A 57,019-nucleotide genomic window follows, 5' to 3' on the forward strand; every position below is an offset into this window, starting at 1 on the left:
GTGCCTCCAGCGCGTGACCCATCATCGCTTTGACACCCGCCATATTGGCAAGTTCGGACACGCCGGTGACGGCATGGAAGCCGAGCCAGAGGCTCAAGGCAAAGCTGGTCGGCAGCCGCTGCATGGTCGATCTCCGCGATGTCTTAACGTCTCGTTAACGTCAACCTCGCCGCTTCGGTTGTATCCCGCAAACGAAAGACTTCGGTAAGGTTAACGAGCCTGTGGACGGATCGCGCTCCAACGTCCGTTGCCTCGCTCTTTCGTGGCCATCCTCACGCGACGAGTGCTTGTGAGGATGGCCGCTTTCTCCTATAGGCCGACCTCGACATGTCAGCGCCCTCGCCCCACCCGACCGCCGCCCGTCGACACCTCCTCGGCATCGCCGGGCTGTCGCTCCCCGACATCCATCATCTGATGGACCTTGCCGAGAGCGAGGTCGCCGTGAGCCTCGGGCGCGACAAGAAGAAGGCGGCGCTCAAGGGGCGCACGCAGATCAACCTGTTCTTTGAGGCGTCGACGCGCACGCAGGCCTCCTTCGAGCTGGCCGGCAAGCGTCTGGGCGCCGACGTCATGAACATGTCGGTCGCCAATTCCTCGGTGAAGAAGGGCGAAACGCTCATCGACACCGCGATGACCCTCAACGCCATGCGACCCGACATCCTCGTGGTGCGCCATCATGCCGCCGGCGCCGTAGCGCTCCTGGCGCAGAAGGTCGGCTGCGCAGTGGTCAATGCCGGCGACGGCGCGCACGAGCACCCGACGCAGGCGCTTCTCGACGCGCTGACGATCCGTCGCCACAAGGGCCGCGTCGCGCGCCTCGTCGTGGCGATCTGCGGTGACGTGCTGCACAGCCGCGTCGCCCGCTCCAATATCCTCCTCCTGAACGCGCTCGGCGCCGACGTTCGCGTCGTCGCGCCCTCGACGCTTCTCCCGGCCGGGATCGAGGAGATGGGCGTGCGGGTCTTCCGCAACATGGAAGAGGGTCTCGCCGGCGCCGATGTCGTGATGATGCTGCGGCTGCAGCGCGAGCGGATGGAGGGCTCCTTCGTGCCCTCGGTGCGCGAATATTTTCGCTTCTTCGGGCTCGACGCGCAGAAGCTTGCCCGCGCCCAGCCGGACGCGCTGGTGATGCATCCCGGCCCGATGAATCGCGGCGTCGAGATCGCCTCGGAAATCGCCGATGGCCCGCAGAGCGTCATCGAGGAACAGGTGGAAATGGGCGTCGCCGTGCGCATGGCCGTGATGGAATGGCTGATCGGCGACCACGCGGAGGCCGGTCGATGATCGCAACGCGCCCGCTCGTCGTCGAAAACGCCCGGATCCTCGACCCCTCCCGCAACCTCGACGCCCGCGGCACGCTCATTGTGGTGGACGGCGTCATCGTCGCGTCCGGGTCCGATGCCCTGAACCAGGGACGCCCGGACGGCGCGGACGTGCTCGACGCGCGCGGCCTCCTCGTCATCCCCGGTCTGGTCGACGCCCGCGTCTTCATCGGCGAGCCCGGCGGCGAACATCGCGAGACGATCCGCTCGGTCGGGCGCGCGGCCGCCGCCGGTGGCGTCACGTCGATCCTGACCATGCCCGACACCGACCCGGTGATCGATGACGTGGCGCTGGCGCAGTTCGTCATGCGCACCGCCCGCGAGACCGCCGCGATCAACGTGTTTCCGTCGGCCGCGCTGACGAAGGGCCTCGCCGGGCGGGAGATGACGGAGATCGGCATCCTGGCGCAGGCCGGCGTCCCCGCCTTCACGGAAGGACGCAAGACGCTCTCGAACAGCGGCATGATCCGGCGGATCATGACCTACATCCGCGACTTCGACGCGCTGTTCATGCATGAGACGCAGGACGCCGACCTCACCGGCGCCGGTGTCATGAACGAGGGGCTGCTCGCCTCCTGGCTCGGCCTGCCCGGCATTCCCCGCGAGGCCGAGGCGATCCCGCTGGAGCGCGACCTGCGTCTCGCCGCCCTCACCCGCTGCCGCTACCACGCGGCCAAGCTCTCGACCGCGCTGTCGCTTTCGGCGATGCGCCGCGCCAAGGACGAGGGCACGCAGGCCACCGCCGGCGTCTCGATCAACCACCTGTCGCTGAACGAGAACGACATCGGCGAGTACCGCACCTTCTTCCGCCTCTCGCCGCCGCTGCGCTCCGAGGACGACCGTCAGGCGATGATCGAGGGTCTGGCGGACGGAACGCTCGACATCATCGTTTCCTCGCACGACCCGCAGGATGCCGACGGCAAGCGGCGCCCCTTCGCGGAAGCCGAAGTCGGCGCGATCGGCCTCGAGACCCTCCTGCCCGCGACGCTGCGCCTGCATCACACCGAACGTGTACCGCTGATGCGCCTCATCGAGGCGGTGACGGCGGCACCGGCGAAGCTCCTGAAGCTCGATCGCGGCACGCTGCAGGTCGGCCGTCCCGCCGACTTCGCGCTCGTCGATCTGGACGCGCCCTATGTCTTCGACAAGTCGCGCATTCATTCGCGCTCGAAGAACACCGCCTTCGAGAACGCCCGCTTCCAGGGTGAAGTGCTGCGGACGGTCGTGGCGGGCCGCACCGTCTTCGAAGCGCCGGATGGAAGCGCGGGACGATGACCGTATTCGACGGGTTCTTTGCCGATCCCACCCATCTCCTGATCGCACTCGTCGGCGGCTACCTGTGCGGCACGATCGCCTTCGGCCTGATCCTGACGAAGGCGTTCGGCCTCGGTGACCTGCGCTCCATCGGCTCGGGCAATATCGGCGCTACCAACGTGCTGCGGACCGGCAACAAGAAGGTCGCCGCGCTGACGCTGCTCGGCGATCTCCTCAAGGCGACCATCCCCATCCTGATCGCCTGGCGCTGGGGCGCGCCGGCGGCTGCGGTCGCGGGCTTCGGCGCCTTCCTCGGCCACCTCTTCCCGGTCTGGCTCGGGTTCCGGGGCGGCAAGGGCGTCGCCACCTATATCGGCGTGCTCTTGGGCTTCGCACCGATCGGCGTGCTCGTCTTCGCGGCGGTGTGGCTCGGTATTGCCAAGCTCTCGCGCTACTCCTCGCTTGCGGCCCTGACGGCGACCCTCGTCGTGCCGATCGCCTATATCCTCCTCGGCAATCCGCTCGCGGCGGCGCTGACGGCACTGCTGACCATCTTCGTCTACATCAAGCATGCCCCCAACATCCGGCGTCTTCGGGCGGGAACGGAAGGGAAGATCGGGGCCAAGGGTTGATCGCCGCGCCCCCTGCGGAACCGCCTCGGTTCTCCGAGAGCGAGCGTCTTGCGCGGCTTCGCCTCATCCGTAGCGAAAATGTCGGGCCGGTCACGTTCGCCTCGCTGATCCGCCGCTTCGGCAGCGCGGAAGCTGCGATCGACGCCCTGCCCGATCTCGCCGCGCGCGGCGGCTCGCGGCGACCGTTGAAGATCGCGACACTCAAAGTCGCCGAGGTCGAAATGGCGACGGCGACGCGGCTCGGTGCCCGCTTCGTCACCATCGGCGAGGCCGACTATCCCCAGACGCTGCGCCTGTCGCAGACGCCGCCGCCGGTGCTGGCGATCATGGGGGACGCCTCGGTGCTGAAGCGACCCGCCGTCGCGATCGTCGGGGCGCGCAACGCGTCGGCGGCGGGAACGCGGCTGACGCAGATGTTTGCTAGGGAACTCGGCGAAGCCGGTCATGCGGTGGTCTCGGGCCTCGCCCGCGGCATCGACACCGCAGCCCACGAGGCCAGCCTCCCGACCGGCACGATCGGCGTCTTTGCCGGCGGATTGGACAAGCCCTATCCAGCCGAAAACCGGCCGCTGATGCGCCGGATCGTCGATGGTGGCGGCTGTCTGGTCACCGAGATGCCCTTCGGCTGGGAGCCACGCGCGGCCGACTTTCCTCGCCGCAACCGCGTCGTCGTTGCTTTGGCGGCCGGTGTTCTCGTGGTCGAGGCGGCCATGCGGTCGGGCTCGCTGATCAGTGCGAGGCTCGCGGGCGAACTCGGCCGGCTGGTCTTCGCCGTCCCGGGATCGCCCCTCGACATCCGCGCTGCCGGAACGAATGCGCTTCTGAAGGACGGCGCGACGCTCGTCACCGAAACTGCCGATATCCTCCAGGCGCTCTCTCCGCTCGACCCGCGCATGCCCGCCCGGTTGACGGACGACATGCTGCGCGAAGCCGACGACGAGGCGTTCGAGGAACCGAGCCATGCAGGCCGCGACCGGATCCTGCGGGCACTTGGTGCAGCGCCCACCGCGGTCGACGACATTCTCGCCCATAGCGGTGCCGAGCTGGGTGAATTGCAACTCGTCCTGCTCGAACTCGACCTTGCCGGGCGCCTCGAACGGCATGCGGGCGGGCGTGTTTCCCTTCTGTCCTGACGGGCATCGGCGCCAGAGCGCCGGGATCAAGCGGGGTTGACCGGCGCGCTCAGGCTGTCCATGTGAGCGAAGAAGACTTTCGGCACGGCACGACCCGCGCCCTCCCCAGGACTCACGCCTCATGGATCTGGTCATCGTCGAATCGCCCGCAAAAGCGAAGACGATCAACAAGTATCTCGGCAGCAACTACAAGGTGCTGGCGTCGTTCGGTCACGTGCGCGATCTGCCGGCGAAGGACGGTTCGGTTCGCCCGGACGACGACTTCTCGATGGATTGGGAAGTCGACAAGCCGTCCCAGAAGCGACTCAGCGACATCGCGACCGCCCTCAAGACGTCCGACCGCCTGTTCCTGGCGACCGATCCGGATCGCGAGGGCGAGGCGATTTCCTGGCACGTGCTGGAAGTGCTGAAGCAGAAGAAGGTGTTGAAAGACAAGCCGGTGAGCCGGGTCGTCTTCAACGCCATCACCAAGAAGGCCGTGCTCGACGCGATGGCCAATCCGCGCGAGATCGACGCGCCGCTGGTGGATGCCTATCTTGCTCGCCGGGCCCTCGACTACCTCGTGGGCTTCACGCTGTCGCCCGTCCTTTGGCGCAAGCTGCCGGGCGCTCGTTCGGCAGGGCGCGTGCAGTCCGTGTCGTTGCGGCTCGTGTGCGACCGCGAAGCCGAGATCGAACGCTTCAAGACCGACGAATACTGGCAGATCGCAGCCAAGCTGACGACGCCGCGCGACGAGGAGTTCGTCGCACGCCTGACCTCGTTCGAGGGCGAGAAGCTGAACCGGCTGTCGATCGGCAACGAGACACGTGCCTTCGAAATCCGCGACATGCTGAACGGCGCCTCGTTCCAGGCGGCGAGCGTCGAGGCCAAGCCCACGCGCCGCAATCCCGGTGCGCCCTTTACGACGTCCACTCTGCAGCAGGCGGCCTCCGCCAAGCTCGGCTTCAACGCCTCGCGCACGATGCAGGTGGCGCAACGGTTGTACGAGGGCATGGACATCGGCGGCGAGACCGTCGGTCTCATCACCTACATGCGAACCGATGGCGTGCAGATGGCGCCCGAAGCGATCGACGAGGCGCGGATCGCGATCGCCAAGACTTTCGGCGATCGGCACGTGCCGGAGAAGGCGCGCGTCTACACGGCGAAGGCCAAGAATGCGCAGGAGGCTCACGAGGCCATCCGCCCGACCAGTTTCGATCGTCATCCGAAGGATATGGAGAAGTTCCTCGATCGCGATCAGGCGCGGCTCTACGACCTCGTCTGGAAGCGCGCAATCGCCAGCCAGATGGCGGCGGCCGAGATCGAGCGGACCACGGCAGAGATCCTGGCCGAGAACGGCGGGCGCCAAGCGACGTTGCGCGCCACCGGTTCGGTGATCCGCTTCGAGGGGTTCCTCAGCGCCTATCAGGAGCACCGCGACGACTCCAAATCTCCGACCGAGCAGCCGGAGGAAGAAGACGAGGCGGCCCGTCTTCCCGAAATCGGCGGACGGGACACGCTGAAGAAGCGCTCGATCGACCCGACGCAGCATTTCACCGAGCCACCGCCTCGCTTCTCGGAAGCCTCGCTCATCAAGCGGATGGAAGAACTCGGCATCGGCCGCCCCTCCACCTATGCGGCGACGCTGCAGACGCTCGAAGACCGGCAGTACATCGTCCAGGACAAGCGCAAGCTCTTCCCGGATTCGAAGGGCCGGCTCGTCACCGCCTTCCTGCACAACTTCTTCGAGAAGTATGTCGAGTACGACTTCACGGCTGATCTCGAAGGCAAGCTCGACCGCATCTCGGCCGGTGAGCTCGCGTGGAAGGATGTGCTGCGCGACTTCTGGACGGACTTCTCGGCGCAGGTCGACGGCACGAAGGAACTGCGGGTCACCGACGTTCTCGATGCGCTGAACGAGGAACTGGCGCCGCTCGTCTTCCCCGATCGCGGCGACGGCTCGAACCCGCGCGCCTGCCCGCGCTGCGGCGAGGGCAAGCTCAGCCTCAAGCTCGGCAAGTTCGGCGCTTTCGTCGGTTGCTCGAACTATCCCGATTGCGGTTTTACCCGGCAGCTCGGCTCCAACATGCAGGCGGAGGGCGTCGACGGCGAAGGCCTGAACGAGCCGAAGGTGCTTGGCGTCGATCCCGATTCGAGCGAGCCGGTGACGCTGCGCTCGGGCCGGTTCGGACCCTACGTCCAGCGCGGCGACGGCAAGGAGGCCAAGCGCTCGTCGCTGCCGAAGGGCTGGCTCGTCGCCGACATTGACTTCGAGAAGGCCGTTCAGCTCCTGTCGCTGCCGCGCGAGGTTGGCCTGCATCCCGAGACGGGCAAGCCGATCCTCGCCGGCCTCGGCCGCTACGGGCCCTTCCTTCAGCATGATGGCGCGTACGCCAATCTCGACTCGATCGAGGACGTTCTGACGGTCGGGCTCAACCGCGCCGTCACCGTCATTGCCGAGAAGAAGGAAAAGGGCGGACGGGGTGGACGCGGCACGCCCGCGGCGCTTGCGACGCTGGGCGAGCATCCCGATATCGGTGGCCCGATCACGGTTCGCGAGGGCCGTTTCGGACCTTATGTCAACGCCGGCAAGATCAACGCGACGTTGCCGAAAAGCAAGGATCCGACCTCCGTCACGCTCGAGGAAGCGATTCAGCTCCTGAACGAGCGCGCCGAGAAGACGGGCAAGGTGCCGAAGAAGGCCGCGGCGAAGAAGCCGGCGGCGAAGAAGGCGCCCGCCAAGGCCAAGACGGCGAAGGCCGACGACGCCGAGGCTCCGACGGAAAAGAAGAAGCCCGCCGCAAGGCGTGCACCCGCCAAGGCGGCGGCGCCCACCGCGCCCGCCCCGAAGGCGGCCCCCAAGACGGAGCTGATCAAGGCTTCGAAGGTCAAGGCAGACTAGGATCGACGATGGCGAGACGAGCGAAACCGACTGAGGATACTCGCTCGTTGAGCCGGGAGGCGGTCCTCCGCTTCATTTCGGACAACCCCGATCTCGCGACGAAGCGCGATCTCGCCAAGGCCTTCGGCGTGAAGGGCGAGGCGCGTGTCTTCCTCAAGGACCTCATCGCCGACCTCCAGGCCGAGGGCGTGATCGAGGGCAGCCGCAAGCGCTTTTCGCAGGCCGGCATTGCGCCCACCGTCTCGGTGCTCGAGATCCGGGATCGCGACGACGAGGGCGGCCTTCTCGGCGATCCCGTCGGCTGGAACGAAGACGAGCACGGGCCCCGCCCCCGCTTCGCGCTTCGTCAGACCCGCGACGGTCCGGCCGCCGGCATCGGCGATCGCGTGTTGGCTCAGCTCGACATGCAAGCGCTCGAAGGTCCGGTCGCCAAGGTGATCCGGCTCCTCGATCGCAAGACCTCGCGTGCGCTCGGCGTGTTCCGCTCCGCACCGGGTGGCGGCGGGCGCATCGAACCGGTGGAACGCCGGCAGCTCGAATACATGATCGGCCCCGGCGACACGCGCGGCGCCAAGGACGGCGATCTCGTGGAGGTCGAGCCGTCGTTGCGCTCGCGTGCCGGGCTTCCGATCGGCTCGGTCGCCGAGGTCGTGGGCTCACTCCAGTCCGAGCGCGCAATCTCGACCATCGCGCTTCACGCCCATTCGATCCCGCATGTCTTTCCCAAGGCCGTGCTCGACGAGGCGGACCGGGCGGGCGCCGCGACGATGGACGACCGCGAGGACTGGCGCGATCTACCGCTCGTTACGATCGATCCGCGCGATGCCAAGGACCATGATGACGCCGTGCACGCGCGGCCGGATGAGGACCCCACCAATCCCGGCGGCCATATCGTCACCGTGGCGATCGCCGACGTGTCCTGGTACGTGCGCCCCGCCACGAAGCTCGACGCCGAGGCGAAGCTTCGCGGCAACTCGGTCTACTTCCCCGACCGCGTGGTTCCCATGCTGCCGGAGCGGATCTCCAACGATCTCTGCTCGCTGCGCGAAGGTGTCGACCGCCCGGCGCTAGCCGTGCGCATGGTCTTCGACGCGCAGGGTGAGAAGCGCCGGCACGAGTTTCACCGCATCATGATGCGCAGTCACGCCAAGCTCGCCTATCAGGACGCGCAGGCCGCCATCGACGGCACGCCGAACGAGGTCGATCTGGCGATCGTCGACGGCGTGCTGCGCCCACTTTGGGCCGCCTACGCGACGCTGAAGATGGGCCGCGACACGCGCCAGCCTCTCGATCTCGACCTGCCCGAGCGCAAGATCGTGCTCGATGCCAGCGGCCGCGTCGATCGGGTGATCGTTCCCCAGCGGCTGGACGCGCACAAGCTCATCGAAGAGTGCATGATCCAGGCCAATGTCGCGGCGGCCGAAACGCTTGAGAGCAAACGGCAGGCGCTCATCTACCGCGCCCACGATGCGCCCTCGATGGCGCGGATGGAATCGCTGCGCGACTTCCTGCGCACGCTCGAACTGCCGCTGGCCAAAAGCGGTGCGCTGCGGCCCTCGCATTTCAACGGCATCCTGCATGCCGTGAAGGACACCGAGCACGAAAGCTTGGTCAATGAGGTCGTGCTGCGCTCGCAGAGTCAGGCCGCCTACTCGCCCGAGAACATCGGTCATTTCGGCCTTAACTTGGTGCGCTACGCGCATTTCACCTCGCCGATCCGGCGCTATGCCGATCTCGTCGTCCACCGCGCGCTTGTCACCGCCCTCGGCTTCGGTCAGGGCGGTCTCAGCCGCGAGGACGAGGACCAGCTTGAGCAGACGGCGGACGAGATCAGCCGCGCCGAACGCCGCGCCATGGCGGCCGAACGCGACACGGTCGATCGGCTGATCGCGCATCATCTGGCCGAACGCATCGGCGACGAGTTCGACGGACGCATTGCCGGCGTCACCAAGTCGGGACTTTTCGTCCAGTTGCCGGCTTTCGGTGCAGATGGTTTCATCCCCATCTCGACGCTCGGTTCGGATTATTATCATTATGACGAAATCGCGCACTCGCTCGTCGGCGATCGCAGCAAGCGCGGCTACCGTCTCGGCGACACGGTGTCGGTGAAGCTCGTCGAGGCCATCCCGCTTGCTGGCTCGATGCGCTTCGAGATGCTGACAGAGCCGCGCGAACTGCCGGCGACCAACGCGTCCTTCCACAAGGCAGGCCGCCGGCCAGCGCGACCCGGCCGGGCACCACGCTTGAAGGCGGCTGGCGCGAAGAACAGGAAAAGACGATGACGCAGTCCCGCGCGGCCCCGATCGAGTATGGCGCCGGCCAGGCCGACGAGCCGGCGGCGCCGCGCCGTGATCTCTGGCGCTCGATCGGCCGCGGGCTGCTGATGCGTTGCCCCCATTGCGGCGAGGGAAAGCTCTTTGCCGGCTTCCTGACCAGCGTCGAAGCCTGCGAGGTCTGCCACGAGCTGATCCATCACCACCGGGCCGACGACCTGCCGCCCTACCTCACCGTCTTCATCGTCGGCCATCTCGTCGTCGCCCTGTTCATGGGTGTCGAGGAGGTGACGACGCTGCCGCTCTGGGCGCATCTGACGATCTGGATCCCGGTCACGCTGGCCCTGTCGCTCGTGCTGCTTCGTCCGCTGAAGGGTGGGACGATCGGTCTTCAGTGGGCGCTGCGGATGCATGGGTTCGGCGGATCGCCGGATGGCGCCGATCACTGAGGGAGCCGCGATGACGCGCTTTCCAACCTTCGCGTCGATCGTTGCGACGGATGGACGCCCCGCAGATACCGTAGGGATCCCGCACGTCTGGAGGCAAGATGCGGCATCGCTCGTCGTTTTCGACCGCTCGGGTCCTGAGGTCAGGTTCCTGATGGGCCTGCGGGGTCACCGTCATGCCTTCATGCCCGATCATCTCGTGTTTCCCGGTGGCCGGGCCGAACGGTCCGACCGCAACTTATCCCCTCGCTTCCCGCTCGGGGCGGACGTCATGACACGTCTCATGGCTGAGACGCCGGCGATCTTTACACCCGTCCGGGCGGTCGGCCTCGCGCTGGCGGCGATCCGGGAAACCTATGAGGAGACGGGCGTCTTTCTCGCCAAGCCCGGTTTCTTCTCCGACCTCTCCGAGTCTTGGTGCGAATTCGCCGCGAATTCGATGCGACCGATACCGGAGGTTCTCGTCCCGATCGCGCGAGCGGTGACGCCCCCTTGGTTTCCCCGACGATTCGACACGCGGTTCTTTCTCGTCGAGCGCTCGCACATGTCCGGGGATGTGGACTTTGCAGCGAGACCGAGCGACGAATTCGACGAGGTCTGCTGGATTTCGCCGATCGAGGCGGCCGAGCGGTTTCGACTGGCACCGATCACCAGCGCCGTCCTCGCGCATGCTGAGGCCCGGATCCGCGACGGGACGGAAGCCGATGCATCGCAGCCGATGCCGTTTCTGCGTTGCGTCAGGGGGACGTTTCACCTGTCCGCCCTCTAGGCCAGAGAAGCGGCCTTGCTCGCAGGAGTGCCAAGGCCGCTTTCGCTGGCCCCGTGGAGCACGGTCGGCCAAGGCTTTCGCGGCGCCGGAACGGCCTGGACCCATGCCGCCCCCTTGACTTGGGCGTAGCCATGCGTAGTGTCCGCGCCAAGAGACGGGTCATCTTTGGTGCGCCCGTCTGGTGTCGTGCCGGTTGCGGTTCGGGACCGGATCGACCCTAACGATGTCCTGTATGCCCCGCGCGTCGTCCGTCAGGCCACCCGCGTTGCGCAGGATATGATTTCGCCAGACGGATGGACGTAAGACATGGCTAAGGCAACAACGATCAAGATCAAGCTGCTCAGCACCGCTGAGACCGGCTTCTTCTATGTCACCACGAAGAACAGCCGCACGATGACCGACAAGATGGTCAAGACGAAGTACGACCCCGTCGCGCGCAAGCACGTCGAGTTCCGCGAAGCCAAGATCAAGTAAGGTCAAGGGCCCTCGCCCGAGTTTCAGCGCCGCCTCCGGGCGGCGTTTTCATGTCCGGCGCTGATTTGCGACCCGACGGGTCCAGGAGATCAATCGTGCGTTCAACGCGGGCGCACAGACCGCGGGAAGTCCGGGCAAGCCTGTGCGCCTGCCAAGCCGATCCCGGATTGGCAGAGCGAGCGACTGGATTTGTGAGGATGCGGCACGGTCGTTAAGTGGTCGGCCGGCAATCCGGTCGCGGCGCGAGGACACCGCATATGACCGTCTGCCGACCGACCGCCCCACGGGACCCAGGAGATGCGGCGGACCTGAGCATTCCATGGGGAAACCGAAACGAGACTGTTGCCTGTGTCTCGAAGTCTCCGTGATACCAGATTTGCCGAGAATCACCGTCGGCGCAACGCCGAAGGTGAAAATCGTCTGGGATCTTTTCAGAAATGGTTAAGCGTGGCGCGGCTCACGCCGCCAGAGCCACCACCCGGTTTCGCCCGCCCCGCTTGGCCTCGTAGAGGGCGAGGTCTGCCCGCTTCAGAAGCGTCGCGTCGGTGTCGCCCGGCGTCAACGTCGCGAACCCGACGCTGACCGTGACGCTGATCCGCTCATCGCCAATCTGGAACGTCTCTTCGGCCACCGTCACCCGCAGCCGTTCGGCGATCGCCTCGGCGGCCGCGCAGTCCACGTCCGGCATCAGGACCACGAATTCCTCGCCGCCGATGCGGCATGCGAGATCGCCGGCGCGGATGCTGTGCTGCGCGCGGGCCGCAAACTGGCGCAGGACGTCGTCGCCGGCATCGTGGCCCCAGCCGTCGTTGATCTGCTTGAAGTGGTCGATGTCGGCGATCATCAGCGAAAGCGTCTTGCCCTCAGTCCGCAAACGCTCGATCGCGTGGGCCAGATGGCTGTCGAGGAAGCGCCGGTTGTAGAGCCCAGTCAGCGGATCGACCGTGGCCAGCTCGATCGTCTCCTGGAGGCTGCGCCGGAGACTGTCGTCGTAGCGGCGGCGCTTGACCTGCGTCCGCGTGCGTGCCAGCAGCTCGTTCCGGTCCACCGGGCGCAGGATGTAGTCGTTGGCGCCGATTTCAAGCGCCCGCGCGATCCGCTTTTCCTCCTGCTCGGAGGCAACGAGAAGCACCGGCAGCTGCCGCGTCGTCTCGTTCGACCGGATCTGTGAGCAGAGGCGCAGGGCGTCGAACGACTTGGCATCGAGATCGACCACCACGAGGTCGAGCGCGGGATCGGACACGAGGTCCATTCCGCCGCCCAGCGAGATGCGGACCTGATGTTCGCTGCGCAGATGCCGCGCGATGCGCTCGCCGTCCGCCAGTTGATCGACCACCACGAGAACAGAGCCCGGCGTGACGCCGTTGCGCCCGGCCACCAAGAGATCGTCGCCCGACATGATGCGCAGCGTCGTCTCGGCGCGCACGCGTAGTTCGTCGGTCAGGATCTTCAGCCGCGTCAGGCTGCGGATGCGCGAGAACAGCGGCAGGTCGCGGACAGGCTTGGTCAAAAAGTCGTCGGCGCCCGCCTCCAGCCCGGTCACCCGGTCGCGCGGATCGTCCAGCGCCGTGATCAGCACGACGGGGATGTGCCGTGTCGCACCGTCCGCCTTCAGGCGCCGGCACGTCTCGTAGCCGTCCATGTCCGGCATCATCACGTCGAGCAGGACGAGATCGATCGGCTCGCGGTGGCAGAGCTGCAGCGCTTCTGCGCCGCTGGTGGCGAGGAGGACCTCGAAATATTCCTCGTTCAGGCGCGCCTGCATGAGGCGCAGATTGATCGGCTGATCGTCGACGACGAGAATCTTGGCAGTCATGGTTGGGTCACGCGTCCCCGAGAAACGACTTGATCGTCTCGATGAAACGAACCACCGAGATCGGCTTCGATATATAGGCCTCGCAGCCGCCCTGCCGAATCCGTTCTTCGTCGCCCTTCATGGCAAACGCGGTGACGGCGATGACGGGAATCGCCTTCAACTCGCGATCCGCCTTCAGCATCTGGGTGACTTCCAGGCCGGAAATCTCGGGAAGCTGGATATCCATGAGAATCAGATCCGGCCGCGTTTCCCGCGCCAGGTCCATCGCGGTCAAGCCGCTGCGCGTCTGAACCGTGCGGTATCCGTGAGCCTCGATCAGGTCGCGGAAAAGCTTCATGTTCAGTTCGTTGTCTTCAACGATCATGACGGTCTTGGTCATACGCGATATCCCATTGCCAGACGCCACGTCGGCCGGTTTCCCGGCGTCCATGACCGAGACTTACCGCAATTTGATTTAAGAAATGAGGAATCCATCCAGTTATGGTTAGGAGGCGGGGATGATATCGAACGACGGGCCGAACGACCGGTCCACACCCGATGACAACGCTGCGGCGTTGGCCATCGAAGCGCTGAGCTTCATCGCGGGCGACTCGCTGCTCTTCAACCGTTTCCTGCGCCTGACGGGCCTCGAGCTCGAGAACCTGCGGCAGGCGGCGGACGACCCCTCGTTCCTTGCTGGCGTGCTCGATTTCATCCTTGGCGACGAACGCACCCTCGAAGAGTTCGCAGCCCATGCCGGCCTGCCGCCGCAACGCGTCGCGGCAGCGCGCCATGTCCTTGGAACCACCTATTCGGAATCGTTCTCCTGATGACGTCGCGCACCACGGTCGGCCCCGCCATCGCAGACCTCGACCGGCGCCACGACGCGCTTCTCGTGTTCGACATCGATGAGGTGGTGCTGCACTTCATCGCACCCTTCTGCGAATTGTTGGCCGAGCATGGCGCCCGGCTGCACTTCGACAGTTTCCGGCTGACCGGCAACGTGCGGTCCCTCTCGACCGGCGCGGCCCTGACCGGCCACGCGCTCGATGGCATCACGGCGCAGCTCTATGCCGAGCAGGAGCAGCGGCAGACGGCCGTCGACGGCGTCATCGAAGCGCTCGAGCGTCTCGGCGAGATCGCCGACATCCTGTTCCTGACGGCGATGACCCCGACCTTCTATCCGGAACGACGCCGGCTGCTGGATGGAGCCGGGCTGCGCTGGCCGATGATCGCCACCGAACGGGCCAAGGGCGCGTTCCTCTTCGACGCGAAAGCACGCTGGACGGGACCGGTCGCGTTCGTCGACGACCTGCCGCCGAACCTCGAAGGGGTTCGTCGCAGCGCGCCGGACGTGTCTCTCGTCCACCTGATGGCGGATCCGCAGTTTCGCGCGCACCTGCCCCTGCTGCCCTCCTCCACGTTCGAGGCCGCGAACTGGTCCCAAGCCGAGACGATCCTGCGGGGCATCGTGGAAGGTGATGTCTCTCGCGGCTAAGATCCAAGCAGCCACTCGACGCCAAGCGGTTCGGTGATCAAGCGCTCGTGGGGCTACGCCGATGCCGGTTCATGAGAGCCACCAGGCCGGCGAGCAGCATGGTGCCAACGATGAGCAGGAAGGCCGCTGCCGCGATGGCCGGCGAGATGTTCTCGCGGATCGAGGAGAACATCTGTCGTGCGAGCGTCCGCTGATTTGGCCCGGCGACGAAGAGCGTCAGCACGACTTCGTCAAGCGAAGTGGCGAAGGCGAAGACCGCCCCGGTGAGAACACCGGGAAACGCCAGCGGCAAGGTGACGCGGCGAAACACCGTGGCGGGCGATGCGCCGAGGCTCGCCGCCGCCCGCTCCACGCGGCGGTCGATCCCCTGCAGCGCCGTCGACACGCTGACGACGACGAAAGGCACGCAGAGCACGCTATGGGCGAGAATGACGCCGCTGTAGCTGCTGGCGAGGCCGAGCCGCACGAGCGCGATCTGCAGGCCGACGCCGAGCACGACGGCCGGCACCACCATCGGCAGGAGGAACACGGTTCGCACCACGTTGCCGAAGGGCACAAGACCGCTGCGCAGCCCGAGCGCCGCCGTGGTGCCGAGAACGACGGACAGGATGGTGGCGGACAGGCCGATGATCAGACTGTTGACGATCGAAAGACGCCAGACATCGGCGTTGACGAGTTCCGCAAACCAGCGGGTCGAGACCGAGGGGATGGGATAGTTGAGGAAGATGCCGGACGTGAAGGCCAGCGGCAGGATCGCGACGAGCGGCAACAGCAAGAATACCACCGCAAGACCGCTGAACAGCACTTGGAAACTGCGCAGCATGGCTCAGGCTCCCAAGGGCGCGGCGGAGCGCGATAGACGGCCGTAGACGAGATAGAGCACCGTCGTCACCACGAGCAGGATGAGACCGAGGGCCCCGGCCATGCCCCAGTTCGCCGTCTGCAGCGAGTAGAAGGCGATGATCGACGAGATCATCTGGTCGTTCGGTCCGCCGACGAGCGCGGGCGTGATGTAGTAGCCGATGGCCACCATGAAGACGAGGAGCGAGCCCGACAGGATGCCCGGCATCGCCAGCGGGAGGAGGATGCGCAGGAAGGCGCGCATCGGACTGGCGCCCATCGAGGCGGCGGCGGGCATCAGGGTCTTCGGGATCGAGTTGATGACGCTGTAGATCGGCAGCACCATGAACGGCAGCAGCACGTGCGTCATCGCGATCACGACGCCCGTCCGGTTGAAGATCAACGGCACCGGCCGGGTGGTGAGGCCGAGGTCGATCAGCGTCCGGTTGATGAGGCCCTGGTCCTGCAGGAGGATGAACCAGGCGGCGGTGCGCACGAGAAGCGAAGTCCAGAGCGGCAGCAGCACCGACATCAGGAGCACGTTGCGCTTCCAGCCTGAGGTCGCCGCGAGCAGCATCGCATAGGGCAGGCCGATGGCGAGACAGCAGACGGTGATGATGCCGGAAATCAGGAAGGTTCGCCCGATGATCAGCCGGTTGGCGGAACTTTCGGGCGGCAGCCGCGTCACCGCGCCGCCCGCATCGCGCGCTAGATCGACGGCGGCCAGAAGATTGCGGTCGGTGTAGGCCGATGCGCCGCTGGCGATGGCCGTCCAGTAGCGCGTGTCGGCCCAGCGCGGGTCGAGGGTCGCAAGATCCGGCGGTGTGCCGCCGGCGGCCTCGCGGGCGGCGGTCGCGGTCTTCGGTATCAGCGTGCGGAACCCCGACACCTCGCTGTTGAGGCGCCGCACCGCAGGGCCGAGCGCCGTCGATTCGGCATCGGCAAGGTCTGCGACGAGCGCGCCCTGGATCTCGGCGTCGGGCACACCCGTCCCGTCCCAGTCTCCGATCACCGCGACCGTGCGCGGCAGTGCGGAGACGATCGCCCCGTCGCGCACCGACACGGAGATGACCGTCCAGAGCGGCCAGAAGAAGAACACGGCGAGAAACAGGAAGAGCGGCGCGATGAGCGCCGCACTGCGCAGCGAGGCCCCGGAGCGGCTCATGCGGCGAAGACCGTGCAGTCGGCGGGATCGAACCGCAAATGCGTGCGGCTGCCGACTGCCGGGGGCGCGTTGCGCCGCTCGCAGCGCACGACGAAGCGCAAGGCGCCGCGCGAGAGGTGCAGGCGAAGATGGTCGCCCTGATAGACGACATCGTCGACGCCGGCTTCGAAGCTGTTGTCGCCGGCCTCGCTCGCCAGCATCAGGCGCTCCGGGCGGATCGAGACAACGACGTTACCGGCCACATCGCCCGACGCCGGGCGCGGCGTGCGGATGCGCGCGCCCTCGCCGAAATCGACCACGAGTTCGCGGTGGTCCTGAGACGCGACCTCGGCCTTGAGCAGATTGGTCTCGCCGATGAACTGCGCGACGAAAGCGTTGGCAGGCTTGTCGTAGACATCGGAGGCCGAGCCGATCTGCGAGATACGACCCTTGTCGAAGATGGCGACGCGATCCGACATGGTCAGCGCCTCGCCCTGGTCGTGCGTCACGAACACGACGGTGAGACCGAGACGCCGGTGCAACTCGCGGATCTCGAGCTGCATCTCCTCGCGCAGCTGCTTGTCGAGCGCGCCGAGCGGCTCGTCCATCAGCACGACCTTTGGCTCGAAGACGAGTGCGCGCGTCAGCGCCACGCGCTGCTGCTGGCCGCCCGAAAGCTGGTCGGGCCGTCGTTCGCCGAGATGGCCGAGACGCACGCGATCGAGCGCCTTTGCAACCCGCTCGCGGATCTCGGACTTCGCCATGCCGCGCATCTGCAGGGGAAACGCGACGTTCTCGGCGATCGTCATGTGCGGGAACAGGGCGTAATTCTGGAACACGACGCCGATGCCGCGCTTGTGCGGCGGCAGGTCCTGGATCCGCTCGCCATCCATCCAGATAGCGCCGGACGAGGCGTCCTCGAAGCCCGCCAGCATCATCAGGATCGTGGTCTTGCCGGACCCCGAAGGACCGAGCAGCGACACGAACTCCCCCTTCTTCACCTCCAGTTCGAGATTTTCGACGACGAGCGTCTGCCCGAAGGATTTCGAGACGTCGTGAAAGTGGATGAACGCGTTCATCGGCCCCCGGAAGGTTGGCGTCGGCAAAGGAAGATCGGATCGGCCGGACAGTCACGCCGGCCGATCTCGGAAGCTCTGCGTTACTGCGCGACCCAGGCGTTGAAGCGGGTCGTCAGGGCCTCGATGTTGTCGACCCAGAAGTCGGTGTCGAGCGGGATCGCCACATCGAGATTGGCAGGCGCGGTCGGCAGCTGTGCCGCGACTTCCGGCTTCAGCATGGCGCCGGCTTCCTTGTCCGGCAGGCCGTAGGCGATGTAGTCGGGCAGCTTGGACTGGTTGGCCGGTAGGCTGGCGAACTGCACGAAGTCGAAGGCCGCGTCCTTATTGGGCGAGCCCTTCAGCACCACCCAGCTATCGACAGCGTAGATGCTCCCGGGCCAGACGATCTGAAAGTTCTTGCCCTCGGACTTGTTGATGCCCGCAAGGCGGCCGTTATAGGCCGACGTCATCACCACCTCGCCCGAGGCGAGAAGCTGGATCGGCTGGGCGCCGGCTTCCCACCAGACGAGATCGGACTTGATCGTGTCGAGTTTCTTGAAGGCGCGGTCGACGCCCTCGGGCGTGGCAAGCACTTCATAGACCGTCTTCGGATCGACACCGTCGGCGATGAGGGCGAATTCGAGCGCGTATTTCGGCCCCTTGCGCAAGGCGCGCTTGCCTGGAAACTTCGTGGTGTCGAAGAAGTCGGCCCAGCTGGTCGGCGCCGCCTTCAGCTTGTCGGCGTCATAGCCGATGCCCGTGGTCCAGACGATCGCGCCGACGCCGCAATCGCTGACGGCGGACGGAATGAACTTGTCCTCGCCGCCGAGCTTCGACCAGTCGACCTTCTCGTAGATGCCATCGGCGCAACCGAGCGCGAGTTCCTCGGCCTCGACCTGCACGACATCCCAATTGGCCGCGCCCGCCTGCATCTTGGCGGCCAGCACGCCATAGCCGCCGTCCCACGATTCTTCGAGAAGCGGCTTGCCCGCTTTCTCGGCAAAGGGCTTGAAGTAGATTTCCCGCTGCGCGTCCTGGTAGTTGCCGCCCCAGGAGACGACCGTCAGGTCGCGGGCCGAGGCCGGAGCCGAGGCCATCAGGGCCGCCAGAAGGGCGCCGCCCATCGTCATTCGCAGTGCATTTGCAGCCATGATCTCGTCTCCGGATTTGAACGCCTCCAAAGACAAGCATGAAAGTGAGATGCCTCCAAATGCCGCGTGTGCCTTGCTGAGGAAACTTTCCAACGGCAACGCCTGGCAACGGGCAGCCTGCTCGCTGGAGGGCAGCTTCAGTAGGTCGGCGGCGTGATCGCGCTGATCAGTTCGGCCTGTTCGGTGCCGGCATTGCGAAATCGATGGGGCGTCTCGCTATCGAAATAGTAGGCGTCCCCGGCGCTCAGGAGACGCGTCTGCGCCCCGACCGTAACCTCGACCGCTCCCTTCGTCACCACGCCCGCCTCCTGCGCCTTGTGGGAGAACGCCTCGCCGGTGTCGGCACCGGGACTGTAGCTTTCGCACAGGAGCAGCAGATGCCGGTTCGGATGATTGATGCCGACCATCCGATAGGAAATGCCGTCGGCGCGGCCAATCTCCGCGAGGTCTTCGCGTGCGTAGAACGGCGAATGCGGGAGCTTGTCGCCGAGCTCGGAGAAGAACCCGGTCAGCGTCGAACCCATGGCTTCGAGGATCGCGCTCAGGGTATCGATCGACGGGCTCATGCGGTCCCGCTCCAGCAGCGAGATGGTGGAATGCGAGATGCCGGACCGCACCGCAAGCTGCCGGGTGGTCAGCTGTCGCCGTCGGCGCAGCTCGCGGATTTCAGCGCCGATCGCCGGCATGGGCAGCCCTCCCTCATCTTCAACGAACTTCGCGAAGCTGCACACGCGACGTGCACTGCATTTTCGCCTCGCTGAGTATAGTGAGCGGCGCTTCGATTGCCATTGCGCAAGCGCCGCCTCTCCAGCAGCCTTGGGAGGACCGGCTCCGATGAAAGTCCCCTTCCATGTCCCAGCAGACTGATTCCATTCGCTCGCGCATCAAGCAGTTGAAGGCGCCGCGGAGCGACACGGCAACGGGCACGGCCGTGGAAGCGACCGTCAAGGAGATCCTCGCGGCCGTGCGCGACGAAGGAGACGCCGCGGTGCGGCGCTATTCGCTGGCCTTCGATAAGATCGAGCCGGACGCCTTCGAGATCACCGCGGCCGAAAGGGCGGAAGCGGTCGCCGCTCTCGATCCGCAGACGCGTGCGGACACCGAGTTCGCGATCGCCAACGTGCGTGCCTTCGCCAAGGCGCAGCTTGCGACCATCCTGCCGCTCGAAATCGAGCTGCGGCCCGGCTTGCATCTCGGCCACCGCGTGATCCCGATCCGGCGCGTCGGCGCCTATGTGCCGGGCGGCCGCTATCCGCTGCTCTCGGCGCCGGTGATGACGATCGTGCCGGCCAAGGTCGCAGGCTGCGCCGAGGTCGTCGCGTGCCTGCCGCCGAACGCTCATCCGGCGATGATCGCCGGCTGCCATCTTTCCGGGGCCGATCGGATCTTCCGGGTCGGCGGCGCGCAGGCCATCGCCGCCATGGCCTTCGGCACGGCCACGATCCCCGCCGTCGACAAGATCGTCGGGCCGGGCAATGCCTATGTGAACGAGGCCAAGCGGCAGGTCTTCGGCCCCGTCGGCATCGACCAGCTCGCCGGCCCCAGCGAGATCTACGTGGTGGCGGACGAGACCGGCCATCCCGAGATCATCGCCACCGACCTCCTGGCGCAGGCCGAGCACGACATCCACACGCGTGTCGGCCTGATCACGACGCACCGCCCGCTGGCGGAAGCGGTGATCGCCGAGGTCGCGCGCCAGCTCGAAACGCTCTCGACGGCAGCGGTCGCCGGCATCGCCTGGGAGCGGCAGGGCGAGGTCACGGTGGTGGGGAGCGAGGCGGACATGATCGCCTATTCCGACCTCATCGCCGCCGAGCACCTGCAGGTGCACACCCGCGCCCCCCGCGCTTTCGCGGAACGGCTGTCGAATTACGGCTCCCTCTTCATCGGACCGATGGCGAGCGTCGTCTATTCCGACAAGTGCTGCGGCACCAACCACACGCTGCCGACGATGGGAGCGGGTCGCTACACCGGCGGGCTCTGGGTCGGCTCCTACGTCAAGATCGCGACGCATCAGTGGCTCGACGCCGCCGGCGTCGCCGCCGTCGGCCCCGCGGCCGAGCGCCAGAGCCGCAGCGAAGGTCTTGAGGGCCATCGCCGGGCCGCGGCACTGCGCATGGAACAGCCGGGTCTCTTCGGCAGCTGATGCGTCAGGCGGGGAGTTTCGCCAGCACCTCGTCGAGTCGTTCGAGGAAGTGGTCGGCATCCGTGGTGCTGAAGGGCAGCGGCGGTCGGATCTTCAGCCCCTGCCCTTGCGCTCCGCAGAGGCCGACGAGAACGCCCTCGCGGCGCAGGCCGTTGACGACGAGCGAGGCGAGCTTCGGCGCCGCCGTTCGCGATGGTCGATCGGATACCATCTCGATCCCGGCATAGAGCCCGGCGCCGCGAACGTCGCCGACGCTCTCATGCAGGCTTTTGAGACCCTCAAGGCCGGCGAGAAGATGCGCGCCCACCCGCCGCGCATTGCCGAGAAGCTCCTCGTCTCGTACGACATCGAGCACCGCGAGGCCGACCGCGGCGGACACGGGATTGCCGCCGAACGTGTTGAAGTAGCGCGACCGGCGGCCGAACTCCTCCAGCAGTGCGGGCCGCGCGATCATCGCCGCGATCGGATGCCCGTCGCCCATCGGCTTGCCGAGCGTCACGAGGTCGGGCACCAGCGCATGGCGCTCGAAGCCCCACATATGCGAGCCCATACGGGCCAGCCCCGCCTGAACCTCGTCGGCGATGAAGAGGCCTCCGGCCCCGCGCACCGCCTGAACCGCGCCCGTCACGAAACCCGCCGGGTCTACGAACAGCCCGTCGCTGGCGAACACCGTGTCGAAGAGCAGCGCCGCCGGCTTGATCCCGGCCTCGGCCAGGCTGGCGATCGCCGCCTCGACATCGGCCTGGAACCGCGCGCCGATCTCGGCGGCCGGAACGCGATAGCTGTCCGGTGCCGGCACCGTGCGCACATGCCGGCCGACGCCGAGGCCGAGCGAAGGCGACATCTCCGCCAGCGCTGCCGTGACGCCATGATAGGCGTTGGCGGTGACGATGAAGCCTTCGTTGCCCGTCACCGTGCGCGCGACGCGCACCGCGAGATCGTTGGCCTCGCTGCCGGTGCAGGTGAACATGACCTGCGACAGCTCGGCGGGAAACAGCGCCAGCAGCCGTTCGGCATAGTCGAGCACCGTCTCGTGCAGATAGCGCGTGTGGGTGTTGAGGATCGCCGCCTGCCGGGCCAGCGCTTCCACCACGCGCGGATGGCAATGACCGACCGAGGGCACGTTGTTGTAGACGTCGAGAATGCGCCGCCCGTTGGCCTCCACCAGCCAGACGCCCTCGCCGCGAACCGGGTGCAGCGGCTCCTCGTAGAGGACACGGTAGGCGGGACCGAGAAGACGGGCGCGGCGCGCCAGAAGATCGGCGGCATCGGGCAGAGGCGCTATGGTCATCGTGAACCCTCGGATCGCCACCGTGCCAGAACCGCGTCGCGCGCGGCTGCCGGCTTCATGGTCATGAACTTGTCGATCAAAGCCCAGGCGCCGCTCTGGCTGCGCAGGATGTAGTCGGCATTCTCGGGAAACAGCTGCACCCGCCACTGCGGAATCAGCACCCGCAGGCAAAGCCGCGCCATCGCGAGGTCGGTCAGATGGAACACCTCGGCTTCCGCGAGCGGCGTCACCGTCTCGAACCCTGCCATCACCTCGCAGAGATCGGCAATCGGATCTCCCGTGGCTTCCAACTGGTAGCTGGCCGCGACCGCGAGATCGCAGACCATTGGGGCGCGCACCATGTCGCCGAAATCCACGATAGCCGCGATCGCGTCGGGGTCGGCGGGATCGACGAAGACGTTGCTCCCCGAGAGGTCGTTGTGGATGATCTGCGGCCGCAGGTCACGCACCGCCGGTGCGACCTCACGGGCGAAACGCTCGGTGAACTCACCGACGAAATCGCGCCGCGCGGGATCTACGATGCCCACCGCGAAGGGCGCGAGGTCGCCGAGCCGCATCAGGTCCCACAGAAGAACCCTGTCGGCTTGCGGGTCGCGGTAGGTTTCGAGCGCCTGTCCGAGCCGGGCCACCGAAGCGCCGAGCGCATAGCGCCGTCGCGCTGTGGGCACATGGTGAAGAGCCGGTTCGCCGGGAACGAAGGAGACGACGACGCCGTGCTCGCGCTGCCCGTCGATGCCGTCGAACGTGAATTCGTGTGCCCCGCTGCACGTCGCGATCAGCGACGGTACCGCGAAGGGCAGCGCGGTGCGCTCCAGGTGCGTGAGCACACCGGACTGGAAGGCCCGCGTCGGCGCGTCGTCCGTGCGGTTGTAGATTTTCAGGACGGTCCTGATTCCCTCGGCGTCCTCGACCAGAAAGTTTCGGTCGCGCTCGCCGGACAAGGGGTGGACGCTCGCCTCGATCCCGTAGTGCTGCGCCATCAGTTCGGCGGCGACGGCGGCATCGACGTCCGGCGGAGCGGTGGAGAGAAGCCGAGCGGCTTGCCGCAATTCCTCAGTCGCAAAGTCCGGCGCCGCGGCGATCACGCGGCACATGCCCGTGTCGCCCTCGCGCTCGCCGCCGACTTCCGACAGCGGGTTCATTGCGCCTGCGCCCGGCTCGGCCAGTCCGGCGAGCAGTTCAGCCGAGCTTCGATGTCCGCGCCATGCTCGCCCAGACGCGGCGATGGTGCATCGAAATCGAGCGCCGCGTCCGACAGGGTGATCGGCGTCCGCACGCCGGGGATTCCGCCCGCTTCGATCCGCATCTCCCGGTGCAGGAACTGGGGCTCGGCGAAGACATCGGCGACCGAGTTGATCGGCCCGCCCGGCACGCCCGCCGTCTCCAGCGCGCTCAGGAGATCGTCGCGAAACCAGATCGACGTCTTCTCCTGCAGCCGTGCGGTCAGCGCCTCGCGGTTGGCGACACGCGCGGCATTCGTCGCGAAAGCCGGAGCGGCAGCAAGGTCGGCGAGGCCGAGGATCGACGTCAGCCGGGCAAACTGGCCGTCGTTGCCGCAGGCGACGATGACGTGCCCATCGGCCACGGGCAGCGTCTGATAGGGGGCGATGTTGGGGTGGGCATTGCCGAGCCGCCGCGGCGACGTGCCAGAGACCAGATAGTTCATCGCCTGATTGGCGAGAACGCCGGTCATGCAGTCGAACAGTGCCATGTCGACATGCTGGCCGCGGCCGGTGGTCTCGCGCTGCCAGAGCGCGGCCTGGATCGCCACGACACCGTAGAGCCCGGTGAAGATGTCGGCGAAGGCGACGCCCACCTTCTGCGGCTCGCCATCGGGATCGCCGGTCAGGTCCATGATCCCGCTCATGCCCTGGATCATGAAATCGTAGCCCGCCCGATGCGCGGACGGCCCGTCCTGCCCGAAGCCTGTGACGGAGCAGTAGACGAGACGCGGATTGATCGCCTTCAGGCTCTCGTAGTCGAGCCCATAGCGCTTCAAGCCGCCGACCTTGAAGTTCTCGACGAGAACGTCGGCGGTCGCGGCGAGCCTCAGCACGAGGTCGCGCCCGTCCTGGCTCGCAAAATCCGCGGTGATCGATCGCTTACCACGGTTGCAAGCGTGAAAGTACGCCGCCGATCGCTCGTCGCCCCGCTCCACGAAGGGCGGTCCCCATGTGCGGGTGTCGTCCCCTGCCGGGCTCTCGACCTTGATCACGTCGGCGCCGAGATCGGCCAGCGTCTGGCCCATCCAGGGGCCGGCGAGAATGCGGGCGAGTTCGACGACCTTGAGACCGCGCAGCGGCGGCGGGCCCTTCGCGTCCATGGTCAGAAGAACGCCTGCAGGCCGGTCTGCGCCCGGCCGAGGATCAAGGCGTGGACGTCGTGCGTGCCCTCGTAGGTGTTCACCGTCTCGAGGTTCTGCGCGTGGCGCATGACGTGATACTCGATCTGGATGCCGTTACCGCCGTGCATGTCGCGCGCCGCCCGCGCCACGTCGAGCGCCTTCCCGCAGTTGTTGCGCTTGACGATCGAGATCATCTCCGGCGCCATCCGTCCCTCGTCCATCAGGCGGCCGACCCGCAGGCTGGCTTGAAGGCCCAGTGCGATCTCTGTCTGCATGTCGGCGAGCTTCTTCTGAAACAGCTGCGTCTGCGCCAGCGGACGGCCGAACTGCTTGCGATCGAGCCCGTACTGCCGGGCGCGGTGCCAGCAGTCCTCGGCAGCCCCCAGCACGCCCCAGGAAATGCCGTAGCGTGCGCGATTGAGGCAGCCGAACGGCCCTTTAAGGCCGGATACGCTTGGCAGCAGCGCGTCCTCGCCGACCTCGACATCCTCCATGACGATCTCGCCGGTGATCGACGCCCGCAACGAGAGCTTGCCGCCGATCTTCGGCGCCGAAAGTCCCTTCATGCCCTTCTCGAGCACGAAGCCGCGGATCTCGCCGCCATGCGCGGCGGACTTCGCCCAGACGACGAAGACGTCGGCGATCGGCGCGTTGGAAATCCACGTCTTGGCGCCGTTCAGGCGATAGCCGCCCTCGATCTTCTCGGCGCGTGTCGTCATGCCGCCGGGATCGGATCCGGCATCGGGCTCGGTCAGGCCGAAGCAGCCGACCAGTTCGCCCGAGACGAGGCCCGGCAGATACTTTTGGCGCTGCGCGTCCGAGCCGTAGGTAAAAATCGGATAGATCACGAGTGAGGACTGCACCGACATCATCGAGCGGTAGCCGGAATCGATCCGCTCGATCTCGCGCGCCACGAGGCCGTAGGCGACATAGCTCGCGCCCGCCGCGCCATACTCTTCCGGGAGCGTCAGTCCGAGCAGGCCCGCCTGCCCCATGAGCCGGAACAGGTCGGGATCGGTGCGCTCGTCGAGATAGGCATCGTTGACGCGCGGCAGCAGTTCGGTCGCGGCGAACGCCGCAGCAGAGTCGCGGATCATCCGCTCGTCTTCGCTCAGCTGGTCTTCGAGAAGGAACGGGTCGCTCCAGTCGAAGGCGGTTCGCTCGGCCATGGGTCGCTCCTCGTCGCGGGTCTCGTCCGTTGTGCCGCTCACGGCAGATGTCGGCAAGCAACGTTTACGCTGCGATCCATTCCCTTTAGGACTGGATGATGCCGCTGACGCCGCGAAAGCTCCTGCCCTCCTCCAGCGCCCTCGCGGCCTTCGACGCGGTGGCGCGCCACCGGAGTTTCTCGCTCGCGGCAGGCGAACTCTCCCTGACCCAAAGTGCCGTCAGCCGGCAGGTCGCGGCGTTGGAAGACCAGCTCGGCGTGGCATTGTTCGAGCGCACCAGCCGCTCCGTCGCGTTGACGGACGCCGGCCGCGCCTACGCGGGCGCTGTCGAGCCGGCGCTCGGTCGAATCCGGCAGGCGACGCTGCAACTCCTGACGCAACGGCCCGCCAACGTCCTGAACCTCGCGATCCCACCGACCTTCGGCACGCGCTGGCTGATGCCCCGCATTCCCGGTTTCGTCGCCGCCCATCCGACGATCACGCTCAACTTCGCGACACGCATCGGTCAGTTCGATTTCGCCAGGGACGGTCTCGATGCCGCGATCCATATCGGACGGCCGGAATGGCCGGGCGCGGAGTGCCGCTTCCTCATGGGCGAGACGGTCGCCCCGGTCTGCAGCCCCGATTTCCTCGCGCGTCACCGGATATCGAAGGCCGCTGACCTCGTCGGTCTGCCGCTGTTCCACATGGCGTCGCGGCCCGGCGCCTGGGGGCAATGGTTCGAAGGCGCCGGTCTCGCGGCGGCTGCGGACGGCGGCATGCGCTTCGAGCAGTTCGCGCTGGTCGCGCAGGCCTGTATCGGCGGCCTCGGCGTCGCTCTGATGCCGCTCTTCCTCATTCGCGCCGAACTCGACAGCGGGCAGCTCGTTCTTGCCGACCCCCGGGAGGTCGACAGCCCCAGCGCCTACTATCTCGTGGCACCTTCGTTCGCGCAGGCCGGCCCCGCGCTCACCGCGTTCAGCGACTGGATCAGCCGCGAAGTCGAGGTCGACCGAGCTGGAACCGAAGCCCCAACGCAAGCGTGACCACCAAACGAAAAAGCCCGCTCCTGAGAGCGGGCTTCGATCGGCATGACTGACCGGGTCAAGACCCAATCAGAGAAGGCGGAGTGTCCAGGCGACGATTTCGTCGGCGACCTGACCATAGGCCGTGTCGAGCGCCGCGACATAGGCGGGGTTGCCAGCCGACGCCACCGGAACCACGGCACGAAAGATGCGCGTGCTGCGCACGACGCCGGTCTTGTCGTTCAGCGCTTTGACGGAAATCTCGACCACGGCGTTCGCGCCCGGCTCCAGCGCGATCTCGAAGCGGCGGAGCTCCATGACGATCTGGTAGTCGATCGCCAGACCCTGTCCGGGAACCCCGACCGCGCCGACGCGCCCGGTGTTCTGGAAGGCCTGCAGCGTGCGCAGCTGGATCAGCCGCGGCAGGCGGTCGCTCCACTGGCTGGCGGCCAGCGTCTCGATCGTCTGCGGCGTCGGCTTGATGACGATCTGCTGGCTGTCGAGAGCCTTCGTTGCCGTCGGCTCGGGGATCAGGATCTGCGCGCGGGTCGCCGCCGCGCGCTGCGTCGCAGGCGGCGGGGCCGACAGTTCGAACGTCGCCGGCGGCTCCTTCAGCGAAGCGCACGCGCTCAATGCCATGGCCAGACCCGCGATCGCGGTCATTCTCGTTGCAGCGGTAATCGCCATGATGTCCTCGACTCGAAACTGGACCTGCCACCGATCCCGGTCGGCGGCTGGGAAATCAATAGGCCGACGCGCGTTCGCCGTCGGTTCGGCCGCCCGGCTGATGCCGAACGGCCTTTCGTCCCTTGCCGGCGCTCCGGCGACTAGCGCCGGGTGCGCCCGTCGAACTGGCGAACCTCGCCGGCGCTTTCGCCACCGAAGAGAATGCGGCTCGGATTGCTCGACAGGTCGGTGACCGCACCCTCGATCCGCGACACGGCGCGCGTCGTCTCACGAATGAGGTTGCGCACCTCCTGCAGGCCTTGGCCCGTGAACCCTTGCAGGTTCGCCGAGATCGGGCCGACTGCGGCACGGATCGTTTCCGCGGTCTGCTGGATCGTCGCCAGCGTCTCGCGGGCCTGCGCCGTCAGGCCACGACCGTCCGGGCTGTTGACGAGGCCGTTGACCGAGGTGATCAGCGTCTGCACCTGCGCCGATGCGGTTCGAAGGTTGGCGCTCGTGTCTTCTGCGTTGGTGATGATCGCGTTGATGTCTTCGCGGCGATTGCCGATGTCGTTGGCGACGCCGCGAACCGAATCCGCCGCGCTGGCGATGTTCGTGGTGGCCGACGAGACGTTGTTGACGGCGCGCGAGATGTCGTCTGCCCGGATGCCGGAGAGAATGTCGTCGACGCGAGCACGCGTTCCGTTGAGGCCGGTAAGTGCGGTGTCGAGGGTCGCAAGAACCGTATCGGCCCCCGAGACGACCGAGTCGAGCTTGCCGGACTGCGCATTGAGCGCATCGGTGAAGCCGGTGACATTGCCGATGACGGTGCGCACCTGATCCGGGTTGACCGCCGCCGTGATCTGCCGGACGTCGCCGAGCGTCGTGTCGAGACGGGCAGCCACGCTCGTCGCCGTCTCCGACAGCGGACCGAGACGGCCGAGGAAGGCCTGGATGCTCGGCGTGCTCGCGGTCACGGCGTCGCCGACCGAAGCGAAGCTGCGGGCCGTCGTCGTCACCTGCTCGATGGCTGCGACGATGTTGTCGGTCTGGCCACGCACCGACTGCGTCAACGCCGCGACGTTTTCGATCGACTGGTTGATCGCGGTGACGTTGAGCGCCGAGACGAAGCGGCTGGCCTCGTCGAGGATCGGCGGCAGGCGTTCGGCCACGTTGTTGGCGCTCACGGAGAGACGACCGAGGCTGGCGAGGAAGTCGTCGATCTGGTCGGCATTCGCAGCCAAGCTGTCGGTGAAGGTGCGGACGTTGCCCGACGTCTGCGCGACGTTCTCGGCAGTGGTGCGCACCGACGGGCCGATCGCCTGTACGATGCTCTCGAACTCGCCGAGAATGTTGTTGGCACGGTCCGCGATGTCACGGGCGGTCGCGAGAATGTCTGTCACGTCGGACGGGTTGGCGCGGATCACCGGCGTCGCGCCCTGCTCCAGGGCCGACTGGATGATGTTGCGATCGTTCATGTTGCCGCCGGTCAGCCCGATGAAGCCGATGCCGGTCAGGCCCTGGAAGCCGATCGTCGCGGTGGTCGAGGTGGTGACCGGCGTCGTGCGGTCGATCTGCGTCGTCGCGATCACGACGCGCGGATTGTTCGGGTCGATCCTGAGATTCGTCACGGTGCCGACGTTCAGGCCGTTGAACAGCACCTGACTGCCCTGGCTGAGGCCGGAGACCGAGCCCTCGATGCGCACGATCAGCGCCGTGCGCGCGTCCTTGTCGGAGACATTGGCCGACCAGTAGACGAAGCCGAAGCTCATCGCGAGAACGACGAGCGTGAATACGCCGACGAGGACGTAGTTGGCTCTGGTTTCCATCACTTTTCCTCGTCGTAGTATGAATTCTCTTCCCTCGGCACGACCGTACGGGCGCGTTTACCGTGGAAGTACGAGCGGACCCATGGGTCGTCGCTTTCGAGCATCGTCTCGAGCGGTCCTTCCACGAGGACCTTCTTCTGGCCGAGCACCGCGATGCGGTCGCAGGCCATGAACAGCGAGTCGAGATCGTGCGTCACCATGTAGACGGTGAGTCCGAGCGTGTCGCGGAGCGTCATGATCAGTTCGTCGAAGTCGGCGGCGCCGATCGGGTCGAGCCCGGAGGTCGGCTCGTCGAGAAAGACGATGTCGGGATCGAGCGACAGGGCGCGGGCGAGCGCGGCACGCTTGATCATGCCGCCCGACAGCTCGGACGGGAACTTCTCGGCGGCGTCGGGAGCCAGACCCACGAGGTCGATCTTCAGGCGCGCCAGCTCTTCCATCAGCCCCGGCGAGATGTCGAGATACTCGCGCATGGGAACCTGGATGTTCTCGAGCACGGTCAGCGAGGAGAACAGCGCGCCCTGCTGGAAGAGAACGCCCCAGCGCTGCTCCACCTTCAAACGCTCCGCGTCGTCGGCCTTCTCGTAGTCGGTCCCGAAGACCTCGATCGTGCCACCCTGCTTCTGGTTCAGCCCGAGAATGGTGCGCAGAAGCACCGACTTGCCGGTGCCCGATGCGCCGACGAAGCCCAGGATCTCGCCTCGGCGCACGTCCATCGACAGGCCTTCGAGAATCGTCTTCGATCCGAAGCGGACGGTGACGTCGGTCGCGCGGATGATCACGTCACCCGGCTTCTTGGCCGGCGGCGCGGCGGCGCGGGTATCAGTATCCGATGGCGGCATAAAAAATCGCAAAAATGCCATCCACGAGGATGACGAGGAAAATGGATTTGACCACCGAAGCGGTCACGTGCTGGCCGAGGCTCTCGGCGCTGCCGCCGACCTTCATGCCTTCGGACGCCGCGACGACGCCGATGATGATCGCCATGAACGGGGCCTTGATGAGGCCGGCGAACACCGTGCCGACGTCGATGGCGCCGCGAAGCCGGGTCAGGAAGGCCTCCGGCGTGATGCCGGAATACATCCACGTGACCGTTATGGCGCCGAGGAGGCCGGTGATGTCGGCGATGAAAGCCAAGAGCGGCAGGACGATCGTCAGCGCCAGGAGACGCGGGAAGACGAGGACGCCGATCGGATTGAGACCGATCACCTGCAGCGCATCCACCTCCTCGCGCATCTTCATCGAGCCGATCTCGGCCGTGATCGCGCTGCCGGAACGGCCGGCGATCATGATGGCGGTCAGCAGCACGCCGATCTCACGGATTTGCAGGATGCCGACGAGATCGACGACGAAGATCTCGGCGCCGAAGTTGCGAAGCTGGAAGGCGCCCTGCTGGGCGATGATCGCGCCGATGAGGAAGCTCATGAGCGAGATGATCGGCACCGCGCGAACGCCCATCCGGTCCATCTGGCTGACGATGGCGGCGGGGCGAAGCTGGGTCTGCCCGGTCATCCGCCGTCCGGCACCGTAAAGCGCCGAGCCGACGATGTTCAGGCCGACCACGATCTCGCGCCCGACGGCCACGACGTTCTCGCCGATCGCGGCCACGAAGTCGGTCACGGCCGACGTCGTCTTTTTGGCCGGCGGCGAACGCTTGACGTCGATCGCCTTGCGCACGGCTTCGAACAGGGTCTGGTCGTTTTCGGCGCCGTCGAAGGAAACCTCGCCGCCCTTTTCGCCGAGGCTGCGGGCGAGGCGCTCGATCAGGTAGGCCCCGGACGTGTCCATGCGCCCGATGGCGCTGCAGTCGATGGTAACGGTCTTGCCGAGGTCCGCCTTGCGGGTTTCCTCCATCACGTCTTCGACGGAGCCGATCGTGCGCGCCAGCCAGTCCCCGCTGAAGCGCAACACGACGCCGCCCTTGGCCTTTTCGGCCTCGACGGCAGGCGCTGCCGATTCAGGCTCGCCTTTGCCGGACCGGTCGTCGGTTTTGGCGATATCCAGCATGCTGTCGAACACGATCCCTGTATGAGATAAGCCGAGCGACACAATGTTAGGCTCGCCCGATGCGACAACTCCCGTGGGAATCCATCTCGCACCAATCAATTAGCCGCCGACGCAGCCGCCGCAACGACAAGTTAACATCGTACGAAGGATAAAAATGGTGCGTCGCATCTCGGTCACAGTGGAGCGTTTCCCGCTCGCCGCGCAATTCACGATCGCTCGCGGTTCGAAGACCGAGGCCGCGGTCGTCGTCTGCACCATCGCGCAGGACAATGCGATCGGCCGCGGCGAATGCGTCCCCTATGCGCGTTATGGCGAGAGCATCGAAACAGTGACGGCTGCGATCGAGACGATTGCCGGCGAACTGGCCGAGTGGCTCGATCGCGGGGCGCTGCAGGCCCGCATGCCCGCAGGCGCGGCGCGCAATGCCGTCGACTGTGCACTCTGGGACCTCGAAGCCAAGCTTGCTGGAGTCAACGTCGCCGAACTCTTGGCGCTGCCGCCGCTGCGCAGGGTCGAGACCGCCTACACGATCTCGCTCGACACGCCCGACGAGATGGCCGCCGCGACGCGACGAGCGGTCGGTCGGCGGGTGTTGAAGGTCAAGGTCGGTCGCGGCGCCGACGACGAGGCCCGGATGCGCGCGGTGCGGGCCGCCGCGCCCGATGCCCAGCTCGTGATCGATGCCAACGAGGGTTGGACGGCCGAGACCATCCGCGCCAACATGCTGGTGGCCGCCTCAATCGGTGCCTTCGTGGTCGAGCAGCCGCTGCCGGCCGGAGAGGACGCAATCCTCGCCGAGATACCGCATCCCGTGCCGATCTGCGCCGACGAGTCGGTGCATGGCAGCGACGGTCTCGGATCGCTCGTCGGCCGCTACGACTTCGTAAACCTGAAGCTCGACAAGACGGGCGGCCTCACCGAGGGACTGCGCTTCCTGACCGAAGCGCGGAGCCAGGGCTTCGGGGTGATGGTCGGATGCATGGTCGGCAGTTCGCTGGCGATGGCGCCGGCACTGCTGCTGGCCCAGGACGCCGAGATCGTCGATCTCGACGGACCGCTGCTGCTGAAGGCGGATCGGCCGGACGGCCTCGTCTACGAGGGCTCGTTCGTCGCCCCGCCGACGTCGCGTCTCTGGGGCTGAGGCGCCAACAGCAGGATGGCGACGCCGACGGCGGCCATCGCCGCCATGGCGAGGAAGGATTGCGCGCCGAAGGCCGTGTAGAGAAACCCGCCGCCGAAGGTCGCGGAGGCCATCAGCGTCGTCTGAAGGGCAAAGGCGGTCCCCTGCGCGGCGCCGAGCCGGTGTTCGGCGACCGAGGACCCGATGAGGGTCTGCAGCGCGATATGCGTGCCGGCGAAGGTCAGCGCGTGCGTCAGCTGCAGCAGAGCGAAGCCCGCGACACCAAGATCTATGGTGAAGAGCACCCAGCGCAGAACGCAGGCGAGACCCGCTACGATGACGAAGCCGCGCACCCCGAGCCGCTGCATCGGCTTGGCGGCGAAGCGGAACAGCACGACTTCGGCGACGACCCCGATCGCCCAGAAGATGCCGATCTCGGCCGAGGAATAGCCGAGCTTCGACCATTGCAGCGAGCCGAAGCCGTTGAGCAGCGCATGGCTGGCCTGAACGAGGCCGATCGCAAGCAGCATCGGCAGCATGAGGCGCACGTCGGGCGCGGGCGCCAGTCTCCGCAACCGACGCTGGAACGAGGCCGTCGGCACCCACGGCTCGTTCGTCGGCGCCAGGGGGACCGGTGTCGCTTGGCGTGGCCGCCCGAGGCGCGGCACACCGAGCGTCACGACGGCGGCGATCGCGAACGCTGCGACGAGGATCGCGGGGAAGGCCTGCGGCCCGAGGCGCGCGATCGCGAAACCGCCGGCAACGTTGGCCGCGATGAAGGCGAGCGATCCCCAGAGACGCGAACGGCCGTAGTCGATGCGAAGGCGCCGCACGCCCGCGAGCGCCACGGCATCGCTGAGCGGGATGACCGGCGACCAGACCGCAGCCAGCGTCAGCGTCGCCAGCAGGATCGCCAACCAGCCGTCCACCACGAGGAACAGGAGCGCCGCGCCGAGCGAGGCAAAGGTGACGGCAAGAAGCACGTCGGCGCGCTCGCGCGAGCGATCGGCCAGTTGCAGGACGAGCGGACAGGCGACGACCCGTAGCGCGATCTGCACGGCGAGGATGAAACCGATCGTGTCGCCGTCGAGCCCTTCGGCCGCCAACCAGACCGGAAAGAACGGGTTGAAGACGCCGAGCGTGAGGAAGGTGCCGACGAAGACCCATGACATGCGCCGTTCGAAGGCGCGTGTATCGCCTGCGAAGGGACGGAAGAAGGAGGCCATGGGGGAGACTCGCACCGGCAGCGGGAGGTCGCGCCGGCTGCCTAGCAAAGCCGTCCCGATGGCGCAAACGCGCGGAACATTGCCGCTGGGCTACTGCGCGGCGACGAGTTCGAAGCTCGCGGCAGGCCTTGCGGGACGCCTCGAGGCATCGAGGAAGACGTCGGCGCAGGCTTCCCAGGTGTAGTGCCGGGCGCGGCGCAGCGCGTCCTGCGGATCGAGACGCAGGGCCGCGAGGCAGGCTGCACGCAGATCGTCCGAGATGACGCCCGCCCCCGTTCCCGACAGGACATCGAGCGGTCCCGGCTCCGGAAAGGCGGCAACCGGAAGACCGCAGGCCAGCGCCTCGATCAGCACGATGCCGAACGTGTCGGTCTTGGAGGGAAACACGAACACGTCGCCGCTGGAATAGTAGTGCGCCAGCGCCTCGCCGGTCTTGGCCCCGGCGAAGTGCACCTCGGGATAGCGCCGGATCATTTCCGCCAGTTGCGGCCCGTCGCCGACCACCAGCTTCGAGCCGGGCAGGTCGAGATTGAGAAAGGCCTGGAGGTTCTTCTCGGGCGCGACGCGGGACACGGTGAGGAAGACGGGCCGCGGCAGGTCGAGCTGCAACGGTTCGGTGGGTCGGAACAGCCGCCGATCCACGCCGCGCGTCCAGGTGACGAGATTGCGGAAGCCCCGGTCGGCGAGATCGCGGCGCATGGTCTCGGTCGGCACGAGGCAGGCGGTCGCCGGGGCATGGAACCGACGCAGCCAGGCATAGGTCAGGCGTTCGGGCACCGGCGCGCGCTGGCGCAGATACTCGGGAAAGCGCGTGTGGAAGCTCGTCGTGAACGGCCGGCCTTCGCGCAGGCACAGGCGGCGGACCTGAAGTCCGATCGGCCCTTCCGTCGCGATGTGGATCGCATCGGGATCGAAGTCGCGGACGATGCCGCCGACAGTGGACAGGCCGACCAGCGCCAGACGGATCTGCGGATAGCTTGGGCACGGCACGGTTCGGAAGGCGTCGGGCGAGACGACGAGCACCTCGGCGCCGCGCTCGCGAAGCTGGTCGACGAGGCTCGACAGGGTGCGCACGACCCCGTTCACCTGCGGCATCCAGGCGTCGGTGGCGATGAGGATGCGCATCAGGCGGCCTCCGCCGCGGCGACGGGCTCGGACGCGACGACCAGCTTCGGCGCCGCGTCGTTCAGCGGCTCGCTCGACGTGGCGCGGGTCCAGCGCAGCAGCTCGAGCGTGCCGTCGTGACGCTCGGCGATGGCCGAGCAGCTTTCCACCCAGTCGCCGGTGTTGACGTAAAGAAGCCCGGCGCGTTCGGCGATCTCGGCGTGGTGGATATGCCCGCAGATGACGCCGTCGCATTCGTGCCGCGCGGCCTCGCCGGCGAGCGCCTCCTCGAAGGCGCCGATGAAGCTCACGGCGTTCTTCACCTTCAGCTTGGCCCAGGACGAGAAGGACCAGTAGCCGAAGCCGAAGCGGCGACGGATGGCGTTGAACACGAGGTTGATGGCGATAGCCGCGTCGTAGGCCCAGTCGCCGAGATAGGCGATGAGCCGGGCGTTGCGCACCACGACGTCGAACTCGTCGCCATGCATCACGAGGAAGCGCCGTCCATCCGCGGTCTCGTGGATGTCGGTGAGCTTGACCTCGATGCCGCCGAAATGGCGGCCGGTGAAGTCGCGAAGGAACTCGTCGTGATTGCCGGGAATGTAGATGATCTCGGTGCCCCTGCGGGCCTTGCGCAGGAGCTTCTGCACCACGTCGTTGTGCGATTGCGGCCAGTGCCACGAGCGCTTGAGGCGCCAGCCGTCGACGATGTCGCCGACGAGATAGATCTTTTCGGCGTCGTGGACGCGCAGGAAGTCGATGAGGAGTTCCGCCTGCGCCGCCTTCGATCCCAAGTGGATATCGGAGAGGAAGAGCGTGCGGAAATGCCGGGTCGTGTTCAGCTGGTACATGCTCGCCTTCCCCGCCGATCCATTGCCGTGTGGCACCGGAGGAAATGCCCGAGTCTCATTGCACGCAGATGACGACAGGGCGCCTTACGGTCGCGGCAACGCCCGCCGCTCGGGAATTGCCCTCCGCTCGCCTTCGGCCTAGAGACCGAGGGATGAATGCGGGCGCGAGCCGCGGGCCGACGCCCGCGTACCCGCGAGCCACGACGAACCAGATGGAGAGACCATGCCGGGCGCCGAAGAGACCAAGACACGTCAGGCCGCGGCCGATCTCGATGCGCAGGCGCTCTTCTACCACCGCCATCCCAAGCCCGGTAAGCTGGCGATCCAGGCGACGAAGCCGCTCGGCAACCAGCGCGACCTCGCCCTCGCCTATTCGCCGGGCGTCGCCGCGCCGTGCCTCGCCATCGCCGGCGATCCCTCGCTCGCCGCCGACTACACGAGCCGCGCCAACCTCGTCGCCGTGATCTCGAACGGCACGGCGGTACTCGGCCTCGGCAATATCGGCCCGCTCGCCTCGAAGCCGGTGATGGAGGGCAAGGCCGTGCTCTTCAAGAAGTTCGCCGACATCGACGTCTTCGACATCGAGATCGACGCGCAGGAGATCGACCGAATCGTCGACGTCGTCTCGGCGCTGGAGCCGACCTTCGGCGGCATCAACCTCGAGGACATCAAGGCGCCCGAGTGCTTCGAGGTCGAGGAGCGGCTGCGGGCGAAGATGGCGATTCCCGTCTTCCACGACGACCAGCACGGGACGGCGATCATCGTCGCGGCAGCGGTGCGCAACGCGCTGCTGCTCGCTGGCAAGGCGATCGAGGACGTGAAGATCGTCACGTCCGGCGCGGGCGCCGCGGCGCTTGCCTGCCTCAACCTCCTGGTGTCGCTCGGCGCGAAGGTCGAGAACATCACCTGTACCGACATCGAGGGCGTCGTCTACGAGGGCCGCGAAAAGCGGATGGACCGCTGGATGGCGGTCTATGCCAAGAAGACGGAGGCGCGCACTCTCGCCGAGGTGATCGACGGCGCCGACATCTTCCTCGGCCTGTCGGCCGGCGGTATCCTGAAGCCCGAACTTCTGGAAAAGATGGCGCCGCGCCCGCTGATCATGGCGCTGGCCAATCCGACGCCGGAGATCATGCCGGAGCTCGCCCGCGCGGTACGTGCCGACGCGATGATCTGCACCGGCCGCTCGGACTTCCCGAACCAGGTCAACAACGTCCTCTGCTTCCCCTACATCTTCCGCGGCGCGCTCGACTGCGGCTCCACTTCGATCAACGAGGAGATGAAGATCGCCGCCGTCGACGCCATCGCGGCGCTGGCGCGCGAGGAGGTCTCGGAAGTCGCGGCGAAGGCTTACGGCACCGAGACGCCGGTCTTCGGCCCCGAATACCTCATCCCCTCGCCCTTCGACCCGCGGCTGATCCTCAAGATCGCCCCGGCCGTCGCCCGCGCGGCAGAAGCTTCGGGCGTCGCGGCCCGTCCGATCGCCGACTGGGACGCCTATCTCGACCGGCTGAACCGCTTCGTGTTCCGCTCCGGCCTCGTGATGAAGCCGATCTTCGCCATCGCCCGCAACTCCGGCAAGCGTGTCATCTTCTCGGACGGTGAGGACGAGCGCGTGCTGCGCGCTGCGCAGGTCATGCTCGAAGAGAAGATCTGCGTTCCCATCCTCGTCGGTCGCCCGAGCGTGCTGCAGACGCGCCTCGAGCGCTTCGGCCTGCGCATCCGGCCCGGCATCGATTTCGAGGTGGTGAACCCCGAGGACGATCCGCGCTACCGTGACTATGTCGACCACTACTTCTCGAAGGTCGGCCGGCGCGGCGTGAACCCCGACACGGCTCGCGCTCTCGTGCGCACCAACACGACCGTGATCGGAGCCGTATCGGTCTCACGCGGCGATGCGGACGTTCTGATCTGCGGCCTCGGCGGGCGCTTCTCGCGCCATATCCGCGACATCCGCCAGATCATCGGCATGGCGCCGGGCGTGAAGAAACTCTCGGCGATGAGCCTCCTCATCTCGCAATACGGAACGCTGTTCTTCGCCGACAGCTACGTGCAGGAATCGCCGAGTGCCGAGAGCATCGCCGAGATCGCGCATCTCGCATCGGTCGAGATCGAGCGTTTCGGCATCAAGCCGCGCGCTGCGCTCCTCTCGCATTCGAACTTCGGCACCGGCGACACGCCGGACGCGCGCAAGCTGCGCGAGGCGCTGACGCTGGTCCGAGCCCAGACGCCGGGGTTGGAGATCGACGGCGAGATGCACGGCGATGCGGCGCTGTCGAAGGAACTGCGCCAGCGCGTGATGCCGGACTCGACGCTGACCGGAGACGCCAATCTCCTGATCTTCCCCACGCTCGATGCCGCCAACATCACGATGAACGTCGTGAAGGTGACGACGGACGCGCTGCATGTCGGGCCGATCCTCCTCGGCTCCGCCATCCCCGCGCATATCCTCACGCCGTCCGCGACCTCGCGCGGCGTCGTCAACATGGCCGCGATCGCCGTGGCCGAGGCGGTTCAGGGCGCCGAAAAGCGGGGCTGACCGGCCCCGCTCGCCGACAAGCGATCAGGGCCGGCGGGCGAGCGCCCGGTCTCGGCCGATCAGGGCCAGGAGGTCGGCGAGTTCCGGCCCATGGTCGAGACCGGTCAGCGCGAGGCGCAGGGGCATGAACAGCGCCTTGCCCTTGCGGCCTGTCGCCATCTTCACGCCGTCCGTCCACGCCTTCCACGTCGCGCGGTCATACGGCCCGGGTGGCAGGAGATCGAAAGCGGTCTCCAGGAACGCGCGGTCCTCGGAATCGAAGGACGGACGCTCGGAAAGATCGCCGAAGACGATGGGCACCCAGTCCGCGGCGTCCCTCACGCGAACGCAGTTCTTGCGCACCGCCAACCAGAACGCCTCGCCCGGCTCCTCGGGCACGCCCATCGCCGACAGGCGCTCGGCCGCCGCCGCATAGGGCATGGCGTGGACGAGTTCCGCATTCAGGCGAGCGAGTTCGGCCGGATCGAACTTCGAGCTGGACGCCGAGACGGTGGCGAAATCGACGCGCTCGCCAAGTGCTGCGAGGTCCGGCATCGCCTCGATCGCGCCCGCCAACCCGGTCAGCACCGCCAGCGAGGCGAGCGCCATCGGTTCGTAGCCGTCCTCCCGCAGCATCCGCAACGACAGCGCACCGCTGCGTTTCGACAGGCCCTCGCCGTCGATCGTGGTCAACAGGTTGAAGTGGCCGAAGGCCGGCGGCGCATAGCCGAGCGCCTGAAAAATCGCGATCTGAACGCCTGTGTTGGTGATGTGGTCGTCGCCGCGCAGCACGTGGCTGATCGCCATCTCGCCGTCATCGACGACGGAGGGCAGCGTGTAAAGGTAGCTGCCGTCCTCGCGCACCAGAACGGGATCGGAGAGCGAGGCGAGATCCACGGTCTGGCGACCGCGCACCACGTCGTCCCAATGGATCTCCGTACGCTCCGGGGCAAACGGATCGTCCGCGAAGTTCGGCAGGCGGAAGCGCCAGTGCGGGCGGCGCCCCTCGGCCTCGAGGCGGGCAAGATCGTCGGGCGTCAGTCGCAGCGCCTCGCGGCCGTAGATCGGCGGCAGGCCGCGCATCTTGCGGCGCGCACGGGCTCGCTCCAGCTCGTCGGCGGTTTCGAAACAGGCGTAGAGCAGGCCGGCGTCGCGCAGCCGCAGGGAAGCCGCGTCGTAGAGCGCAATGCGATCGGACTGCGCCACGACTTCGGCGGGCTCGATCCCGATCCAGCGGAGATCCTCGAGGATCGCCGTCGCGTATTCAGGCTTCGAACGCTCGCGGTCGGTGTCGTCGTAGCGCAGGACGAAGCGCCCGCCCCGGCTCGTCGCGAACAGCCAGTTGAAGAGCGCCGGCCGCAGATTGCCGATGTGAAGGTAGCCCGTCGGGGACGGCGCGAAGCGAACGGTGATGGTCATGGCCACCGCGATAGACCATGGCGAAGGGCCGGCGCAATCGCGGCGCCGGTCGTCGACCGTTCAGGAGCCGCGCGCACGGCGGGTCATGGCCGGCGCGATCAGCGCCATGACCGCCACGGCAGCGGCGCAGTAGGCGGCCATGGCGACGAGTTGGGCGGGATACGACACGCCGCGATCCAGGAGCAGCCCCGTCATGCCCGGCCCGACCGCGCTCGCCAGCACGAAGACCGGAAACACCAGCGATCGGATCGCGCCGAGATGCCGCGTGCCGTAGAGCTCCGGCCAGAGCGCGCCGAGAAGCGTCGACGACAGGCCGTTCGACAGGCCGACCAGCACCATGAAGCCAAACAGCGCCGCCTCGCTCTCGAACCAGGCGAGCACCAGGCAGCCCATCATCAGCGGAACGAGGAAGAGCGGCAGGATGCGACGCGCCGTGAAGCGGTCGACGATCCAGCCGCCGAGAAGCGTCGAGGCGACGGTGACGGCCGACATCACCGTGAAGCCGGTGGCGAAGAGCGCCGGCGGCCAGCCGCGCAATTCGCCGAGATAGGATTGATGGAAGAGCACCGCGGAGACGATGAAGGGCGCCGCCAGTGTCGCGAGGCAGACGGGGTAGAAGACGGGATCGCGCAGCACTTCGTGGAGCGTCCAGTGGCGCAGGGCGGCGTGCCGCGGGTTCGGCGGCTCGGACAGAGGATCACGCTCGCGGCCCGTCAGCGCCGCGATGACCGGCAGCGCCAGCACGACGAGCAGCGCCGTCGCCACGAGCCAGCTGGTACGCCAGCCGACGAGCCCCACGCCGAGGACGAAGAGCAGCGGCAGGACCGCCTCGCCCGCCTGATTTCCGAGAGAGACGACGGAGACCGCGCGACCGCGCTGCGCCGAGAACCAGCGGCCGGTCGCCGTGAACGCGGTTTGCAACATCATTCCCTGGCCGAACAGGCGCAGGAGGTAGAAGGCGAGGACCAGCATCCAGACGGCCGTGGCATGGGCCAGAAGCGCCGTCGCGAGCGCAAGGCAGAGGATGGTGCCGGCCGCGACCATGCGCGTCGCGAAACGGTCGAGCACGCGCCCGACGATCGGCAGCGTCGCGGCGCTGGCCAGCGTCGCCAGCATGTAGAGAAGGCCGAACGTACCGTTCGACAGGCCGAGTTCGCCGCGGATCGCACCGCCCGACAGCGAAATGAAGAACGTCTGGCCGAAGGACGAGAAGAAGCACAGGAGAAAGCCGGCGCCGAGCCAGCGCAGGTTTTTGGCGAGGAAGAACGCCCAACCCCCTGATCGCGCGCCGACAATCGGATCGAAGGTCACGCCAGATTGCCCTTGACGAAGAACGGCCCGAGCACTTCGAGCGTCAGCAGCCAGGCGAAGAGAACGAGCCCGAGCGCCAGGAAGGCCAGGCCGACATAGAGCTGGCGAGCGGCATGGCGGCGGTCGGGCTCGAATTCGGGACCGAAGGCCAGAACCTGCGTCGCCCGCCAGTAGTCGGCGATGACGAAGCCCCGGGGGCGGCCGACGGTCATCCAGATGCGGCGCATGGCGACGAGGTAGCGGACGACGAACAGCGCGCCGACGAGCACGGCGGCGGAGGCGATGTCGGAGATGGCGGGGATTTCGATCATGGCGTCAGCTACCCTTTCCCGAACGGGTTCGCGACCCCCTTCGCAAGCGGGGTGCGATGCTCGGTGGTTGCCGCATGAAACCGCCGTCGGTTCGTGGCAGAGGCGGGTTCCGTTGACAGCTCGCCGTGATCCGTCGCCAGGCGTCGCGAGCCATCATGGCCGACACGACGCCTGGCGCGTGCGAATCATGCCCGCCATGCTCCATGACGCCGTGGCCGTTGAAGGCGGCATTGCGTGCGCTCCTGTCGGCCTTCCCTGCATCCCGGGCGCGATGCGTGATGCACCCGCGACCTCAGGGCAACACGGCAGCGTCGATCACGCAATTTTCGACGGATGAAGCGTCATTCGGTTTGCAATCTCGGCCGTCAGCCCGACATAGGGGCGCAAGGGAAAGGACCAACCGACGGATCCCTTCGGAGCGCGCGTGAACGAAATCCTTGCACTGATCGACCGGTTCGGTCTCGGCATCGTGTTCATCGGCACCTTCTTCGAAGGCGAGGTGTTCGCGATCATCGGTGGCTTCCTGTCGTATCGGGGCGCCTATCCGATCTGGCTGATGACGGGCTTGGCCTTCGTCGGCTCCTTCTGCGGCGACCTCGCGGTCTTCCTTTTCGCCCGCTACTTCTCGGACAACCGATGGGTGGTCCGCTGGACGAAGAAACCGAAATTCGCGAAGGCTCTTCGCCTCGTCGATCGGTTCCAGGCCTATTTCGTCATCGTCAACCGATACGTCTACGGCCTGCGCATGCCCGGCCTCGTCGCGCTCGGCCTGTCGTCGATCAGCGTTCCCCGCTTTCTGGTGCTGAACTTCATCGGCGCGGGCATCTGGGCGAGCATCTTCACCACGATTGGTTTCGTCTTCGGCTACTCCATCTCGTCCGTGTTCCAGCGGCTGGAAATGATGGAGCACAATGTCATGATCGGCCTCGGCGTCATCGCCGTGGCGCTTGTGGTGTTCTTCGCCTGGCAGCAGGGCGGCTCGGTGATCCGCGACCGCCTCTTCTCCCGTCGTGACAACCGCGACGAGAAGGACGCCGAACTCCAGCCCGTCAGATCCCGAGCCCCGGCTCGCTCCGATCAAGGATCATCGGAATGATGAGGTCTTCCTCGTCCTCCTGATGCCTCACCAGCCTTCGCAACAGCCTCTCGCTGGCATCGGAATAGGCTTCGGAGGCGCGCCGCGCCGTGTCGCCCGGCTTGCCGCCGGCGAGGTTCGTTTCCTGCAGGAAGCGACCGGCCGTCTCGGCAACGGCCTGGAGATCCCGATGGATCACCTCGTGATCGCCTTCGAGCAGATCGAAGCCATGCGCGAGCCGTGCGTCGGCCAGCTGGAACACCGGAAAGTAGTGGGTGTCCTCGATCCGGTGATGCTCGTCGAGCTGCGTCAGGAAGAAATTCAAGCGCGGCACGAACCAGACACGGAACTGGCCGAGGTCGATAACCTGCTCGCGCTGCTGGCCTAGGGCCTCGTCCAGAGCACCACCGAGTTCACGGAACATATCGTGGCGCTGGAGCCAGAAGCGCGCCGTCGGTCCGAGATTGCGGTGCCCGGTCCATACATCGCGGGGATAGCGCAGCAGAAGCTCGCGCAGGTCCGCCGGCAATCCGTGGCGGGTGTCGAGATCGAATGTCGGTTTCACGGCCAGCCCCACGAAAAAGGCCGGACCTTCTGAAAGGTCCGGCCCGCATCACCAACGAAACATCGGAGAGATCAGAAGCTCGCGACCTGTCGCGGCTGCAGCGTCTCATGCTCCTTCTTGATGCGCTCGGCCACGAGGAACGAGAGCTCCAGCGCCTGATTGGCGTTGAGGCGCGGGTCGCAATGCGTGTGGTAGCGATCCGACAGGTCCTCGGCGAGGACCGGCCGTGCGCCGCCTGTGCATTCCGTCACGTCCTTGCCGGTCATCTCGATATGGATGCCGCCGGCATGTGTCCCTTCCGCGCGATGCACATCGAAGAATCCCTCGACCTCGCCGAGGATTCGGTCGAACGGGCGCGTCTTGTAGTCGTTCACCGTGATCGTGTTGCCGTGCATCGGATCGCAGGACCAGACGACCTTGCGCCCTTCCCGCTCCACCGCACGGATCAGACGCGGCAGGTGCTCGGCCACCTTGTCGTGGCCGAAGCGGGTGATGAGCGTCAGGCGGCCCGCCTCGTTCTGCGGGTTGAGCACGTCGATGAGGCGGATAAGATCGTCGGCCTTCAGCGTCGGGCCGCACTTGAGGCCGAGCGGGTTCTTGATGCCACGGCAGTACTCGACATGCGCGTTTTCGAGCTGGCGCGTGCGGTCGCCGATCCAGATCATGTGCCCGGACGTCGCGTACCATTCGCCGCTCGTCGAATCGACGCGCGTCATCGCCTCCTCGTAGCCGAGAAGCAGAGCCTCGTGGCTGGTGAAGAAATCGGTCTCGCGCAGCGCCGGATGTGTCTCGGAAGTGATGCCGATGGCGCGCATGAAGTTCATCGTCTCGGAGATGCGATCGGCCAGCTGGCCGTATCGCTCCGCCTGCGGCGAACCCGACACGAAACCAAGCATCCACTGGTGGACGTTGTCGAGATTGGCGTAGCCGCCCTGTGCAAAGGCGCGCAGGAGGTTCAGCGTCGCCGCCGACTGGCGGTACGCCATCTCCTGGCGTTCCGGGTTCGGAATGCGCGCGGCCTCATCGAACTCGATGCCGTTGACGATGTCGCCGCGATAGGACGGCAGCGTCACGTCGCCCTTCGTCTCGAAGGCCGAGGAGCGCGGCTTGGCGAACTGGCCGGCGATGCGACCGACCTTCACCACCGGCGAGGAGGCGCCGAAGGTCAGCACCACGGCCATCTGCAGGAAGGCGCGGAAGAAATCGCGGATGTTGTCGGCGCCGTGCTCGGCGAAGCTCTCGGCGCAATCGCCGCCCTGCAGCAGGAAGGAGCGGCCCTCGGCCACTTCCGCCAGCGCGCGCTTCAGCTTGCGTGCCTCACCTGCAAAAACGAGGGGCGGAAAGGTCGCCAGACGCTTCTCGGTATCGGCAAGCGCATTCGCGTCGGGATAAGCCGGCACCTGCTCGATCGCCTTCGCACGCCAGCTCGACGGGTTCCAATCCTTCGCCATGACAATCTCCTTCACCGAACGTCTGCCGGCCGTCTCCTCGCGGGTTTTCATGATCCGGGACGGCTTCGCGGCGTTCCCTCATATGGGACGGGCGCTCGGTCGGCGCTTGATGGCACGACGCGGCCGGTTTGTCACCCGTGAGGGCGCGGCGTCCGCCCGATCAGGCCGGATCGCAAAACCAACCGCCGCGGGCCGCCACGAGCGCGTCGAACAGCTCGGCGTCTCCGCCCCGCAGGATTACCGACCGCGGATAGAGCGGCGCCTCGCGATCGCGCAGGATCGCCGTCTCGAAGCCTTCGGTCTCCTCGACGAAGCGGCGAACGCCCGCCTCGCCGTACAGTGAGAGGAACCCCTGCAGCACTGCGTCGAGATAGGACTGCATGATCGTGGCGCCGAGTTCAGCTGCGTCGGGCTCCTCGGGCGACGCTTCGTAGATGAAGATCGGCACGTCCGGCACCGGCGCGTTCTCCACGATGGCATGACCCGGCATCACCACGCGGCGCACGTAGGCAGCTTCGCGCTCGTCCACCGACGGCAGGTGGTCCGCATGGTCGTAGACGACCACGCCCTGCGTCTCGAACCCCTCGTCCGGACGCACCGACAGCAGCGCCATGTTCGGGCTGGCGCGCCGCATCCAGGCCCGCCGCCAGCCCGTGACGGACGCACGGCGGATGCCGAGGAACCGCGTGCGCAGCGTCAGCCGATTGACGAGCGAGCCGTAGCCGAAATAGGCGACGACCCGTCCTTCGGCGGCCAGCCGCGCGAGATCGGGATCGTCCTCGTGGATCGCAGCCGGGGCTGGGGCCGGGCAAGCCTCAGTCATCGATGGTCTTCCCGCCGCGCACGCGATAGGTCGGCTCATACATCGTGACGAGTTCTTCGGCAGCGGTCGGATGCACCGCCATGGTGCGGTCGAAGTCGTCTTTCGTCAGACGGGCCTTGACGCAGATGCCGAGGACCTGCGCCAGCTCGCCGGCATCCGGCCCCAGCACATGGGCGCCGACGACGACGCGCGTTGCCGCATCGACCACGAGCTTCATCAGCATCGTCTCGTCGCGCCCGGTCAGCGTATGGCGCATCGGCTTGAAGCTCGTCCGGTAAACCTCCAACTCCTCGAAGCGCTTGGCCGCCTCGGTCTCGGTGAGACCGACCGTGCCGATCTCGGGATGCGAAAAGACCGCGGTCGGCACCGTCTCGATGTCCGGCTTCGTCGGGCGGTCAAGGAACACAGTGTCGACGAAGCACATCGCTTCGTGGATCGCGACGGGGGTCAGCTGCAGCCGGTTGGTGATGTCGCCGATGGCCCAGATGCCGTCCGCGGTGGTCTTCGAATGGTCGTCGATCCGCACCGCGCCCTTCTCGTCGAGTTCGACGCCCGCCGCCTCGCATCCGAGGTTCAGCGTGTTGGGCAGGCGGCCGACCGCCAGCATCACCTGATCGGCGTCCAGCGACCCACCGCTTTTGAGCTTCGCGGTGAGCCGCCCGTCAGGCGTCCGCTCGACGCCGGTCAGCGTATCGTTGCAGAGAATGCGGATGCCGCGCTTTTCCATCGAGGTGTGCAGGGTCTGCCGCAGGTCGTCGTCGAAGCCGCCGAGGATCTCCGTGCCGCGATAGACGAGCGTGACCCGCGAGCCGAGGCCGGCGAAGATGTTCGCGAACTCGACCGCGATATAGCCCCCGCCGAGAATGACGATTTCACCGGGTAGCTGCTCCAGATGGAACGCCTCGTTCGACGTGATGCAGAGCTCGGCCCCCGGCAGGTCCGCAAAGGGATTGGCCCGCCCGCCGGCGGCAATCAGGATGCGCTCGGCCGTCACCACCGTGTCGGTCTTCAGCAGTCGGACCGCGTGCGGCCCCTCGATCACGGCCCGCGACTCGAAGATCTCGGCTCCCGACCGGTCGAGGTTGCGGCGATAGACGCCTTCGAGCCGATCGATCTCGCGATCCTTCGCAGCAATCAACTTGGCCCAGTCGAACGAGCGTTCGCCGACCGTCCAACCGTAGCCGGCGGCATCCTCGAAGGTCTCGGAGAATTGCGACGCGTAGACGAGGAGCTTCTTCGGCACGCAACCCCGAATGACGCAGGTGCCCCCGTAGCGATACTCTTCGGCGATGCCGACCCTGCGCCCGAGCGCTGCGGTGCGCCGCGCCGCCCGCACGCCGCCGGAGCCGCCGCCGATGACGAAGAGATCGTAGTCGAACGCACGCGTGGCCAAGGTCGCATCTCCATCAAGCGAAAGGGCGACCCGTAGGCCGCCCTTTTCCATCTTATAGCGCGAAAACGAAACGCGTCACTGGGTCGTGGTCGGTGCCGCGGCGGCTGCGGCGTTCGGCGCCATCTTGGCCATGGCGTTGATCGCGGAGGCGCGCAGATCGCGCACGATGCCGTTCGACCAGACGTCGGCCGCGGCCATCATCTCGCGCGACGCGGTCGGTCCCTGCTGGATCAGCTTGCGACCGGCCTCGGACTTGTAGAACTCGGCAATCTCGCGAAGCTCCTGCTCGGTAAAGAGCTTGGCGTAGATGCGGGCGATCTCGTTCTCGAGCGCACCGCGGCGCGGCGCGAGCGCGATCGCGCTCTCGTCGACCATGTCGGAGATCTGGCTCTGGAGATCCGGGTTGTTGACGATCAGCTCGGCCTTGATCTGCGTCGCGGCGTTGAGAAGGATCTGGTCGAACTGCTCGGTCGTATCGATCGAATCGACGGCCTCACGCGCCGCCGCCAGATGCGACGGGCTGGCGTCCTGGGCCAGGGCAGGCGCGGCCGACAGGCCGGCGACGGCCACGGTAGCCAACATTGCACGACGCAGCATTTCGCTGAGAGCCATCAAGGGTCTTTCTCCATCCATTTCGATCGACGGGAGGTCGGTGCTTCCCGTGCCAAACTCCGCCCCGGCCCGCAAGCCCCTCCGGCGTCTGTCATCCGGCGTCCAGCACTTCGATGCCGTCCGTGCCGGCCAGGATCACGGTGCTCGCCAGACCGAGGAACAGGCCGTGCTCGACCACGCCCGGAATCGCATGCAGGGCTGCCGACAGCGCTTCTGGATCGGGAATGCGGCCAAATGATGCGTCGATGATAAGGTGCCCGCCGTCGGTGATGAAAGGGTCGTCCCCGGTCTTGCGCAGCCGCAGCTCGCCGGACAGGCCGACAAGTGCGGCGGCCCGCTCGACCGCCAGCAAGGTCGACACGATGCCGAAGCCGTTGACCTCGATCGGCAACGGGAAGGCTCCGAGCGTCGCCACCTTCTTCGAAGCATCGGCGATCACCAGCATGCGGGCCGAGGCAGCCGCGACGATCTTCTCGCGCAGCAGTGCACCGCCGCCGCCCTTGATCAATCGGAAGGCGGGATCGACCTCGTCGGTGCCGTCGATCGTCAGGTCCAGTTCCGGCAGATCCTCGAGCGTCGCCAGCGGCACGCCGCAATCGCGGCAGAGCGCGGCCGTGCGCTCCGAGGTCGGCACGCCCACGATGCGGAGCCCCCCGGTGATGCGCTCGCCCAGCACCCGCACGAACGCCTCGGCGGTCGAGCCGGATCCGATGCCGAGGCGCATGCCGCTCTCGACCCGTCCGACGGCCTCCTTGGCCACCCGCTGCTTCAAAGCCTGAGCGTCCATAGCCGTTCCCCCTTCGGTGACCTCCCGACGCGTCTACCGCATCGGCAGATGAACGCAACCGCCTATCGAGACGCTCCACATCGCCGGCCCGTCTCGTCGATAAGGATTTCTTGGCGATTGACCCCGCAGACTGTGACTCGAATGCGCCACGGCCGGACAGAAGCGAAGGGCACGGCCTTCGCGCGAGCGGGTTCGCACGCCTTTGCCTTGACCTCTTCCCTGCCCCAGACAAAGTCCGAAGCCATGAGCGCTGTCCGCCCCCTTCGCAATGTCGCCTCGTCCGCAACCGTCAGGGCGAACCGCGCTCTGCCGGAGATCGAGACGTTCGCGTCCCGCTCGCCTCTCGTGGTCTTCGACCTCGACGGCACGCTGGTCGACACGGCCCCTGATCTCGCAGCCAGCCTCAACCACTGCTGTGATACGGCGGACCTTCCCGTCAGCACGCTCAACGCGGTGCGTGTCGACGCGGGCCGCGGCGCGCAGGCCATGCTCCGGGCCGCTTATGCACGAGCGGGCCGCGAACTTTCGGCTGTCGAGTTGGCCGATCAGACGGAGCGTTTCCTCGGCTATTACCGAGCCAACATCGCCGTCCATTCGCAGCTCTATCCCGGCGCCCTCGAAGCTCTCGACCGTCTGGCCCGATCGGGCGCCCGGCTCGCCGTCTGCACGAACAAGACGGAGGCGCTGGCCGTCCGCCTGCTCGACGCGTTGCAACTGTCCGATCGGTTCGCCGCCATCTGCGGCGCCGACACGTTCTCCGGTCGCAAGCCTGATCCGGTCCACCTGCTCGGCACGATCGCCCGAGCGGGCAGCGACCTGCGCTCGACCGTCATGATCGGCGACAGCGCAACCGACATGGACGCCGCACGCCGGGTCGGCATTCCAGCGGTTCTCGTCACCTTCGGCTACGACACGGGACCGTCCGTCCGCCAGATCGCCGACGCCGCGATCGAGCGCTACGACGACCTCGACGTCGACCTTCTCTCCCGTCTTTTCGACGATCGCCACGAATTTCGTGCGATCTGAACGCCGGCTGCCATGCATTTTTCGAAGGCAAGCACGGCCACGCGATTGACGCCGAGAGGGATTCGGCCCTATAGCACCGTCATCCGCCGCTGATCATTCCAGACGGCCAGCGGGCGCGTAGCTCAGCGGGAGAGCACCTCGTTCACACCGAGGGGGTCACAGGTTCGATCCCTGTCGCGCCCACCATTTTCTGATAATCCAAGACGTCGCATACCATCTCTGAAGATGAATCACGGGTCAGCCCTTGAGAGGGTCTGGCCAGTACGCGATCATATCCGTCCGATCCAACATGCACGTCATCAGGCGATACGTGACGCCAGCGCTCCCAACATCCTGCACCGACGGGGCGACCGATCCCATGCGTTGACTTGCCTCAGTGGGCGCGTCAGGTACGGTCGCTGCAAGGCTCGACCAATCAGCACATGGCATTCGACATGCCCAAGCCCATGGATGACGATGCCACGACCGATGCGCTCGATCGCCTTCCTCGCCAGCGAGACCTTCGAGGCGCAGGAAGCGTTTCACCGGCTGCAGTCACTCTACCCGACGAGCGATGCTGAGACCGCCGACGTTGTGGTCGCGCTCGGTGGTGACGGCTTCATGCTGCAGGTGCTTCACCGCTTCATGGACACGGGCAAGCCGATCTACGGGATGAACAAGGGAACGATCGGGTTCCTGATGAACGATTACCGCGAGGGCGACCTGATCGAGCGCGTGAACCGCGCCGTCGAGAACGAGATCCGGCCCCTCACGATGACGGCGGTGGACGAGGACGGGCTCAGCCACTCGGCGCTCGCGATCAACGAGGTCGCGCTGTTCCGCCAGTCCTATCAGGCCGCACGCCTCAAAATCTCGATCGACGGGAAGGTGCGTCTCGAAGAGCTGGTCTGCGACGGCGTTCTCGTCGCGACTCCGACGGGCTCGACGGCCTACAACCTGTCCGCTCAAGGACCGATCATTCCGATCGACGCGCCGCTCCTGGCCTTGACCCCCGTCAGCGCGTTCCGTCCGCGGCGCTGGCGCGGTGCCCTCCTGTCGAACCGCCAGACGGTGGATATCGAAGTGTTGGAGGCCGACAAGCGACCGGTGAACGCAGTCGCCGATCACCGCGAGGTGAAGTCGGTCCGCCATATCCGAATCTGCGAATCGAAGGACCTGCGCAGTCTCGTCCTCTTCGACCCCGAACATTCCTGGGACGAGCGGATTCTGGCCGAGCAGTTCCGCTACTGATCAGGCCGCGAGATAGTGCGCGGTGCGGTGGCGTGTCGTCATCCGCTGCGTCTCGCTGGCGAGACGATGCAGGAGCACGCCGAGTTCCTCGAACTGCGGTCCGTTGTCCGCACGGCGATAGCTGAGCACCACTCGCTCCATCACGGTGGCCGCGACGTCGGCACGGTCGAGGTCGTCGCTCCATGCCATGTCCCGCCAGACACGCACGGCACTGAGCAAAAGTGGCACGACGGCGAGCGGTAGCCCGGCCGCCGAGGTCAGGGCCGCAAAGGCGGGTTCGCGTGCCTCGGCCACGATGGCCCGAACGCGCATTGCGGGCACGGCCGACAGGCGCGCCAGCGAGGACGCGAAGAGATCGATGCGTCCGCTGCACACGGCTCTGACGAGGACCGCGGTGTTCAGCTGGCCGCTGGCGCGCAGATGCTCGACGAAGGGCGCGAGATCCTCCGGCGTCAGAAGATCGATCAGCGACGCTGTCGCCTGCTCCGCGACATCCTCGCGCAGATGCGCGAGACGCACCGCGCCGGTGGCATTGCGGACAAAGTCCGATCCGCACAGGGCATCGCCGAGCCGGAGCAGCAGCGCATGGCGCATGGCCGCCGGCAGGTCGTCCCGCTGCAGGAGAGCGTTGCGGATGCGGGGGTGGTCCGCGAACTCAGCGGCGAGCGTTCGAAGCGTCTCTGACGGGAGATCCCCGTCCGCGTTCCCTGCGAGCTCGAGACAGACCTCGGCGTCGCTGGTGGCGACGAGAGCCTGTGCCGTTCGTTCGTCGAGGTTTGGGCGACGGGCGATCGCCACGCGGAGCGCCGTGCTCCCTTGGCGCACGAGCGCAACGAGATCGTCCGGCGACAGGAGCGGCGACTTCTCGGCGACACCGACAGCCACCTCGTCGACATCGTTTGCCAGGGTTCGAACGAGTTGGCGAGACACGAGGTCGGACGCTTCTACGTAGTCGGCGATCGTCCGGCGAACGCGGGGCGACGGATCGTCGAGAGCGAAGATCAGTGCGGCCTCGGCCTGGCGGATCTCGGTAGGAAGAAACTTGCGGCCCACGACGGCATCCGCCAGCAAAGCGACGCCCGAGCAGCGCTCGGCCGTATTGGCCGTCTCGCACCATTTGACGAAGTGTTGAGCAAGCATGGGCGGCCCCGGAACCGGCAACGATCTGCCGTCTCCATTCCTGCCATGCAATCCTTTAGGAAGCGTTCACCACGTCTTCGAACGATCCCTTCATCATAGACCGCGAGTGTCGTCTGTCAGAAGGTCTTCAAGGCGATGGCGAGCCCATGCCGATTGTTGGTCCGGAGCGGCGACCATCGAGCGAGCGGGATCCATCTCCTATCGTTCCAGAGTTGATCATCGCTCATGCACGGCGCCGCAGCGCTCAGGCTGCCGCCCAACTCGTAGGCATCGACGACGACGGGTTGAACTCCGCGCTGGACCTCGGAGGTGCCAAGGCTGACGTGGCATCAGCTTCGACCTTCTATCCGTCATCAAGGGCGGTCGGGCCCCGAGGACCCGACCGCCAAGTTCTGTCGGGCCGTCTCAGCCCTTTGTGTTCACGGCGTCCTTGAGGCCCTTGCCGGGCGCGAACTTCGGCACGTTGCGGGCCGGAATATCAACTTCCGCACCAGTGGACGGGTTACGGCCCTTCGAGGCGGCGCGGTGCGAAACCGAGAAGGTGCCGAAGCCGACGAGGCGAACGTCGTCGCCCTTCGCCATCGCGTCCTGCAGCGCCTCGAACACCGCATCGACGGCGCTGGTGGCGTCCTGCTTCGACAGGCTCGACTTTTCGGCGACCGCCGAGACCAGCTCGTTCTTGTTCATGCGTTCTCTCCAAACCTGAGGGCGTCTTGCGACCCGGGGCGTCACGATGATCAAAAGACCGCCGACGTTCAAGGATGAGATGCGCGAAAAGCCGAGAAAACAAGCCTTCCAAACCAAAAATGCCGCCCCGAAGGGCGGCATTCCCAGATTTTTCGAGGTCGGGATCAGTGTGCGACGGCCGAAGCCTGATCGTCGCCCGAGTCGCGAATCGGAACGACCTCGTCCGATTCGGTCCACTCGATCGCTTCCGGCATGCGCACGAATGCATGCTGGAGCACCTCGCCCATCCGCGAGACCGGCACGATCTCCAGAGCGTTCTTCACGTTGTCCGGGATGTCCACCAGATCCTTGGCGTTCTCCTCAGGAATCAGAACCTTCGTCATCCCACCGCGCAGAGCGGCCAGCAACTTCTCCTTCAGACCGCCGATCGGCAGCACCCTTCCCCGCAACGTGATCTCGCCGGTCATGGCGATATCACGCCGCACGGGTATGCCCGTCATCACCGAGATGATCGCCGTGGCCATCGCGACACCCGCAGACGGACCATCCTTCGGCGTCGCGCCTTCGGGGACGTGAACGTGGATGTCGCGCTTGTCGAACAGCGGCGGCTTGATGCCGTACTCGATAGCGCGGCTCCGCACGTAGGACGCGGCGGCGGAGATCGACTCCTTCATCACGTCCTTGAGGTTGCCCGTCACCGTCATCTTGCCCTTGCCGGGCATCATCACGCCTTCGATCGTGAGCAACTCGCCGCCGACCTCGGTCCAAGCCAGACCCGTCACCACGCCGACCTGATCCTCGGCCTCGGCCTCACCGTAACGATACTTCGTTACACCGAGATAGTCGGCCAGATTGGCGGCGGTCACCGCCACGGACGTCACTTCGCCCTTGAGGATCTGCGTGACGGCCTTGCGCCCGAGCTTCATCAACTCGCGTTCGTAGGACCGCACGCCCGCCTCGCGGGTGTAGCGACGCGCGATCTCGCGCAGCGCATCTTCGGAGACCGAGAACTCCTCGGGACGAAGGGCGTGATCGCGGATCGTCTTCGGCAGCAGATGCCGCTTCGCGATCTCGATCTTCTCGTCCTCGGTGTAGCCCGCGATCCGTATGATCTCCATCCGGTCCATGAGCGGCCCTGGGATGTTCAGCGTGTTCGCGGTGGTCACGAACATGGTCGCCGAGAGATCGTACTCGACCTCAAGATAGTGATCCATGAACGTTGCGTTCTGCTCGGGATCGAGAACCTCGAGCAGGGCCGACGAGGGATCGCCGCGGAAGTCCTGGCCCATCTTGTCGATCTCGTCGAGCAGGAAGAGCGGGTTGGACCGCTTCGCCTTCTTCAACGACTGGATCACCTTGCCCGGCATAGAGCCGATGTAGGTGCGGCGATGCCCGCGGATCTCCGCCTCGTCGCGCACACCGCCGAGCGCCATACGAACGTACTCACGTCCGGTGGCACGCGCGATCGACTTGGCGAGCGAGGTCTTGCCGACGCCGGGAGGACCGACGAGGCAGAGGATCGGACCCTTCAGCTTCGACTGGCGGCTCTGGACGGCGAGATACTCGATGATCCGCTCCTTCACCTTATCGAGGCCGTAATGCTCCTCGTCGAGGATCGCTTCAGCCTTCTTCAGGTCGATCTTGATCTTCGACGGCTTGCCCCAGGGCAGGCCGAGCAGCCAGTCGAGGTAGTTGCGCACGACGGTGGCCTCGGCCGACATCGGGCTCATCTGCTTCAGCTTCTTCAGCTCGCCGGCGGCCTTTTCCTTGGCCTCCTTCGACAGCTTCGTCTTGCCGATGCGTTCCTCGATCTCGGCGATTTCGTCGCGGCCTTCCTCGCCGTCGCCGAGTTCCTTCTGGATCGCCTTCATCTGTTCGTTGAGATAGTACTCGCGCTGCGTCTTCTCCATCTGCCGCTTGACGCGCGAGCGAATGCGCTTCTCCACCTGGAGCACCGAGATCTCGGCCTCCATGAAGCCCAGCGCACGCTCGAGACGCTCGCGGACGCTGACGATGCCCAGCATCTCCTGCTTCTCGACGATCTTGATCGCGAGATGCGAGGCGACGGTGTCGGCCAGCTTCGAATAGTCGTCGATCTGCCCTGCGGCGCCCACGACTTCCGGCGAGATCTTCTTGTTGAGCTTAACGTAGTTCTCAAACTCCGAGATCACCGAACGCGCCAGCGCCTCGACCTCGACGGGGTCGTCTTCCGCATCGGGAACGACGACGGCCGAGGCTTCGTGCCATTCGGTGCGCTCGGTGAAAGCCGAGATCCGGGCGCGTGACACGCCCTCGACGAGAACCTTCACGGTTCCGTCGGGAAGCTTGAGAAGCTGCAGGACGTTGGCGAGCGTCCCGAGGTCGTAGATCGCGTCGGGTGCGGGATCCTCGTCGCCGGCGTTCTTCTGCGTCGCCAGCAGAATCTGCTTGTCGGCGCCCATGACCTCTTCGAGCGCCTTGATCGACTTCTCGCGGCCGACGAAAAGCGGCACGATCATGTGCGGGAACACAACGATGTCGCGCAGCGGCAACACCGGATAGGGAGCGGCGGAAGTCTCGGAACCGCCTGCGGATGTCGGGTTCGACATGGAAGTCCTTTCTGCGGCCTTGGCCGCCAGAGGCCCTGTCGCGCCAACCCCGAAGGCATCGACGCGAAGACCTTTTCGCACCTGCAATGTGGATCCTCGGGCTGGTCGGTTCAAGCCGCGGTAGCCAAGGGAGTGGCGCCTGCGATGAACAGTCCGGTCAGCTTCGGGAGCCGCGGCAAAACGAAGAAACCCGCCCCGGCAGTCCGGGACGGGCTTGATGGCAACTCAGTCTCGAAGGCCGGCAAATGCCTCAGGCACTGACGGTCTCCTTCTCGTCCTTGCGCTCGGCGTAGATGTAGAGCGGACGGGCGTTCCCATCGATCACCTCTTCCGAGATGACGACTTCCTGCACGCCTTCGAGTGTCGGGAGGTCGAACATCGTATCGAGCAGCATAGACTCCATGATGGAGCGCAGACCACGAGCACCGGTCTTGCGGTCGATCGCCTTGCGGGCGATCGCCTTCAAGGCGTCCTCGTGGAAGGACAGCTCGACATTCTCCATCTCGAACAGACGCTGATACTGCTTAACCAGTGCGTTCTTCGGCTCGACGAGGATCTGCACGAGCGCCGGCTCGTCGAGGTCCTCGAGCGTCGCCAGCACGGGCAGACGACCGACGAACTCGGGGATCAGACCGAACTTCAGGAGATCCTCGGGCTCGACCTTGCGGAACAGCTCGCCGGTGCGACGATCCTCGGGGCTCTCGACGGTCGCCGCGAAGCCGATCGAGGTCTTGCGACCGCGGTCCGAGATGATCTTGTCGAGACCGGCAAAGGCGCCACCGCAGATGAAAAGGATGTTTGCCGTATCCACCTGCAGGAATTCCTGCTGCGGATGCTTCCGGCCACCCTGCGGCGGCACGGAGGCGACGGTGCCTTCCATGATCTTCAGCAGCGCCTGCTGGACGCCCTCGCCCGAAACGTCGCGGGTGATCGAGGGATTGTCCGACTTGCGGCTGATCTTGTCGATCTCGTCGATGTAGACGATGCCACGCTGCGCTCGCTCGACGTTGTAGTCGGCCGACTGCAGCAGCTTGAGGATGATGTTCTCAACATCCTCGCCGACGTAGCCCGCCTCGGTCAGCGTCGTCGCGTCCGACATTGTGAAGGGAACGTCGAGGATGCGCGCCAGCGTCTGTGCCAGCAGCGTCTTGCCGCAACCGGTCGGGCCCATCAGCAGGATGTTGGACTTCGCCAGTTCGACGTCGTTGTTCTTCGACGCGTGCGCCAGCCGCTTGTAGTGGTTGTGCACCGCGACCGACAGGACCTTCTTTGCGAAGGACTGGCCGATGACGTAATCGTCGAGAACCGCGATGATCTCCTGCGGGGTGGGAACGCCCTCGCGCGACTTCACCATCGAGGATTTGTTTTCCTCGCGAATGATGTCCATGCAGAGTTCGACGCACTCGTCGCAGATGAAGACCGTCGGGCCAGCGATCAGCTTGCGGACTTCGTGTTGGCTCTTCCCGCAGAAAGAGCAGTAGAGCGTATTCTTGGAATCGCCGCCGCTCACTTTGCTCATCGTTCTTCCTTCCGTTCCGCACCTCGGACTTGGAGGTCCGGAGCCAGGTCGCGAGACCCTTTCATAATCCTATGCTGCAACGCGCACAAAGCAACCGCTGGATCCCACGGCGCAAATCCGGGAATCATGACGGATTTGCAGCCGTAGGGTAGCGCTTTCATCCTTGATCGACGCTTAACACCAGCGAACAGCCTGATACGCTAGCTGCCGCAAATGGCGAGATCATGGAGAACCGTCAACCGGCCGCCTTGGCCTCCATCGCCTCGCGCGACGAATAGACCTTGTCGATCAGTCCGAAATCCTTCGCCTCGTCCGACGTCATGAAGTGGTCACGATCAAGCGTGCGTTCAATGGTCTCGTAGTCCTGACCGGTGTGCTCGACATAGACCTCGTTCAGGCGGCGCTTGAGCTTAATGATGTCCTGCGCGTGACGCTCGATATCCGAGGCCTGACCCGAGAAGCCGCCGGATGGCTGGTGGACCATGATGCGGGCGTTCGGCGTTGCGAAGCGCATGTCCTTGTGACCGGCGCACAGCAGCAGCGAGCCCATCGAGGCCGCCTGCCCCATGCAGACGGTCGAGACCGCCGGCTTGATGAACTGCATCGTGTCGTAGATCGCCATGCCCGACGTGACGACGCCGCCCGGCGAGTTGATGTAGAGCGAAATTTCCTTTTTCGGGTTCTCGGCCTCGAGGAAGAGGAGCTGGGCGCAAACCAGCGTCGACATGCCGTCCTCGATCGGGCCGGTGATGAAGATCACCCGCTCCTTCAGCAGACGGGAGAAGATGTCGTAGGCGCGCTCGCCCCGGTTCGTCTGCTCCACGACCATCGGCACAAGGTTCATCGCGGTCTCAAGAGGGTGCTTCATCGTCGTCTCTCGTGGAAGGTGGAAGTCGAATGACGTCCCGAAGTGCCGAATCGGGGCGGTATGGCGTGATCCCGTAGATAGGACTCCGATAGCGGTCTGTGCAAGGAGCGGGCTTGTGGGAGGGTTGCGTCTCGGACGCGGACACATTCCGTCGCGCCGCACGTCTCGGCAGATCGCAAGCCGTCAGACCGGCAGGCGCGCAACGAAAAAGGGCCGATCTCTCGACCGGCCCTTCCAACGATAATCGAGATGCGGCCGATCAGGCGGCC

51 protein-coding genes and 1 tRNA gene (1 of these 52 cut by a window edge) are annotated in these 57,019 nt (G+C 66.4%); 19 read left to right on the plus strand and 33 right to left on the minus strand.

Annotated elements, in window-relative coordinates; genetic code table 11:
• The first annotated feature begins 327 nt into the window (after positions 1-327).
• From AUL33_RS00980 to rpmG, 9 genes are all read left to right on the plus strand, one after another.
• Positions 328-1,284, plus strand: coding sequence for an aspartate carbamoyltransferase catalytic subunit (locus AUL33_RS00980; protein ID WP_062202760.1), 957 nt, complete (start codon positions 328-330; stop codon positions 1,282-1,284).
• Positions 1,281-2,597, plus strand: coding sequence for a dihydroorotase (locus AUL33_RS00985; protein ID WP_062202762.1), 1,317 nt, complete (start codon positions 1,281-1,283; stop codon positions 2,595-2,597). Before AUL33_RS00980 ends, AUL33_RS00985 begins: the two co-directional genes overlap by 4 nt.
• Positions 2,594-3,208: a glycerol-3-phosphate 1-O-acyltransferase PlsY gene (gene plsY, locus AUL33_RS00990; RefSeq protein WP_062202764.1), complete on the plus strand. Its 615-nt coding sequence runs from the start codon at positions 2,594-2,596 to the stop codon at positions 3,206-3,208. The genes AUL33_RS00985 and plsY overlap by 4 nt, the downstream gene beginning before the upstream one ends.
• Positions 3,208-4,341 carry a DNA-processing protein DprA gene (gene dprA, locus AUL33_RS00995; protein WP_374754393.1) on the plus strand — a complete coding sequence of 378 codons (1,134 nt, stop codon included), beginning with the start codon at positions 3,208-3,210 and terminating at the stop codon, positions 4,339-4,341. Before plsY ends, dprA begins: the two co-directional genes overlap by 1 nt.
• 121 nt (positions 4,342-4,462) lie before the next feature.
• Positions 4,463-7,222, plus strand: a complete 2,760-nt coding sequence (gene topA, locus AUL33_RS01000; RefSeq protein ID WP_062202767.1) for a type I DNA topoisomerase — start codon at positions 4,463-4,465, stop codon at positions 7,220-7,222.
• Between the two features lie 8 nt (positions 7,223-7,230).
• Positions 7,231-9,504: a ribonuclease R gene (rnr, locus tag AUL33_RS01005; RefSeq protein ID WP_062202769.1), complete on the plus strand. Its 2,274-nt coding sequence runs from the start codon at positions 7,231-7,233 to the stop codon at positions 9,502-9,504.
• On the plus strand, positions 9,501-9,944 hold the full coding sequence (locus AUL33_RS01010; protein ID WP_082652230.1) for a DUF983 domain-containing protein: 444 nt from the start codon (positions 9,501-9,503) through the stop codon (positions 9,942-9,944). The genes rnr and AUL33_RS01010 overlap by 4 nt, the downstream gene beginning before the upstream one ends.
• A gap of 268 nt (positions 9,945-10,212) precedes the next feature.
• Positions 10,213-10,710: a hypothetical protein gene (locus AUL33_RS21940; RefSeq protein WP_156419219.1), complete on the plus strand. Its 498-nt coding sequence runs from the start codon at positions 10,213-10,215 to the stop codon at positions 10,708-10,710.
• A gap of 306 nt (positions 10,711-11,016) precedes the next feature.
• Positions 11,017-11,184 carry a 50S ribosomal protein L33 gene (gene rpmG / locus AUL33_RS01020; protein WP_062202772.1) on the plus strand — a complete coding sequence of 56 codons (168 nt, stop codon included), beginning with the start codon at positions 11,017-11,019 and terminating at the stop codon, positions 11,182-11,184.
• A 457-nt stretch (positions 11,185-11,641) separates the two neighbouring features.
• Here the strand turns inward: rpmG and AUL33_RS01025 are convergent, their stop codons facing one another.
• Entirely contained in the window at positions 11,642-13,000 is a 1,359-nt protein-coding gene (locus AUL33_RS01025) for a PleD family two-component system response regulator (RefSeq protein ID WP_062202774.1), read from the minus strand.
• Positions 13,001-13,007: 7 nt separating this feature from the next.
• Positions 13,008-13,379 carry a response regulator gene (locus tag AUL33_RS01030; RefSeq protein ID WP_062202776.1) on the minus strand — a complete coding sequence of 124 codons (372 nt, stop codon included), beginning with the start codon at positions 13,377-13,379 and terminating at the stop codon, positions 13,008-13,010.
• Between the two features lie 118 nt (positions 13,380-13,497).
• Between AUL33_RS01030 and AUL33_RS01035 the strand changes: the two genes are divergently transcribed.
• A complete protein-coding gene (locus tag AUL33_RS01035) occupies positions 13,498-13,809 on the plus strand; it encodes a DUF3572 domain-containing protein (RefSeq protein ID WP_062202778.1) in 312 nt (103 codons plus the stop codon).
• Positions 13,809-14,477, plus strand: coding sequence for a hypothetical protein (locus tag AUL33_RS01040; RefSeq protein WP_062202780.1), 669 nt, complete (start codon positions 13,809-13,811; stop codon positions 14,475-14,477). Before AUL33_RS01035 ends, AUL33_RS01040 begins: the two co-directional genes overlap by 1 nt.
• Before the next feature lie 37 nt (positions 14,478-14,514).
• Here AUL33_RS01040 and AUL33_RS01045 read toward each other — a convergent pair whose 3' ends face one another.
• The 5 genes from AUL33_RS01045 to AUL33_RS01065 all read right to left on the minus strand — a co-directional run bounded on the left by AUL33_RS01045 (position 14,515) and on the right by AUL33_RS01065 (position 19,356).
• On the minus strand, positions 14,515-15,300 hold the full coding sequence (locus AUL33_RS01045; protein ID WP_062202781.1) for an ABC transporter permease: 786 nt from the start codon (positions 15,298-15,300) through the stop codon (positions 14,515-14,517).
• Positions 15,301-15,303: 3 nt separating this feature from the next.
• Positions 15,304-16,482, minus strand: a complete 1,179-nt coding sequence (locus tag AUL33_RS01050) for an ABC transporter permease (protein WP_062202783.1) — start codon at positions 16,480-16,482, stop codon at positions 15,304-15,306.
• Positions 16,479-17,540 (minus strand): ABC transporter ATP-binding protein, encoded by a 1,062-nt coding sequence (locus AUL33_RS01055; RefSeq protein WP_062202785.1) that lies wholly within the window; start codon positions 17,538-17,540, stop codon positions 16,479-16,481. The genes AUL33_RS01050 and AUL33_RS01055 overlap by 4 nt, the downstream gene beginning before the upstream one ends.
• 80 nt (positions 17,541-17,620) lie before the next feature.
• Positions 17,621-18,649, minus strand: a complete 1,029-nt coding sequence (locus tag AUL33_RS01060) for an ABC transporter substrate-binding protein (RefSeq protein WP_244491842.1) — start codon at positions 18,647-18,649, stop codon at positions 17,621-17,623.
• Between the two features lie 158 nt (positions 18,650-18,807).
• On the minus strand, positions 18,808-19,356 hold the full coding sequence (locus AUL33_RS01065) for a cupin domain-containing protein (protein WP_062202788.1): 549 nt from the start codon (positions 19,354-19,356) through the stop codon (positions 18,808-18,810).
• A 164-nt stretch (positions 19,357-19,520) separates the two neighbouring features.
• Between AUL33_RS01065 and hisD the strand changes: the two genes are divergently transcribed.
• A complete protein-coding gene (gene hisD / locus AUL33_RS01070) occupies positions 19,521-20,816 on the plus strand; it encodes a histidinol dehydrogenase (RefSeq protein ID WP_062202789.1) in 1,296 nt (431 codons plus the stop codon).
• Positions 20,817-20,820: 4 nt separating this feature from the next.
• Here hisD and AUL33_RS01075 read toward each other — a convergent pair whose 3' ends face one another.
• The 4 genes from AUL33_RS01075 to AUL33_RS01090 all read right to left on the minus strand — a co-directional run bounded on the left by AUL33_RS01075 (position 20,821) and on the right by AUL33_RS01090 (position 25,620).
• On the minus strand, positions 20,821-22,107 hold the full coding sequence (locus tag AUL33_RS01075) for an aspartate aminotransferase family protein (protein ID WP_062202791.1): 1,287 nt from the start codon (positions 22,105-22,107) through the stop codon (positions 20,821-20,823).
• The gene (locus AUL33_RS01080) at positions 22,104-23,048 is read right to left on the minus strand and encodes a phosphotransferase (RefSeq protein WP_192843114.1); all 945 of its coding nucleotides are present in this window, start codon (positions 23,046-23,048) and stop codon (positions 22,104-22,106) included. The genes AUL33_RS01075 and AUL33_RS01080 overlap by 4 nt, the downstream gene beginning before the upstream one ends.
• 197 nt (positions 23,049-23,245) lie before the next feature.
• Positions 23,246-24,430, minus strand: a complete 1,185-nt coding sequence (locus AUL33_RS01085) for a CaiB/BaiF CoA-transferase family protein (RefSeq protein WP_062202793.1) — start codon at positions 24,428-24,430, stop codon at positions 23,246-23,248.
• Between the two features lie 2 nt (positions 24,431-24,432).
• The gene (locus tag AUL33_RS01090) at positions 24,433-25,620 is read right to left on the minus strand and encodes an acyl-CoA dehydrogenase (RefSeq protein ID WP_062202794.1); all 1,188 of its coding nucleotides are present in this window, start codon (positions 25,618-25,620) and stop codon (positions 24,433-24,435) included.
• A 98-nt stretch (positions 25,621-25,718) separates the two neighbouring features.
• Here AUL33_RS01090 and AUL33_RS01095 point away from each other — a divergent pair, with 98 nt between their 5' ends.
• On the plus strand, positions 25,719-26,645 hold the full coding sequence (locus AUL33_RS01095) for a LysR family transcriptional regulator (protein WP_062202917.1): 927 nt from the start codon (positions 25,719-25,721) through the stop codon (positions 26,643-26,645).
• A gap of 69 nt (positions 26,646-26,714) precedes the next feature.
• On the opposite strand, the gene AUL33_RS01100 is transcribed toward AUL33_RS01095, so the two are convergent.
• The 4 genes from AUL33_RS01100 to AUL33_RS01115 form a co-directional block, all read right to left on the minus strand.
• A complete protein-coding gene (locus AUL33_RS01100) occupies positions 26,715-27,263 on the minus strand; it encodes an ABC-type transport auxiliary lipoprotein family protein (protein ID WP_244491833.1) in 549 nt (182 codons plus the stop codon).
• 188 nt (positions 27,264-27,451) lie between these two features.
• Entirely contained in the window at positions 27,452-29,119 is a 1,668-nt protein-coding gene (locus tag AUL33_RS01105) for an MlaD family protein (protein ID WP_062202798.1), read from the minus strand.
• A complete protein-coding gene (locus AUL33_RS01110) occupies positions 29,119-29,961 on the minus strand; it encodes an ABC transporter ATP-binding protein (protein ID WP_062202801.1) in 843 nt (280 codons plus the stop codon). Before AUL33_RS01110 ends, AUL33_RS01105 begins: the two co-directional genes overlap by 1 nt.
• On the minus strand, positions 29,942-31,126 hold the full coding sequence (locus tag AUL33_RS01115; RefSeq protein WP_062202802.1) for an ABC transporter permease: 1,185 nt from the start codon (positions 31,124-31,126) through the stop codon (positions 29,942-29,944). The genes AUL33_RS01110 and AUL33_RS01115 overlap by 20 nt, the downstream gene beginning before the upstream one ends.
• Positions 31,127-31,280: 154 nt before the next feature.
• Between AUL33_RS01115 and dgcA the strand changes: the two genes are divergently transcribed.
• Entirely contained in the window at positions 31,281-32,267 is a 987-nt protein-coding gene (dgcA, locus tag AUL33_RS01120; protein ID WP_062202804.1) for an N-acetyl-D-Glu racemase DgcA, read from the plus strand.
• On the opposite strand, the gene AUL33_RS01125 is transcribed toward dgcA, so the two are convergent.
• From AUL33_RS01125 to AUL33_RS01135, 3 genes are all read right to left on the minus strand, one after another.
• On the minus strand, positions 32,219-33,472 hold the full coding sequence (locus tag AUL33_RS01125; protein ID WP_062202806.1) for an MFS transporter: 1,254 nt from the start codon (positions 33,470-33,472) through the stop codon (positions 32,219-32,221). The two genes, dgcA and AUL33_RS01125, sit on opposite strands and share 49 nt — an antisense overlap.
• Positions 33,473-33,562: 90 nt before the next feature.
• On the minus strand, positions 33,563-34,597 hold the full coding sequence (locus AUL33_RS01130) for a glycosyltransferase family 1 protein (protein WP_062202807.1): 1,035 nt from the start codon (positions 34,595-34,597) through the stop codon (positions 33,563-33,565).
• Complete coding sequence (locus AUL33_RS01135; RefSeq protein WP_062202809.1) at positions 34,597-35,427, minus strand: UDP-2,3-diacylglucosamine diphosphatase; 831 nt, start codon at positions 35,425-35,427, stop codon at positions 34,597-34,599. Before AUL33_RS01135 ends, AUL33_RS01130 begins: the two co-directional genes overlap by 1 nt.
• Before the next feature lie 223 nt (positions 35,428-35,650).
• Here AUL33_RS01135 and AUL33_RS01140 point away from each other — a divergent pair, with 223 nt between their 5' ends.
• Complete coding sequence (locus AUL33_RS01140) at positions 35,651-37,966, plus strand: NADP-dependent malic enzyme (protein ID WP_062202812.1); 2,316 nt, start codon at positions 35,651-35,653, stop codon at positions 37,964-37,966.
• Positions 37,967-37,990: 24 nt separating this feature from the next.
• On the opposite strand, the gene gltX is transcribed toward AUL33_RS01140, so the two are convergent.
• The 3 genes from gltX to AUL33_RS01155 are packed head-to-tail and all read right to left on the minus strand — an operon-like array spanning position 37,991 to position 40,986.
• Positions 37,991-39,364, minus strand: coding sequence for a glutamate--tRNA ligase (gene gltX, locus AUL33_RS01145; RefSeq protein ID WP_062202919.1), 1,374 nt, complete (start codon positions 39,362-39,364; stop codon positions 37,991-37,993).
• Between the two features lie 60 nt (positions 39,365-39,424).
• Positions 39,425-40,675, minus strand: a complete 1,251-nt coding sequence (locus tag AUL33_RS01150) for an MFS transporter (RefSeq protein ID WP_244491835.1) — start codon at positions 40,673-40,675, stop codon at positions 39,425-39,427.
• Entirely contained in the window at positions 40,672-40,986 is a 315-nt protein-coding gene (locus AUL33_RS01155; RefSeq protein WP_062202814.1) for a hypothetical protein, read from the minus strand. Before AUL33_RS01155 ends, AUL33_RS01150 begins: the two co-directional genes overlap by 4 nt.
• Before the next feature lie 424 nt (positions 40,987-41,410).
• Between AUL33_RS01155 and AUL33_RS01160 the strand changes: the two genes are divergently transcribed.
• The gene (locus AUL33_RS01160; protein ID WP_062202816.1) at positions 41,411-42,082 is read left to right on the plus strand and encodes a DedA family protein; all 672 of its coding nucleotides are present in this window, start codon (positions 41,411-41,413) and stop codon (positions 42,080-42,082) included.
• On the opposite strand, the gene AUL33_RS01165 is transcribed toward AUL33_RS01160, so the two are convergent.
• From AUL33_RS01165 to rpiA, 6 genes are all read right to left on the minus strand, one after another.
• Positions 42,036-42,638, minus strand: a complete 603-nt coding sequence (locus AUL33_RS01165) for a hemerythrin domain-containing protein (protein WP_244491839.1) — start codon at positions 42,636-42,638, stop codon at positions 42,036-42,038. The genes AUL33_RS01160 and AUL33_RS01165 overlap by 47 nt on opposite strands.
• A 59-nt stretch (positions 42,639-42,697) precedes the next feature.
• Positions 42,698-44,077, minus strand: coding sequence for a class II 3-deoxy-7-phosphoheptulonate synthase (locus tag AUL33_RS01170; protein ID WP_062202923.1), 1,380 nt, complete (start codon positions 44,075-44,077; stop codon positions 42,698-42,700).
• 160 nt (positions 44,078-44,237) lie between these two features.
• Complete coding sequence (locus AUL33_RS01175; RefSeq protein WP_062202825.1) at positions 44,238-44,900, minus strand: gamma-glutamylcyclotransferase family protein; 663 nt, start codon at positions 44,898-44,900, stop codon at positions 44,238-44,240.
• The gene (gor, locus tag AUL33_RS01180; protein ID WP_062202826.1) at positions 44,893-46,293 is read right to left on the minus strand and encodes a glutathione-disulfide reductase; all 1,401 of its coding nucleotides are present in this window, start codon (positions 46,291-46,293) and stop codon (positions 44,893-44,895) included. The genes AUL33_RS01175 and gor overlap by 8 nt, the downstream gene beginning before the upstream one ends.
• Positions 46,294-46,368: 75 nt before the next feature.
• The gene (locus AUL33_RS01185; protein ID WP_062202828.1) at positions 46,369-46,905 is read right to left on the minus strand and encodes a DUF2059 domain-containing protein; all 537 of its coding nucleotides are present in this window, start codon (positions 46,903-46,905) and stop codon (positions 46,369-46,371) included.
• Between the two features lie 91 nt (positions 46,906-46,996).
• The gene (rpiA, locus tag AUL33_RS01190) at positions 46,997-47,692 is read right to left on the minus strand and encodes a ribose-5-phosphate isomerase RpiA (RefSeq protein ID WP_062202830.1); all 696 of its coding nucleotides are present in this window, start codon (positions 47,690-47,692) and stop codon (positions 46,997-46,999) included.
• Positions 47,693-47,935: 243 nt separating this feature from the next.
• Here rpiA and AUL33_RS01195 point away from each other — a divergent pair, with 243 nt between their 5' ends.
• The 3 genes from AUL33_RS01195 (at position 47,936) to AUL33_RS01205 (ending at position 49,948) form a co-directional block, all read left to right on the plus strand.
• Complete coding sequence (locus tag AUL33_RS01195; protein WP_062202832.1) at positions 47,936-48,718, plus strand: HAD-IA family hydrolase; 783 nt, start codon at positions 47,936-47,938, stop codon at positions 48,716-48,718.
• 111 nt (positions 48,719-48,829) lie between these two features.
• Positions 48,830-48,904: transfer RNA gene (locus tag AUL33_RS01200), tRNA-Val, on the plus strand.
• Between the two features lie 270 nt (positions 48,905-49,174).
• A complete protein-coding gene (locus tag AUL33_RS01205) occupies positions 49,175-49,948 on the plus strand; it encodes an NAD kinase (protein WP_062202925.1) in 774 nt (257 codons plus the stop codon).
• Here AUL33_RS01205 and AUL33_RS01210 read toward each other — a convergent pair whose 3' ends face one another.
• From AUL33_RS01210 to tig, 6 genes are all read right to left on the minus strand, one after another.
• The gene (locus AUL33_RS01210) at positions 49,949-51,088 is read right to left on the minus strand and encodes a DUF2336 domain-containing protein (protein ID WP_062202834.1); all 1,140 of its coding nucleotides are present in this window, start codon (positions 51,086-51,088) and stop codon (positions 49,949-49,951) included.
• Positions 51,089-51,493: 405 nt separating this feature from the next.
• On the minus strand, positions 51,494-51,775 hold the full coding sequence (locus tag AUL33_RS01215; RefSeq protein ID WP_062202835.1) for an HU family DNA-binding protein: 282 nt from the start codon (positions 51,773-51,775) through the stop codon (positions 51,494-51,496).
• Between the two features lie 164 nt (positions 51,776-51,939).
• On the minus strand, positions 51,940-54,363 hold the full coding sequence (lon, locus tag AUL33_RS01220) for an endopeptidase La (RefSeq protein ID WP_062202837.1): 2,424 nt from the start codon (positions 54,361-54,363) through the stop codon (positions 51,940-51,942).
• Positions 54,364-54,613: 250 nt separating this feature from the next.
• Positions 54,614-55,882 (minus strand): ATP-dependent Clp protease ATP-binding subunit ClpX, encoded by a 1,269-nt coding sequence (gene clpX, locus AUL33_RS01225; protein ID WP_062202838.1) that lies wholly within the window; start codon positions 55,880-55,882, stop codon positions 54,614-54,616.
• A 235-nt stretch (positions 55,883-56,117) separates the two neighbouring features.
• Entirely contained in the window at positions 56,118-56,750 is a 633-nt protein-coding gene (locus AUL33_RS01230) for an ATP-dependent Clp protease proteolytic subunit (protein WP_062202840.1), read from the minus strand.
• 259 nt (positions 56,751-57,009) lie between these two features.
• Positions 57,010-57,019, minus strand: the end of a protein-coding gene (tig, locus tag AUL33_RS01235; protein WP_062202842.1) for a trigger factor. Its footprint extends 1,346 nt past the window's final position; 10 of the gene's 1,356 nt are visible here — the last part of the coding sequence; its start codon lies beyond the right edge, outside the window — the gene reads right to left on this strand; it ends in the stop codon at positions 57,010-57,012.

Source organism: Aureimonas sp. AU12 (genome assembly GCF_001463705.1).
GTDB lineage: Bacteria > Pseudomonadota > Alphaproteobacteria > Rhizobiales > Rhizobiaceae > Aureimonas.

Coding starts and splice junctions, on each gene's coding strand:
- AUL33_RS00980 (WP_062202760.1), top strand. CDS start 328: ATGTCAGCGCCCTCGCCCCACCCGACCGCCGCCCGTCGACACCTCCTC.
- AUL33_RS00985 (WP_062202762.1), top strand. CDS start 1,281: ATGATCGCAACGCGCCCGCTCGTCGTCGAAAACGCCCGGATCCTCGAC.
- plsY (WP_062202764.1), top strand. CDS start 2,594: ATGACCGTATTCGACGGGTTCTTTGCCGATCCCACCCATCTCCTGATC.
- topA (WP_062202767.1), top strand. CDS start 4,463: ATGGATCTGGTCATCGTCGAATCGCCCGCAAAAGCGAAGACGATCAAC.
- rnr (WP_062202769.1), top strand. CDS start 7,231: ATGGCGAGACGAGCGAAACCGACTGAGGATACTCGCTCGTTGAGCCGG.
- AUL33_RS01010 (WP_082652230.1), top strand. CDS start 9,501: ATGACGCAGTCCCGCGCGGCCCCGATCGAGTATGGCGCCGGCCAGGCC.
- AUL33_RS21940 (WP_156419219.1), top strand. CDS start 10,213: ATGACACGTCTCATGGCTGAGACGCCGGCGATCTTTACACCCGTCCGG.
- rpmG (WP_062202772.1), top strand. CDS start 11,017: ATGGCTAAGGCAACAACGATCAAGATCAAGCTGCTCAGCACCGCTGAG.
- AUL33_RS01025 (WP_062202774.1), bottom strand. CDS start 13,000: ATGACTGCCAAGATTCTCGTCGTCGACGATCAGCCGATCAATCTGCGC.
- AUL33_RS01030 (WP_062202776.1), bottom strand. CDS start 13,379: ATGACCAAGACCGTCATGATCGTTGAAGACAACGAACTGAACATGAAG.
- AUL33_RS01035 (WP_062202778.1), top strand. CDS start 13,498: ATGATATCGAACGACGGGCCGAACGACCGGTCCACACCCGATGACAAC.
- AUL33_RS01040 (WP_062202780.1), top strand. CDS start 13,809: ATGACGTCGCGCACCACGGTCGGCCCCGCCATCGCAGACCTCGACCGG.
- AUL33_RS01045 (WP_062202781.1), bottom strand. CDS start 15,300: ATGCTGCGCAGTTTCCAAGTGCTGTTCAGCGGTCTTGCGGTGGTATTC.
- AUL33_RS01050 (WP_062202783.1), bottom strand. CDS start 16,482: ATGAGCCGCTCCGGGGCCTCGCTGCGCAGTGCGGCGCTCATCGCGCCG.
- AUL33_RS01055 (WP_062202785.1), bottom strand. CDS start 17,540: ATGAACGCGTTCATCCACTTTCACGACGTCTCGAAATCCTTCGGGCAG.
- AUL33_RS01060 (WP_244491842.1), bottom strand. CDS start 18,649: ATGACGATGGGCGGCGCCCTTCTGGCGGCCCTGATGGCCTCGGCTCCG.
- AUL33_RS01065 (WP_062202788.1), bottom strand. CDS start 19,356: ATGCCGGCGATCGGCGCTGAAATCCGCGAGCTGCGCCGACGGCGACAG.
- hisD (WP_062202789.1), top strand. CDS start 19,521: ATGTCCCAGCAGACTGATTCCATTCGCTCGCGCATCAAGCAGTTGAAG.
- AUL33_RS01075 (WP_062202791.1), bottom strand. CDS start 22,107: ATGACCATAGCGCCTCTGCCCGATGCCGCCGATCTTCTGGCGCGCCGC.
- AUL33_RS01085 (WP_062202793.1), bottom strand. CDS start 24,430: ATGGACGCGAAGGGCCCGCCGCCGCTGCGCGGTCTCAAGGTCGTCGAA.
- AUL33_RS01090 (WP_062202794.1), bottom strand. CDS start 25,620: ATGGCCGAGCGAACCGCCTTCGACTGGAGCGACCCGTTCCTTCTCGAA.
- AUL33_RS01095 (WP_062202917.1), top strand. CDS start 25,719: ATGCCGCTGACGCCGCGAAAGCTCCTGCCCTCCTCCAGCGCCCTCGCG.
- AUL33_RS01100 (WP_244491833.1), bottom strand. CDS start 27,263: ATGGCATTGAGCGCGTGCGCTTCGCTGAAGGAGCCGCCGGCGACGTTC.
- AUL33_RS01105 (WP_062202798.1), bottom strand. CDS start 29,119: ATGGAAACCAGAGCCAACTACGTCCTCGTCGGCGTATTCACGCTCGTC.
- AUL33_RS01110 (WP_062202801.1), bottom strand. CDS start 29,961: ATGCCGCCATCGGATACTGATACCCGCGCCGCCGCGCCGCCGGCCAAG.
- AUL33_RS01115 (WP_062202802.1), bottom strand. CDS start 31,126: ATGCTGGATATCGCCAAAACCGACGACCGGTCCGGCAAAGGCGAGCCT.
- dgcA (WP_062202804.1), top strand. CDS start 31,281: ATGGTGCGTCGCATCTCGGTCACAGTGGAGCGTTTCCCGCTCGCCGCG.
- AUL33_RS01125 (WP_062202806.1), bottom strand. CDS start 33,472: ATGGCCTCCTTCTTCCGTCCCTTCGCAGGCGATACACGCGCCTTCGAA.
- AUL33_RS01130 (WP_062202807.1), bottom strand. CDS start 34,597: ATGCGCATCCTCATCGCCACCGACGCCTGGATGCCGCAGGTGAACGGG.
- AUL33_RS01135 (WP_062202809.1), bottom strand. CDS start 35,427: ATGTACCAGCTGAACACGACCCGGCATTTCCGCACGCTCTTCCTCTCC.
- AUL33_RS01140 (WP_062202812.1), top strand. CDS start 35,651: ATGCCGGGCGCCGAAGAGACCAAGACACGTCAGGCCGCGGCCGATCTC.
- gltX (WP_062202919.1), bottom strand. CDS start 39,364: ATGACCATCACCGTTCGCTTCGCGCCGTCCCCGACGGGCTACCTTCAC.
- AUL33_RS01155 (WP_062202814.1), bottom strand. CDS start 40,986: ATGATCGAAATCCCCGCCATCTCCGACATCGCCTCCGCCGCCGTGCTC.
- AUL33_RS01170 (WP_062202923.1), bottom strand. CDS start 44,077: ATGGCGAAGGATTGGAACCCGTCGAGCTGGCGTGCGAAGGCGATCGAG.
- AUL33_RS01175 (WP_062202825.1), bottom strand. CDS start 44,900: ATGACTGAGGCTTGCCCGGCCCCAGCCCCGGCTGCGATCCACGAGGAC.
- AUL33_RS01185 (WP_062202828.1), bottom strand. CDS start 46,905: ATGGCTCTCAGCGAAATGCTGCGTCGTGCAATGTTGGCTACCGTGGCC.
- rpiA (WP_062202830.1), bottom strand. CDS start 47,692: ATGGACGCTCAGGCTTTGAAGCAGCGGGTGGCCAAGGAGGCCGTCGGA.
- AUL33_RS01195 (WP_062202832.1), top strand. CDS start 47,936: ATGAGCGCTGTCCGCCCCCTTCGCAATGTCGCCTCGTCCGCAACCGTC.
- AUL33_RS01205 (WP_062202925.1), top strand. CDS start 49,175: ATGCCACGACCGATGCGCTCGATCGCCTTCCTCGCCAGCGAGACCTTC.
- AUL33_RS01210 (WP_062202834.1), bottom strand. CDS start 51,088: ATGCTTGCTCAACACTTCGTCAAATGGTGCGAGACGGCCAATACGGCC.
- AUL33_RS01215 (WP_062202835.1), bottom strand. CDS start 51,775: ATGAACAAGAACGAGCTGGTCTCGGCGGTCGCCGAAAAGTCGAGCCTG.
- lon (WP_062202837.1), bottom strand. CDS start 54,363: ATGTCGAACCCGACATCCGCAGGCGGTTCCGAGACTTCCGCCGCTCCC.
- clpX (WP_062202838.1), bottom strand. CDS start 55,882: ATGAGCAAAGTGAGCGGCGGCGATTCCAAGAATACGCTCTACTGCTCT.
- AUL33_RS01230 (WP_062202840.1), bottom strand. CDS start 56,750: ATGAAGCACCCTCTTGAGACCGCGATGAACCTTGTGCCGATGGTCGTG.